The following is a 54,925-nucleotide window of genomic DNA, read 5'->3' on the forward strand; positions in this document are numbered from 1 at the left end:
TGGTGCGTATGGCCTGTTCGGCATTTTCGACGGGGGTGAGCTGGTGGAAGCCGAAGCTTCTAAGCAAGCATTGGGTGGCGAGGAGTTGAAAAGGGTGATCCTCCACCAAAAGAATACGAAGGGGATAGTTGGGCATAGAGAGTACACAGTGAGTCAAGCGTCGATGGGAGCGTAGGAACTGCTCGTCTTGTCTGCGATGGCGTGCGTGATTATTCCTCGGGAATATGTACGAATTCGATCAGGCCGCTCTGTTCCCATCGTAGGGCGATTCGTTTCAGGCAACAGAGCGAGTCGATCGAGTCGTTATTGAGGGCTGGAGCGCCCGGTCATCTCTCGCGCCATCTCGGTGGCATAGCTGTCGGTCATGCCGGCGATGAAGTCGATCATGCGCAGGAACGAGGCGTGCAACGGCCAGGCAGGGTCCGGCGCGCTGTTGCCCAGCAAGTCAAGAATGCGCCGGTGCTTGAACGACGGCGTACGCCCGCCGTGTTGCTCCAACGCCGCACCGCAAAAAGCGTTCAGCAGAATTTCCAGGGTGGTGTAGGCGCCGATTTCATGCAGGGTCTTGCGTTTGTCCTGGAAGATTTTCTTGCGCGCCATGTCTTTGGCATCCAGTACGCAACGCTTCGCCGGACCGTGCATATGCTCAACCAGGTCGCCAGGCAGGGTGCCGGCAAGCAGGGCGTCCTGTTGTTCGACGAATGCGCGCGCCGCTGCGTTGGTCAGGTGCTCGATGGCCTTGCCGCGCAGGATCGCCAGCTTACGCCGACGGGAATCCTGCGGGCCCAATTGTCGATACGTCTGCGGCAGGTCATCACCCACCAGGTCGAGCAGCAGTGACTCGACTTCGGCGTACTCCAGCAAGTCCATCTCCAGGCCATCTTCCAGGTCAATCAGCGCATAGCAGATGTCGTCGGCGGCTTCCATCAAGTACACCAACGGGTGGCGGGCCCAGCGTTGCTCCTCCAGTTGAGGCAGGCCGAGTTTATGCGCGATCTGTTCCAGAATCGGCAGCTCGCTCTGGTAGCAGCCGAACTTGTGTTTCTTATAGCCCAGCGAGTCCGCGTGGCGGGCAGTCCAGGGGTACTTGAGGTAAGTGCCCAAGGTGGCATAGGTCAGCCGCGTGCCGCCGTCGAATTGATGATATTCAAGCTGGGTCAATACGCGGAAACCCTGGGCGTTGCCTTCAAAGTTGAGGAAGTCATTGCGCTCGGCGTTGCTCATGTCATCCAGCCAGCCGCGCCCGGCGGCCTGCTGGAACCAGTGGCGAATGGCGTCTTCGCCGGAGTGCCCGAATGGCGGATTGCCGATGTCATGGGCGAGGCAGGCCGATTGCACCACCATGCCCAAATCGCTTGGATCGCACCAGTCGGGCAGGGCGCCGCGCAACGTTTCACCGACGCGCATGCCAAGGGAGCGGCCCACACAGCTGACTTCCAGCGAGTGAGTCAGGCGCGTGTGGATATGGTCGTTGCTCGAAACCGGATGCACTTGGGTCTTGCGGCCCAGGCGACGGAAAGCGCCGGAAAAAATAATGCGATCATGGTCTTTGTGAAAAGGGCTGCGGCCCAGCTCTTCAGGGCTATGCAGGGGCTTGCCAAGACGTTCGCGGGTCAGCAGGGTAGGCCAATCCAAGGCAGGTACTCTCCGTACGGTGAATGACACCTGCAGCTTCCCGTTTCCACGCGGGCGGGGCAAGCGGAAATCTTCAGGTGGACAGCGGCAAACAACAGGCGCTGACCGCCGTTGCGCAGTTGCCCGGCGGTCAGGTTGTAGCGTGGGGCCAGCGAGCGGGGCTTATTTTCTGCGCGAAGCGCCTTGCATGGCCAGTTTGATCAGCGGGATCAACCCGGCACCCAGCCGTACCAGGCGCGTCACGCTGCTGATGCTGCCGCCCTTGGCGCCCTTGCCGGTGAAGAACCCCATCAATGTCACCGCCGCCACGCCCCACAGCGGCGCGTGCTTGATGCCCAGGCTGTCTTGCCAGTTGTGACGCAGGTCGCGCACTTTGTGCAGCGGCGCCATCAGTTGCTGGGACTCGTGACGGATTTCCTGACGGTGCATTTCCATGCGCAGGCGGATCAACGCCTTGCGCATCTCCCGACGGGACGAGTTTTGCGGGATTTCAGGCAGGCTCATGGCAACAGGCGCTCCCGGTCATTGGCCAATTCTTCGAGGGTGGCGTGGAAGGGCGTGGACTCATCGAACACTGCCGCTTTCAAACGTACCCCGCAGAATGCTGCGGCCAGGCTGTAAAACACGCACAGACAGATGATCCCGGTCAGGCGGTAGCCGGTGTCCCATACCAGGATCATCACCAACGTCGATAGGCCTACCAGTAACAGCAGGGCAAACACCAAGGCCAAGCCGGCAAACAGCAGCAGGCTGACCGTGCGTGCCTTCTGTTCCTGTAACTCGATGCCAAACAGTTCGACATGGCTGTGCAGTAAGCCGAGCACGGCAGCGCCCAGGCGGCGGGAGGTGGTACCTGCGCCCTTAGACGAGCTGGATTCGTCGATAGCCATGATATTAACGCCTGGTAGCCAACAGACCGATCAAAAAGCCCACGCCCGCCGCAATGCCGACAGACTGCCATGGGTTGGCCTGCACGTAATCTTCGGTTGCGGTAATGGCCGCCTGCCCGCGCTCGCGCAGGGAGTCTTCGGTCAATTGCAGGGTTTCGCGGGCCTTGAGCAGGCTTTCGTGAATCTTGGTGCGCAGCTCATCGGCCTGGTCACCGGCCAGGATGGCAGTGTCGTCCAGCAACCTTTCAGTATCGCTGACCAGGGTCTGGAAATCCGCCATCAGTATTTCTTGAGCAGTCTTTGCTGTTTTGCCGGCCATGGTTATCTCCGTGTGTGGCTGTTCTGTACGTGTGGTTTCGAGTCGCCGGGTTCGCCGAAGGTTCACTGCGATTGTGTGGTACAGCTTTTGCTTTGCCTTGGTGCGCATGCCCTGGGGCCTGCGCTGAATCCGGGCGGTCGAGGTGAAAACCTTGAAAAACCTTACCCTAATTAACTGAAACTCGCGCAAATACCCCGTCGGGGAGCGCCGGTTGTGTTGATCGCTGCGCTAAAGCAGTTCACGTCCTCTGAAGAAGGACGGCGGCTTTGGTGCCAATTTGGTGCGATCAACCCCGGCTTGAACCGCTTTGGTGCTGTTTGCCTTACCGCAGGCCTGCCAACCTCCATGGAAAATCTGCAAAGTGCGGTGGACACCCTTGTCCATAGCTCCAACACCCTGTTCATCCTGATCGGCGCGGTCATGGTCCTGGCCATGCACGCCGGTTTCGCCTTTCTGGAAGTCGGTACGGTGCGCCAGAAGAATCAGGTCAACGCGTTGTCGAAAATCCTCAGCGACTTCGCGATCTCCACCCTGGCTTATTTCTTTATAGGCTATTGGATCTCCTATGGGGTCAGCTTCATGCAGCCGGCGGCGGTGATCAGCGCGGATCATGGCTACGGCCTGGTGAAGTTTTTCTTCCTGCTGACCTTTGCCGCCGCGATCCCGGCGATCATTTCCGGGGGGATTGCCGAGCGCGCGAAGTTCGCGCCGCAGTTGTGCGCGACGGCATTGATCGTGGCGTTCATCTACCCGTTCTTCGAAGGCATGGTGTGGAACGGCAACTTCGGCCTGCAAGCCTGGCTGCTCGCGACCTTTGGCGCCAGCTTCCATGACTTCGCCGGGTCCGTGGTGGTCCATGCCATGGGCGGCTGGCTGGCGTTGGCGGCGGTGCTGTTGCTCGGCCCGCGCAACGGACGTTACCGCGAAGGGCGCCTGGTGGCGTTTGCTCCCTCGAGCATTCCGTTCCTGGCGTTGGGCTCGTGGATCCTGATCGTGGGCTGGTTCGGTTTTAACGTGATGAGCGCGCAAACCCTCGATGGCGTCAGCGGCCTGGTGGCGGTCAACTCGTTGATGGCCATGGTCGGCGGCACCGTCGCCGCGCTGGTAATCGGCCGCAATGACCCCGGCTTCCTGCACAACGGCCCGCTGGCCGGGCTGGTGGCGATCTGTGCCGGTTCCGACCTGATGCATCCGGTGGGCGCGTTGGTCACCGGTGTGGTCGCGGGGGGCTTGTTCGTGTGGTGCTTCATGGCGGCCCAGGACCGTTGGAAAATCGATGACGTGCTGGGCGTATGGCCACTGCATGGCCTGTGTGGGGTATGGGGCGGCATTGCCTGCGGGATCTTCGGGCAGACGGCGCTGGGTGGGTTGGGCGGTGTGAGCCTGGTCAGTCAGTTGATCGGCACTGCCCTCGGTGTCGCCGTGGCGCTGGGCGGCGGCCTGCTGGTGTACGGTGTGATCAAGCGCGTGTGCGGGCTGCGCCTGAGCCAGGAAGAGGAGTATTACGGGGCGGACTTGTCGATCCACAAGATCGGCGCTGTCAGCCAGGACTGATCGGCGCGCCGGTTGCCCAATGTTGGGTTTAGAATGGTGGCGTGTTTTCCATTCGAGTTGATTTGCCATGCTTCCTGAATGCCAGCTGTTCGGCACCCTGGGTTGCCATCTGTGTGAAATTGCCGAAGCCGAAATCATGCCGCTCGTCGAACACGGGTTACTCGTGGAGCTGGTGGATATCACTGATCCCGACGACTTGACCGAGGTCTACGGCCTGCGGATTCCGGTGCTTAGACGGGTGGACACCGGGGCTGAACTGGATTGGCCGTTCGACGCCGAGCAGGTGGTCGCTTTCCTGCGCTGATGTTTAGGCCATGGCGGGGTCTCCAATATTACGTTACTGTATGTTTGTACAGCGATGAATAGAGGGAACGCCCGTGGTGAATGTCGAACAACTGAAAAGCAGCGTCAATCGGATGTCCGCCGACGTCGTGCGCGATGCGGTGAGCGAGCTGCGCCTCGATGGCCTGGTCACGGAAGGCAAGACGCCCTTCAACAAAGTGCATTTCAATACCTGCTTTGCGGAAATCGAGGCGCTGTTCCAGCGTGCCGGTTATCACAAGCAGTTGGATGTGGTGGGTTACCAGGGCTTGCTCTACGCCCTGTACGATCCGGGCCGTTGGGAGGCCGTAGACGTGCTGCGCTGGCTCAAGGAGTTTACCGACGCGGCGAGCGCTTCGAAGGTTTTGCGCACGCAATTGGTCAAGGCCTGAGATCTCTCCTAGGCTCAATCCCGCGCCATGCGGGATAATACCTGCCTGTTTATTCCAGGCTTTGAGCATCTGCATGTCCACTTCCGGTTTTTCCCCGTCACAGCACCAAGCCAGCACCTTATACCTGCCGCCTGGCCCGTGGGCGACGGTGCTCGATTGCCTGTGCGATCATTTCCCGGCAATCGCCCGTGAACACTGGCTGGACCGCATTGCTCGTGGCCGGGTGCTGGATATCAACGGTCGCCCCATCCGCCTGGACCTGGCGTACAAGGAAGGCCTGTGCATTTATTACTTTCGCGAAGTGCCCAACGAGAAAGTAATCCCGGTACAGGAAACCATCCTGTACGCCGATGAACACTTGGTGGTGGCCGACAAACCGCATTTTCTGCCGGTGACCCCCGCCGGCGAGTACGTCGAACAAACCCTGTTGCGCCGTTTGATCCGGCGTCTGGACAATCCCGCCCTGGTGCCCCTGCACCGCATCGACCGGCATACCGCAGGGCTGGTGCTGTTCTCGGCCAATCCCGACAGCCGCGCGGCCTATCAGCAGCTGTTTCCCACGCGGCGCATCGATAAATTCTACGAAGCCATTGCCCCGGCCTTACCTGATCTGGCCTTCCCGCTGGTGCACAAGAGCCGGCTGGTGGACGGCGAACCGTTCTTCCGCATGCAGGAAGGCCCCGGTGCCAGCAATACCGAAACGGCAGTGGAAGTGCGCGAGAAACACGGCGATTTATGGCGCTATGGCCTGTTCCCGGTCACCGGCAAGAAGCACCAGTTGCGCGTCCACATGACTGCGCTCGGGGCGAGCATCTGCAATGACCCGTTCTATCCCAACGTGATCAAGGACGCGGTGGACGACTACGCCAACCCGCTCAAGTTGCTGGCCCAGGGCGTACGTTTCATCGACCCGGTCAGCGGCCAGCAACGCACCTTTCGCAGCGAAATCACCCTGGACTGGTAAACGCCAGAAACGACAAGGCCCGCGCGAGGCGGGCCTTGTGTGCAAGCGCTGGCTTACAGGTCTTTAACGGTACGAACCTGATCTTTGTTGATACGGGTGTGTTTGCCGTCCAACTGCTCGAATTCGTAGAAGCCCGAATCTTCATCGTATTTCGGGGTGTCGACGGCCTGGATTTCGCGACCGTCATTCAGGGTGATCACTGTTGGCGAAGCGCAACCGGCGAGGGTGGCGAGGCCCAGTGCAAGCATGAGAGCGGCGATGGTCCGTTGAGTCATGAGTGTGTCTCCGAGAGAATACTTTTGAAATGCTGACCTTGTGACGTGTGCAACGCCGGCAAAGTTCCTGATGCAAGACTCATTCTGACACGCCAGCCTGTGGGTGCAACAGCTCGGGGGTATTAAGATTGGCCAGGCGCGGGTCATCGGTGGCGCATTCGAGCGCCACGCCACCCAGTTGCAGGAAAATTTTCCGCGGGCTGCGTTCGCCCGCTTGCCAGGCTCGTTCCACTTGTTCTTTAAGGGCGGTGGGGAGGATGCAGAGCAAGGGTTCCCAGAACTCGCCGTGGCGAATCATCACCGGAACCTGCGGGTTGCAGCGCGCTGTGGCACGCAAGTCGGCCAGCAGTCGTGCATCGATGCGCGGCACATCGCAGGGCAGGATCAGCAGATGCCCATGGCGTGCAGCGAACAGTCCCGCGCGGATGCCGGCAAGTGGCCCGGGAAAGTCCGAGCTGTCGTCGCTCACCAGTTGGTCGGCATAGGGCGCATACCGCGCGTGGTTGCGATTGCACGAGATGATCAGGTCGTCCGTCAGCGGCCGCGCCAGGCGTTGCAGGTGCGCAATCAAGGGCTCGCCGCGCCATTCCAGCAGCCCCTTGTCCTGGCCGCCCATGCGTTGGCCACGCCCACCGGCCAACAATAAAATCGAGCAAGGCAGGGGTGAAGATTCAACAGACATGGCGGTTCCGCTGCGGCATGGAAATAGGGGCCTGTGATATAACATCGGGCTGTTCCTTCGACAACCGGACCGTGCCATGAACGCCAAGGCCGATGCGCCCTTCGTACCCCTGAATATCGCTGTATTGACCGTCAGCGACACCCGTACCCTGGACACCGACACGTCGGGCCAGGTCTTCGTCGACCGCCTGACCGCCGCCGGCCACACCCTGGCCGAACGGGTGCTGCTCAAGGACGACCTCTACAAAATTCGCGCCCAGGTTGCCCATTGGATCGCCGAGGACGTGGTGCAGGTCGTGCTGATCACCGGCGGCACCGGCTTCACTGGCCGCGACAGCACGCCCGAAGCGGTGAGCTGCCTGTTGGACAAGCAAGTCGATGGTTTCGGCGAGCTGTTTCGCCAGATATCCGTAGCCGACATCGGCACGTCCACGGTGCAGTCCCGCGCCTTGGCCGGCCTGGCCAATGGCACCCTGGTGTGCTGCCTGCCGGGTTCCACCAATGCGGTGCGCACCGGTTGGGACGGCATCCTGGCGGAACAGCTGGACAACCGTCATCGGCCGTGCAACTTCGTCCCCCACCTGAAACAGGCCGAGCCTTGTGAATCGCGTGGATAAGCCCGGCAAGTCCGGTGCCTTGATGCCGGTGGAAGTGGCCTTGCAGCGTTTGTTGGACATGGCCGACGCGTCGCCGATCCGCGAGCACGAAAGCCTGCGCCTGGCCGAGTGCGATGGCCGCGTATTAGCGCAAGACCTGGTCTCCACCCTCGACCTGCCGCCCTGGCCCAACAGCGCCATGGACGGCTACGCGTTGCGCGTGACGGACTGGACCGGCGAACCCTTGCCGGTCAGCCAACGCATTTTCGCCGGCAATGCGCCAGAGCCTCTGGCGGCCGGCACCTGCGCGCGCATCTTTACCGGCGCGCCGGTGCCCCAGGGTGCGGACTGCGTGGAAATGCAGGAAAACGCGACCCTTCACGGCGATGAGCGCGTGAGTTTCAGCGAGCCGCTGCACGCGGGCCAGAACATCCGCCCACAAGGCCAGGAAACCACGGTCGGCGAGTTGGTGTTGCCCGCGGGCACGCGCCTGGGCCCGATCGAGTTGGGCCTGGCCGCTTCGCTTGGGCGCGATCACCTGGACGTGGTGCGCCGGGTGCGGGTGGCCGTGCTGTCGACCGGCGATGAGCTGATCGAGCCCGGTTTGCCGCTGGGGCCAGGCCAGATCTATAACAGCAACCGCCGCGTGCTGTGCAGTTGGCTGACGCGAATGGGCTGTGAAGTGATCGATGCCGGCATCTTGCCGGACGATCTGCAACAGACGCGTACGCGATTGGCCGGCGTGGGCAGCGTCGACTTGATCCTGTCCACCGGCGGTGTATCCGTGGGCGAGGCGGATTTCCTCGGTATTGCCTTGCGTGAAGAGGGCGAGCTGGCGCTGTGGAAATTGGCGATCAAACCGGGCAAGCCGCTGACCTTCGGGCATTTTCGTGGCGTGCCGGTGATCGGCCTGCCGGGTAACCCCGCGTCGACCCTGGTGACGTTCGCCCTGTTGGCGCGGCCTTACCTGCTGCGCCGCCAAGGTGTGCAAGACGTTGCGCCGCTACGTTTCAAAGTGCCGGTGGGGTTCGTATGGCCCAAACCAGGCAACCGCCGCGAGTATCTGCGCGGGCGTATCGAGCAGGGCCAGGCGCTCATCTACGGCAACCAGAGCTCCGGCGTGTTGCGCAGTGCAGCGTGGGCGCAAGGGTTGGTGGAAGTGCTGGAAGGGACGACCTTGGCGGTGGGCGATCAGGTCAATTTCATTCCGCTGAGTGAAGTCCTGGATTGATTCCGCCTACTCAATGTGGGCCATCGTAAAGGCCTGGGTTCCATCTACTGCAGATGGAACCCAGGCAACGGCTCACATTATCTTCGCAGTTCACGTTTTTCGCGTTTCTGTCGAGCGAGTGCAAACGCAATAACGCCGAATGCCAAAGCGGTGACACCTGCGATGAGCAGTGGACGATCTCTCCAGCCGCCTTCGATCTTCCTCGTCGATTTCGGGTCGGGCTGTTCCAGCGGTGCGTGAAAGCGAACCTCCTTCAAATTGAGGCGCGCGCCGTCATTGAGCGTCAACGTCAGGTCTTCGATAACACCCGCGACCCGCTCAGGGAACACTGGGTCTCCCAGCGCGTCGAGTTCGTCGTACAGGAATTTCTGACCTTCAAGCCATCCTACGGCAGTCATAAGCTCGGGGCTCAAGTAGTATTTTCCATCGAGGAAAAAGCCTGGAAAATGATGAGTTCGCTCCTGGCTCTCGATTAAATACCGCTCCCCTGGCTTCATGCCGGTTGCTGAGTCGATCATGGTCACATCCTCCATTCACTGGTTAAGCGATAGAGGGAGCGTCCAATTGATCGTTCAATCGAAGTGACCGGGAGCCGACGACCCCCTCAGCCAGCCTATTTCGACGCAGCAAAAATTTGAACCGCCCGTGAACGCGCTTACCTAATGATTAGCTTGTGACGAATCGCACAGGCAATTTGCCAATATCGGCATATTCCGAGAGGTGGGGAACGTGGCTAAAGACGAGAAGAAAAGCAAAGGTGAAGGTTCGAAAGCCAGCAAGGAATTGAAAGACAAAAAGTCTTCACCCGCAAAAAAATCCGCAGCGGCATCGGCTCTTTCAAAATCTTCGGAAAAGAAAGACAAGAAAAAAGATGCCGAACCCAAGAAGTCCGTGAAAAAAGCTGACAGCAAGCCAGAAAAGGCGAAGAAGTCAGAGAAGACAGAGAAGAAGTCAGAGAAAGCAGAAAAGCCGGCGAAAAAGAAAAAATGATACCTGCTAGGGCCTCGTGCCCTAGCTTCTCCAAGCTCGGGGTCTTCGATTCCTGGGGTTCATCAACTTTGAACTAATCATGACGCCCATCCCCCTAACGCTGTGCAGATAACCCCTGGCTTGGGTCGACCCTGAGCTGATCAATGACACGCAAAGGTGTGGTGAATCATGAAGAGTGAACAAGCAGAAGGTGTTGCACAAAAACTCGCCGGCAAGGCACAAAGTGCGGTCGGGAAGTTGTTGGGTGATTCGAAGATCGAAGCAGAAGGTGTTGGTCGACAAGCTGCCGGTCAGCTGTCCCAGACCTATGGCGACGCGCTGGACAGCGTATCTACGTTCGTTAAAGAAAAACCAGTCGCCGCGCTCGCGATTGGCGCGGTGGCCCTGCTGGTGCTGGACCGTCTCCTGCGCCGCTGAGGTTTATCGGCTTGGTCCGATAGCGCAGGTTCAGGTGACTGATACACCGCTATCGGGGCAAGCCTCAACGCCGATCAGTTGAGCGAAAGGGGCTCATTGTAGGAGCGAGCTTGCTCGCGAAAAACGTCCAGGCAACGTGTTCATTCTGGATAAACGCGGGGGCTCTGAGTCTTTCGCGAGCAAGCTCGCTCCTACATAGCAAGCCCCCTCCCATATTTGAATCGGTGTTGGCCTGGCTTTATTCAGTAGTCGTCGCCACGTTCCGTCACATCCCGCTCCACCGGCCCCGCGTCGGGGTCATAGCCCACTGGGAACTTGCCCTTCAAGGTCCAGGCAAACGCGATGATTTCGGCGATCGTGCGGTACAACTCTTCCGGAATACTGTCCCCCAGTTCCATGCGCGCCAGCAGCTTCACCAATTCGGCGTTTTCATAGATAGGCACTTCATTTTCCCGCGCCAGCTTGAGGATCGCTTCAGCCAGGGCCTCATCGCCCTTGGCGGTCAGGGTGGGGGCTTGCTGGCCGTCGTACTTGAGGGCGATCGCCTGGCGGGGAGGTGAGGGGTTCTTCATGCGGTCTCATCCACCCAGCGTTGTTCCAGTCCGGTTTTGGGCCCGCGCGGCGGGGTGCCGAGGTGGCAATCCAGGTCGCCAACGTTAAGCCCGGACGCCACCAGGCGTTCGCGCAGGCTGCCCAGGTGGTTTTCGATCAGGCTGGCGGTAAAGGGCCGTGTCGCCCATAACTGGCTTGAGAGTTTGCCCTGAGTCAGTTGCGCCTGCACCTGCAACGGCCCCAACGGCTCCATATCGAACGCCAGTTCCACGCGCCAGAGCATCTGCTTGGGGTCTTTGCGCTCTTTGCGGTCGGGCTGCTCTTTATCCGCGGGCGGCTCCTCGCGCTGGAATTTCACCTGCAGCGGTACGATGTCCTGCAGGTTGCGCATGGGGATTTCCAGTTGCCAGGTGGTTTGCAGGCGGCCATCGGCGGTGGTGCCGGTCTGTTCCAGGCTCGACAATTGATGGCTCTGTAAGCGCGCGATCGCCCCGGCGGCCAGGCGCAGCAGGTTTTCCAGGTCGCCTTCGCCTTCCAGTTTTGCCATCAGCCGCTCGGGCAGCGGGAAACTCGCGGGCGTCTGACGCGCACTGACCTGACCGAGGGTGCCCAACGGGCTGCGCACAAAATTGGGCAATACCTGGGCCAGGGTATTGGCGGCGAGGATGGCATTCAGATTGGTGCTGGCGGGCAGGGCAGGCAGCAGGTCCGCGACCAAGCGCAGCAGCGCGCCCTTCATGTCCAGCGGTGGTATTTGCGGATTCTGCCCGGCAAGCAGCTTGGCCTCCAGAAAGGCCCCGCTGTTCTGCACCAGTTGCGCCAATACCTTGGGGTTACTGACTTGCGCCAGGTCGGGCAATGCCGCAAGTAAACGCTCGGCCGCCCCACGCAGGTCGGCGGAGGTGCTGTCGCCACGGGGCAGGTTTTGCAGGGCGGTAAACACCGCATCCAGCGAGCCTTGGCGACTTTGCTGGGTCGAGAGCTGCTGCGCGACAGCCAGTTGATCCTTCATGCCGCTCAAGGGCACGAAGCTCAGGGTCTGCGCGTCCTGCACGACCGCGCTGAGCAGGCTGCCAACCCTTAACGGCTGCGGGCTTTCCACGGTGAGGGTGGCAGTGGTCATTGCGTTATTGAGCACGCTCACCAGCGAGCGATAGACCGCCGGCTGCGCGCTGCCCTGGGGCAGCAGCTGGGTGGTCAGCACCTTGGCTTGCAGCAGCGTGCCTACCGGCATTTGGGCGGTGTCGATGCGGGTGAGGGCGGCGACATTGGCGCTCAACGCCTGCTGCAGCGAGAGGGTCAGGTTGCCCGCTTGCGTCTGGCCCACGGCCACGTTACTGCCCAACGGTAACGGCTGGGCGCTGCTGGCTTGCACCAGGGTCTGGCGACCGCCATCAAGCGTCAACTTCAACAGTAACTGAAAGGCTTCGCCGCCTTGTTTAAGCGCGATCACCTCGGCGTTGACGGTTTTTCCAGGCGCGATCAAGCCGGTCTGCGGCTCCAGCAGCTTGAGCAGTTCGCCGGCCGCAGGCAGCGGGGCGGGGCCTGAAGTCGCGGTTGGCGGCAGGGTAGGAAGGTTGATCTCACCGGTCATCGTGCGCATCGTCTCTGGGGAAATTGCCCTCTTTAGAGTAGGGCATCGCATGTATAATGCCGCCCGTCTGCAACGAGAGCGGTAAAAACCTCACAACTATTTGATCCAGCTCTCTAAAATCGGTCGCCAAAGCCGTTATTGTGCATTTCTCTATAACGGCCGCTGCACCGCCGACTTGAACCGTAAAGGCCCGCGATCTCTTGACCAGCCCTCTTCTTGAAGCCGTAGCGCTTGCCTGTGAACGCGACCTGCGCCTGCTGTTCGAACACCTCGAATTGCGCCTGGCGGGTGGCGACATGGTGCAAATCAGCGGCCCCAACGGCAGTGGCAAGACCAGCCTGCTGCGCTTGCTGGCCGGGTTGATGCAGCCGACGGCAGGCGAGGTTCGGCTTAACGGCAAGCCCCTGCATGAACAGCGCACCGAGTTGGCCCGCAACCTGATCTGGATCGGCCACGCCGCCGGGATCAAGGACGTACTCACCGCAGAAGAAAACCTCAGTTGGCTCAGCGCGCTGCATCATCCCGCTGGTCGCGATGCCATCTGGCAGGCCCTGGCAGCTGTCGGTCTCAAGGGCTTCGAAGACGTGCCCTGTCACGCCCTCTCCGCCGGCCAGCAGCGTCGTGTCGCGCTGGCGCGCCTGTACTTGCCGGGCCCGCCGCTGTGGATTCTCGACGAACCATTCACCGCCCTCGACAGACAAGGCGTGGCCCAATTGGAAGAACACCTGGCCCGGCATTGCGAGCAGGGCGGGTTGGTGGTGCTCACCACCCACCACACCCTGGCGCGCAGGCCCGCCGGTTACCGTGAACTGGATCTGGGGCGGTGGTCGGCATGAGTGTGTTTGCGCTGCTGGTCGCCCGCGAAGCACGCCTGTTGTGCCGTCGCCCGGCAGAACTGGCCAACCCGCTGGTGTTCTTCGCCATCGTGGTTGCCTTGTTCCCCTTGGCGGTCGGTCCGGAGACTAAACTGTTGCAAACCTTGTCCCCGGGACTGGTGTGGGTAGCGGCGCTTTTATCCGTGCTGCTCTCGCTGGACGGGCTGTTTCGCAGTGATTTCGAAGACGGTTCCCTGGAGCAATGGGTCCTTTCGTCGCACCCTTTGCCCCTTCTGGTATTGGCCAAGGTACTGGCACACTGGGCCTTTTCCGGCCTCGCGCTGGTCTTGCTTTCGCCGCTGCTGGCGCTGATGCTGGGTTTGCCGGTTGAATGCTTGCCGGTGTTGCTCCTGTCCTTGTTACTCGGTACGCCAGTGCTCAGCCTGTTGGGGGCGGTGGGCGCAGCGTTGACCGTCGGGTTGAAGCGCGGTGGCCTGTTACTGGCCCTGCTGATTCTGCCGTTGTACATCCCGGTTCTGATCCTCGGCAGCGGTGCTTTGCAGGCTGCGCTGATGGGCATGCCGGCGACCGGTTACCTTCTGTGGCTTGGCAGCCTGGCCGCCCTGGCGGTAACCCTGACACCCTTTGCCATAGCGGCCGGCCTGAAGATCAGCGTCGGCGAATAATGAGGTCTGGTCAGGCGTTACACGCTTGGCCAGTAAAGACCCTAAGCTGCTTGCCACGACAAGCAGCAACCGTGAGAAACAGCAATGAACTGGACCTGGTTTCACAAGCTCGGCTCGCCCAAATGGTTTTATGGCATCAGCGGCAAGCTGCTGCCGTGGTTGAGCGCCGCCGCCGTGCTGCTGATCGGCGCCGGCCTGGTCTGGGGTCTGGCCTTCGCGCCGCCGGACTACCAGCAAGGCAACAGCTTTCGCATCATCTATATCCACGTGCCCGCCGCCATGCTGGCGCAGTCCTGCTACGTGATGCTGGCGGTGTGCGGCATCGTCGGCCTGGTCTGGAAGATGAAGCTTGCCGATGTCGCCCTGCAATGTGCCGCGCCGATCGGTGCGTGGATGACCGCCGTGGCGCTGGTCACCGGCGCGATCTGGGGCAAACCCACCTGGGGTTCGTGGTGGGTGTGGGATGCGCGGCTCACGTCCATGTTGATCCTGCTGTTCCTGTACTTCGGCCTGATTGCCCTGGGCAACGCGATCAGCAACCGTGACAGCGCCGCCAAGGCCTGCGCGGTGCTGGCGATTGTCGGCGTGATCAACATCCCGATCATCAAATACTCGGTAGAGTGGTGGAACACCCTGCACCAGGGCGCCACCTTCACCCTCACCGAAAAACCGGCGATGCCGGTGGAAATGTGGGCGCCGTTGCTGCTGATGGTGCTGGGTTTCTACTGCTTTTTCGGCGCGGTGCTGCTGCTGCGCATGCGCCTGGAAGTGCTCAAGCGTGAGGCCCGCACTAGCTGGGTCAAGGCCGAAGTTCAAGCCAGCCTGGGAGCGCCTGCATGAGTTTTGCTTCATTCAGCGATTTTCTCGCCATGGGCCATCACGGCCTGTATGTCTGGACGGCCTATGGCATCTGCCTGGCGGTGCTGGCCCTCAACGTCGCCGCGCCGCTGCTGGCGCGCAAGCGTTACCTGCAACAAGAGGCGCGTCGTCTGCGCCGGGAGACCGATAAGTGAATCCGTTGCGCCGAAAGCGTCTGTTGATCATCCTTGCCATCCTCGCCGGCGTCGCCATTGCCGTGGGCCTGGCCCTGAGTGCCCTGCAGCAGAACATCAACCTGTTCTACACCCCAACCCAGATCGCCAATGGCGAAGCGCCGGTGGACACGCGCATCCGCGCCGGCGGCATGGTGGAGAAGGGTTCGCTGAAACGCTCCGGCGATTCCCTGGACGTGACCTTCGTCGTCACCGACTTCAACAAAGCCGTGACCATCACCTATCGCGGCATCCTCCCGGACCTGTTCCGCGAAGGCCAGGGCATCGTCGCCCTGGGCAAACTCAACGCCAATGGCGTGGTGGTGGCCGATGAAGTGCTGGCCAAGCACGATGAAAAATACATGCCGCCGGAAGTCACCAAAGCGTTGAAAGACAGCGGCCAATCCGCGCCTGGCTCAATGCCGGCACCTGCCAAGGAGGGCTAAGCGATGACGTCCGCACTGTTTATTCCTGAGCTGGGCCAGTTGGCGATGATCCTCGCCCTGTGCTTCGCCGTCGTCCAGGCCGTGGTGCCGCTGCTCGGTGCCTGGCGCGGCGACCGCCTGTGGATGAGCCTGGCGCAGCCGGCCGCCTGGGGCCAGTTCGCGTTCCTGCTGTTCGCCTTCGGCTGCCTGACCTACGCCTTCATGACCGACGATTTTTCCGTCGCCTATGTGGCCAATAACTCCAACAGCGCGCTGCCCTGGTACTACAAGTTCAGCGCCGTGTGGGGCGCCCACGAAGGGTCATTGCTGCTGTGGGCGTTGATCCTCGGCGGCTGGACCTTCGCCGTGTCGGTGTTCTCGCGCCAATTGCCGCAAGTCATGCTAGCACGGGTGCTGGCGGTGATGGGCATGATCAGCATCGGGTTTCTGCTGTTCCTGATCATGACGTCCAACCCGTTCAGCCGCATCCTGCCGCAGGTTCCGATGGACGGGCATGACCTCAACCCACTGCTGCAAGACATCGGCCTGATCGTGCACCCACCGATGCTTTACATGGGGTATGTCGGCTTCTCCGTGGCCTTTGCCTTCGCCATCGCCGCGTTGCTCGGCGGGCGCCTGGATGCGGCCTGGGCGCGCTGGTCGCGGCCCTGGACCATCGTCGCCTGGGCGTTCCTGGGTATCGGTATCACCCTGGGGTCGTGGTGGGCCTACTACGAACTCGGCTGGGGCGGCTGGTGGTTCTGGGACCCGGTGGAAAATGCGTCGTTCATGCCTTGGCTGGTCGGCACCGCGCTGATTCACTCCCTGGCCGTCACCGAAAAACGTGGCGTGTTCAAGAGCTGGACCGTGCTGCTGGCCATCGCGGCATTTTCCCTCAGCCTGCTCGGCACCTTCCTCGTGCGTTCGGGCGTGCTGACGTCAGTGCACGCGTTTGCGTCGGACCCTGCGCGCGGCGTGTTCATTCTGATCTTCCTGCTGTTTGTCGTCGGTGGTTCGCTGACGCTGTTCGCCCTGCGCGCACCGGTGGTCAAGAGCCAGGTCGGCTTTAACCTGTGGTCGCGGGAAACCTTGCTGCTCGGTAACAACCTGGTACTGGTGGTGGCCGCGTCGATGATCCTGCTCGGCACCCTGTACCCGTTGGTGCTGGATGCCTTGAGCGGGGCCAAGCTGTCTGTCGGGCCGCCGTACTTCAACGCCTTGTTCATTCCGTTGATGGGCCTGTTGATGGTGGTGATGGCGGTCGGCATGCTGGTGCGCTGGAAAGACACCCCGGTGAAATGGCTGGCCGGCATGCTGATGCCGGTGCTGCTGGGCAGTGTGGCCCTGGCCGTGATCGCCGGGGTGGCCTACGGCGATTTCAACTGGGCGGTGCTTGCCACTTTCCTGCTCGCGGCCTGGGTATTGCTGGCCGGTGTGCGCGACATTGCCGACAAAACCCGTCACAAGGGCTTGATCAAAGGCCTGCCGACGTTGACCCGCAGCTACTGGGGCATGCAGATCGCCCACCTCGGCATCGCGGTGTGTGCCCTGGGGGTGGTGCTGTCGAGCCAGAACAGCGCCGAGCGCGACCTGCGCCTGGCGCCGGGTGAGTCCATGGACCTGGCCGGTTATCACTTCATCTTTGAAGGCGCCAAGCATTTCGAAGGGCCGAACTTCACGTCAGACAAAGGCACTGTGCGCGTCGTGCGCAACGGCAAGGAAATCGCCGTGCTGCATCCGGAGAAACGCCTGTACACGGTGCAGAGCTCAATGATGACCGAAGCGGGCATCGACGCGGGTTTCACTCGTGACCTTTATGTGGCGCTCGGTGAACCGCTGGGCGACGGCGCCTGGGCGGTGCGCGTGCATGTGAAACCGTTCGTGCGCTGGATCTGGTTTGGCGGTTTGTTGACCGGTTTCGGTGGTTTGCTTGCCGCGCTGGACCGGCGCTATCGGGTCAAGGTCAAGAGTCGGGTGCGTGAAGCCCTCGGTATGGGAGCAGCGGTATGAAGCGTTGGTTGATGGTGTTGCCGCTGGCAGCGTTCCTGGTGGTGGCGGTGTTCCTTTATCGCGGCCTGTACCTGGACCCGGCCGAGTTGCCGTCGGCAATGATCGGCAAGCCGTTCCCGGAATTCTCGCTGCCCAATGTGCAGGGCGACAAGCAGCTGTCCCGCGCCGACCTGTTGGGCAAACCGGCGCTGGTCAACGTGTGGGGCACTTGGTGCATCTCCTGCCGCGTCGAACACCCGGTGCTGAATAAACTGGCCGAGCAAGGCGTGGTCATCTACGGCATCAACTACAAGGACGACAATGCCGCGGCCTTGAAGTGGTTGGCCGAATTCCACAACCCGTACCAGCTGGACATTCGCGATGAGGACGGCAACCTCGGCCTGAACCTGGGCGTGTACGGCGCGCCGGAAACCTTCTTTATCGATGCCAAGGGCGTGATCCGCGACAAGTACGTCGGCGTGATCGACGAGGTGGTCTGGCGCGAGCAACTGGCGGCCAAGTACCAGGCGCTGGTCGATGAGGCCAAGCCATGAAGCGCCTGTTAGCGGCTGCTGTGCTGGCGCTGGGACTGGCCGGTGTGGCCCATGCCGCCATTGACACCTATGAATTCGCCAACGACGCCGAGCGTGAGCGTTTCCGCGAGCTGACCAAGGAACTGCGCTGCCCCAAGTGCCAGAACCAGGACATCGCTGACTCCAACGCGCCCATCGCTGCTGACCTGCGCAAAGAGATCTTCCGCATGCTGGGGGAGGGCAAGGACAACCAGCAGATCATCGACTTCATGGTCGACCGCTACGGTGATTTCGTGCGCTATAAACCGGCCCTGACTGGCAAGACCGCGCTGCTCTGGTTCGGCCCTGCCGGGCTGTTGCTGGCTGGCGTGGTGGTGATGGCCGTGATCGTGCGCCGCCGCCGTGCCGCGCCTGCCGATGGCGCCGATGCGCTGTCCCCTGAAGAGCGTAAACGTCTCGACCACTTGCTGGACACCAAGACTGATGATTGATTTCTGGCTCGCAGCCGGCCTGCTGCTGTTGATTGCCCTGAGTTTCCTGTTGATCCCTGTTTTGCGCGGCCGCCGCGCCCAGCGTGAAGAGGATCGCACCGCGCTGAACGTGGCGCTGTATCAAGAACGCGTCGCCGAGCTGCAAGTGCAGCAAGACGAAGGCGTGTTGAATGTCGCGCAACTCGATACCGGCCGCGCCGAAGCGGCGCGTGAGTTGCTGGCCGACACCGAGGGCCTGGAAAGGCCTCGCGAATCCCGCCTGGGCAAACCGCTGCCATTACTGGCGGCGGTGTTGGTACCGGTGCTGGGCCTGGGCATGTATCTGCATTTTGGCGCGAGTGACAAAGTCGAACTGGCCCGTGAGTTCTCCCAACCGCCAGTGTCCATGGCCGACATGACCCGACGCCTGGAACGCGCCGCCGCTGCGCAACCGGATTCAGCAGAAGGGTTGTACTTCCTGGGGCGCGCCTACATGGCCCAGGACCGTGCGGCCGATGCCGCCAACGTCTTCGAACGCACCGTGGCCCTGGCCGGGCGCCAGCCCGAACTGCTCGGGCAGTGGGCTCAGGCGCAATATTTTGCTGACAACAAGCAGTGGTCACCCAAGGTCCAGGCGCTGACCGACGAAGCCTTGAAGCTCGATCCAAAGGAAGTCACCAGCCTTGGCCTGCTTGGTATCGCCGCCTTCGAAGGCCAGCGCTATCAGGAGGCTATCGATTACTGGAATCGTCTGCTGGCGCAACTGCCCCCCGAAGACAATTCCCGTGTTGCGCTGCAAGGCGGTATCGATCGCGCGGCGCAAAAGCTCAGGGAGAGTGGCGGCACTGTCGCGCAAAAAGCCGTGCTGAAGGTACGCGTGGACCTGTCCGCCGAAGTGAAAGCCAAGGCCCTGCCCGGCGACAGCGTGTTCATCTTTGCCCGCGCCGTCAGCGGCCCGCCGGCGCCCCTGGCGGCCAAGCGTGTCAGCGTTGCCGAACTGCCCGTCACCGTGGAACTGGGCGATGCCGACGCGATGATGCCGCAGTTGAAACTGTCCAACTTCCCTGAAGTCCAACTGGTTGCGCGCATATCCCGGGCAGGTGTTCCAACCGCTGGCGAGTGGATCGGCCGCAGCCAACCCCTGGCCAGCAACACCACTGCACTGCAGCAGCTGACCATCGACAGTCCGGATAAGTAATTCGAGGAAACGCCCATGACCGCATTTGCACGTATCACCCTGCTCAGCCTTGTGTTGGGCCTGAGCGCCTGTGCGGTCCACCGCCCACCTCCTGCGCCTTCCGGCCCGACCATCCCGCCGTCCGGCCCGTCGACGCAACCGACCACCAAACCCTCCGGCCCGGTCACCCCGCCGCCGAAACCACTGCCAACCAAATCACCGACCTTCGCCCCACCTCCTGGCGCCGCCAGCCACTGGGACGGCAAGATGCAGGTCTACGTACTCGACGATCAGCCCGACACCTTCTACCGCCAGCGCACCTACTACCGCTGGAGCAACGGCTGGAGCCGCTCCATCAGCCCGAACGGGCCGTGGGAAGAAACCAACGTGCAAGGCGTGCCGCCGGGGTTGAGCAAGCAGTACGCGCAATGACGACAGGCGACCTGAGGGTCGCCTTTTTCATGACTGTAAAATGATCGTTCCCTCGCTCCGCGTGGGAATGCATCCCGTGACGCTCCGCGTCACCAGTGCGCAAAAAGCAGGACGCGGAGCGTCCAGGGTGGCATTCCCACGCAGAGCGTGGGAACGATCCTGTTATCAAGCGACAGGACACTCCCGGTTCAACGCTTCATCCACCAATAACTGCGCAATTTCCATCATCTGCACGACCGCCAGCACTTGCTTGCGGCCTGAGCCATCCAAATGCTCGGCGCAGTCGTACGCACATACAGTCGCCGACCCCAGCATCTCGCTGGCATTGCTTAACGCCGCTTCGGTGCTAAGGCCGGGTCGTACGGTGAAGATGAGGTTGGGCGGGGTTTGAGGGATGTCATCCGGACGGGATGGTGGGGGATTTGGCGTAACCTTTTTCATGCAGTCAGTCTCCATTCAGTTGGAGCTCACCACATCCGCGACCAAGCAGAAGGGTGGCGAGCTGTACGCAGGTTGGTCGACCAGGGAATGGAAACCCGGCAGGGCCCTAAGCCCTCCCGCGCACAGCTCGCCATAACGCGAGCACAAGAATGCCGCTTGCGCGGCACGGTGCGCCATTCTAACCCAGGCGACCAAGCCTGATCGCTGATGAGCAGCGACTGCGAGAGGCTAACGGTGCGTTATAGCAACTGCAAGCCACGCAGATCGTAGGAAAATTCCTGTCTGGATCAAGCGTTGCGCCGTCTGATTGAGACGAGGAAGCAGCGCGACCATCCACGCCTGTCACGGCCCACGCTTGATCGTTCCCACGCAGAGCGTGGGAATGCATCCCGTGACGCTTGGCGTCACCAGTGCGCAAAAAGCAGGACGCGGAGCGTCCAGGGCAGCATTCCCACGCAGAGCGTGGGAACGATCCTGTCTGGCTCAAGCGTGAGACCAGCAAGCAGCTCAGCCACCCACGTCTGTCATGGCTCACGCTTTCCCGGTAAGGTGACCACCGCCGACCTGGTTGCCGAGCAATCGCTGGATATACTCTGCGGTACCGGGCAAACCGGTACAGTGGGCCAACCAGTGCGCAAGCAAGCAAAGAGGATGTGGTAATGGCAGGCAGGTTGATCTATCTCATCGGGCCATCGGGTTCGGGCAAGGACAGCCTGCTGGATGCCGCACGCCCGCGTTTGGCCGAGCGCGGTTGCCGCATTGTGCGCCGCGTCATCACCCGGTCTGCGGAAGCGGTGGGTGAAGCGGCGTTGGGCGTGAGCCCGGCGCAGTTTGGGGCGATGCAGGCGCAAGGCGAATTTGCCCTCAGTTGGCAGGCCAATGGGTTGTCCTACGGCATTCCCAAGCAGATCGATGAATGGCTGGCGGCCGGGGAGGACGTGCTGGTCAATGGTTCGCGCGCACACCTGGCGCAAACCCGTGAGCGTTATCCGACGTTGCTGGTGTTGTTGCTGACGGTCGATCAGGTGGTGTTGCGCCAGCGTTTGATCGCACGCGCACGTGAGTCATTGGCCGATATTGAGGAACGCCTGGCACGCAACGTGCGGTTCACCGAGGAACTGATCACCGCCAATGGCGAAGGGTTATTCGTGTTGGATAATTCCGGCCCGCTGGAGCATACCGTCGAGCGCTTGCTCTGCTGCCTGGCCCACGGGCACTCGGCCTGAGCCCGATACTGCGTCGAAACGCCTACCCTAGATCTCTTTGATATCACCCACCGCGCCACCAGGCGCGCCTTCCGTTGTGCATATTCAGTAAAACAACCGCCAGTCAGACCAGTCAATTCTGTGCTTGAGTAAAGATAACTCTAGAGTTATTTTTATCCAGTCCGAGCCAAGGAGGCGGCGGTGCAAAGCAGGCTATTGATCAAGGAATTGCTGGAAGCGGGTTGGGTGCTGGATCGCGTCACCGGCAGCCATCACATTTTTACCCACCGCTATAACCCGTACACGATCCCGGTGCCTCATCCGAAGAAGGATCTGCCTTTGGGCACCGTCAGAAGCATCAGGAAACGCGCCGGGCTGTTTCAGTTTTAAGGAGAGCATGCATGCAATACCCAATCTGTATCGAATGGGGCGATGACTTCACCGCCACCGGTATCCAGATCCCCGATATTCCGGGTGCTGTCACCGCCGGGGACAGTTTTGAAGAGGCGTATAACGCGGCCGTGGAGGTTGCACACATCATGCTGCAGGAGATCGCCGCCGAGGGCGGAGTGATTCCGATGCCAACCTCAGTCGCCAATCATCACGCCCATGAAGACTACGCCGGCATGGGCTGGGGCATGTTGGAACTGGATATCTCGCCCTATCTGGGCAAGACCGAGAAGGTCAATGTGACCTTGCCCGGCTATGTCATCCAGCGTATCGACCGTTACGTGCGCGAGCATAAAGTCAAAAGCCGCTCGTCATTTCTGGCGGACGCGGCGTTGGAGAAGTTGGTGCGGTCTTAAGCGGTTGCGACCGTCACCTGCCGCGACGCACTGAGGAACCGCAACAGCGCCACCAGCGGGAACGCACTGCCCACCAGCATAACCCCCAGCCAACCGCCGTGTTCATACACGCTGCTGGCAATCGCCGAGCCGAAGGCGCCGCCAATGAAGATGCTGGTCATGTACAGCGCGTTCAGGCGGCTGCGGCTTTGAGCGTCGAGGGCGTAGACGGCGCGCTGGCCGAGGACCATGTTCATCTGCACGCAGAAGTCCAGCACCACGCCGGTCACCGCCAGGCCGATCACACTGTACAGGGGGTGCACGAAGGCCGGCAGGAAGCTCAGCGCGGCAAACAGCATCGCCAGCAGCGACGCACGGTGGGTGTGGCCGGCGTCGGCCAGGCGCCCGGCGATCGGCGCGGCGATGGCACCCAGGGCACCGACCAGGGCGAACAGCGCGATTTCGCTCTGGGTCAGGCCATGATTGCGTGCCAGTTCCAGTGGGGCAGCGGTCCAGAACAGGCTGAAGGTGGCGAACATGCAACCCTGGTAAAACGCGCGCTGGCGCAGCACCGGCTGGTGCCGCAACAGGCTGCCCAGCGAGCCCAGCAATTGGCCGTAGCTGGCGCTGTGGTCCGGCTGGCGCTTGGGAATGGTCAGCATCAACACCACGCTGATGAACACCATCAATGCTGCCGCCGCCATGAACATCGCACGCCAGCCGAAGTGGTCCGCCACCACGCTGGACACCGGTCGCGCCAGCAGAATGCCAAGCAGCAGGCCACCCATGATGCTGCCGACCACCCGGCCACGGGACTCGGCAGGCGCCAGGTGCGCGGCCAACGGGATCAGGATCTGCACCGACACCGAGCTGAAGCCGATCAGCAGCGACACCAGCAAAAACAGGTTGGGCTGCTCGGTGAACGCGGCGCCCAGCAGGCTGGCGATGGCCACCACGGTGGTGATGATCATCAGCCTGCGATTTTCCAGCAGGTCGCCCAGCGGCACCAGGAAGAACAGGCCCAGGGCATAGCCGATCTGCGTCAGCGACACAATCAGGCTGGCCATGGCCGGCGTGAGCCCGATGTCCGGCGCGATCAGTTCGATGATCGGCTGCGCGTAATAGATGTTGGCGACGATGGCGCCGCAGCAAAACGCAAACAGCATGACCATGCCTCGGGTCATGGTGCCTGTCGCCTGGGAGGTAGCGTTCATGGTGTTCTCATAAAAGCGAAGGAAGATGGCGGGAGAGGGTAAAGACAATGGCCGGCAGTGAGTAGGCCGCTTGTAGTGATAACGGTCATGCCGCGAAATAATGACACTACACAAAACCAATGTGGGAGGGGCTTGCTCCCGATAGCGGTGGATCAGTCAATGCCTGTGCTGGCTGACCCACCGCTATCGGGAGCAAGCCCCCTCCCACAGTATTGAGGAACGCTTACTGGCCGGAGTAAATCTGGTCGAACACGCCGCCATCATTGAAGTGGGTTTTTTGCACCGTGCGCCAGTCACCAAAGGTTTTCTCTACCGACAGGAAGTCGACTTTCGGGAAACGGTCGGTGTACTTGGCCAGCACTGTCGGGTCACGCGGGCGCAGGTAGTTGTTGGCGGCGATTTCCTGGCCTTCGGCCGACCACAGGTACTTCAGGTAGTCTTCAGCGGCCTGGCGGGTGCCTTTCTTCTCGACCACTTTGTCCACCACCGACACCGGCGGCTCAGCTTCGGCGGAGACGCTTGGGTAGATCACTTCGAACTGATCGCGGCCGAATTCACGGGCGATCATTTCCGCTTCGTTTTCAAAGGTGACCAGCACGTCGCCGATCTGGTTGGTCATGAAGGTGGTGGTGGCGGCACGGCCACCGGTGTCGAGTACCGGTGCCTGTTTGAACAGCTTGCCGACGAAGGTCTTGGCCTTTTCTTCATCGCCGCCGTTCTTCAGCACATAGCCCCAGGCCGACAGGTAAGTGTAGCGGCCGTTACCCGAAGTTTTCGGGTTGGGCACGATCACCTGTACGCCGTCCTTGAGCAGGTCCGGCCAGTCTTTCAGGGTTTTGGGGTTGCCCTTGCGCACGATGAACACCGTGGCCGAAGTGAACGGCGCGCTGTTGTTCGGCAGGCGGGTGACCCAGTTGTCCGGTACCAGTTTGCCGTTGTCAGCCAGGGCGTTGATGTCGGTGGCCATGTTCATGGTGATCACGTCCGCCGGCAGGCCGTCGATCACCGAGCGCGCTTGTTTGCTGGAGCCGCCGAAGGACATCTGCAGGGTCAGCTTGTCATTCGGATGCTCGGCGTCCCAGTGCTTCTGGAAGGCGGCGTTGTAGTCCTTGTAGAAATCGCGCATCACGTCGTAGGAGACGTTGAGCAGGGTAACCGGTGCCGCCTGGACGGCGCCGGCCAGGGCCAGGCTGGCGGCCAGGAGAGAGGCGCTGAGGATGTTTTTCACTGCTCATTCCTTGTTGTTCGAGAGAAGAGGGGAGGCACAATGCCAGCGACTATAGCCGGGGCCGCATAGTCGCTTAAAGATTAAAAAGAACTTTGCTTATTCCACTTTCTTAAACAGATTGCTGCCACAACGCGAGCAGAACGCTGCATTGGGCTCGTGGCTGTTCTTCTTGCAGGCCGGGCAGTCGGTTTGCAGCTGCTCACCGCGCATGGCGCTCGCCAGCTCTGCGGTGAATATCCCGGTGGGCACGGCAATGATCGAGTAACCGGTGATCATCACCAGCGAGGAAATCACCTGGCCCAGGGGAGTCTTGGGCACGATGTCGCCAAAGCCCACGGTGGTGAGCGTCACGATCGCCCAATAGATGCCCTTGGGAATGCTGGTAAACCCGTGTTCCGGGCCCTCGATCACGTACATCAAGGTGCCGAACACCGTCACCAGAGTGCACACGCTCACCAGGAACACCACGATCTTCTGCTTGCTGCCGCGCAGCGCCGCCATCAGGTAGTTGGCCTGCTTGAGGTAGGGGCTGAGCTTGAGTACGCGGAAGATCCGCAGCATACGGATGATGCGGATAATCAGCAGGTACTGCGCGTCGCTGTAGTACAACGCGAGGATGCCGGGAACGATCGCGAGCAGATCCACCAGCCCATAAAAGCTGAACGCATAGCGCAATGGCTTGGGCGAGCAGTAAAGCCGCAGGCCGTACTCGATCAGGAAGATGAGGGTGAAGCCCCACTCGATATACGCCAGCACGTCGGCGTAGTTCTGGTGGATCTGGTCGATGCTGTCGAGCATCACGATCACCAGGCTGGCGAGGATGATCAACAACAGGATGCCGTCAAAGCGCCGCCCGGCGACGGTGTCGCTTTGAAAAACCATGACGTAGAGCCGCTGGCGCCAGTCGTTGTTGCTGTCCATAAATCCCGCCTGAAGTGAATATCGGCAAAGCCTAGGGGGATTCGAACGGCCTGTCCATGCGCGGGTTGCGCAGCATTCGCTGGCTGGCGCGCACCAGCCAGCAGCTGAGAATGAACGGCGCGGTCAGCGCCGGCAGGTGCAGCGCGGCAAAACCTGGGGTGAGCAGAATGGCCAGCCCGATGCCGAGCAGCGGCAACCAGGGTTGGCGCCGTGCCTGGCTCAGCGCCAGGGCGGCGAGCGCCGGGTTGTAGCTGTGCAGGCCGAGCAGGGCACCGCTGGTTTCGCCCAGCAGCAAGGCGACCAGTACGCCGGCGATAGCGCCGAGCAGTGCCCACACGGCGGCGCGGCGGTCAGCCAGTAGCACGCCGACGGCGATCAAGGCCCCGGCCAGGGGCTGGTCCAATAGCATCACTTGCGCCAGGCCGGTGAACGGCGCAGCGAGTACCGTCAGGGTATCGGGCTCGATCAGGGCCAAGGTAGCGGGCGCCATGGTGCCCAGCAACAACCAGCCCAGGCCGACAAAAGGTGCGGTGTAGGCGGGCAGATCCTGGGGTTGGGCGGCGTATTTCAACCACTGCCGCACCAGCATCGCGCTCACACCGCCGCACGCCAGGATCAGTGGCGGCACCAGGGCCGACCAGGCGAAGTGCTGGCTGATCAACAAGCCCAGCAATACGCCGTTGTAGCTATACAGCCCGGCCTGGCGTTCGGCCTTGGGGTAACCCCGGCGCTGGGCCGTGAGCAAACCCGCGACGCCGCCCAGCAAGGCACCGCCGAGCAACGCCGGGGCGCCGATCAGGATCGCCAGCAGGCACAGCAGGCCGCACAGCGGATGGCGCTGGAGAAAAATCTGGCTGAAGCCGTTGAGCAGGGCTTCGGCCCAGTCGGGGCAGGTGGGGTTGTGCATGGCAGCTCCCTGTAGGAGCGAGCTTGCTCGCGAAAAACCCAAGGGCACCGCGTGCATTCAGGATGCCTGCGTCATCGTTGACGTTCTTCGCGAGCAAGCTCGCTCCTACAGTAGGGTTTCGATACGCAGCGAGTTGGTCGACCCCAACTGCCCAAACGGCACCCCGGCGGTAATCACCAGCGTATCCCCGCGTTGCGCCATCCCTTGGGCCTGGGCGATCTCCAATGCGGTGGAACACACCTCATCCACCTGGCGCAGCCGATCGTTGACCACCGAGTGCACCCCCCATGCCACGCTCAAACGCCGCGCCGTGGACAGGTTCGGCGTGAGGTTGAGGATCGGCGCCACCGGCCGCTCCCTGGCCGCGCGCAGGCTGGAGGCGCCCGACTCGCTGTAGTTCACCAGCACCGCCACCGGCAGGATGCTGCTGATACGCCGGATCGCACAGCTGATGGCGTCCGACACCGTGGCGTCCGCCCTGGGCCGGCTGACATCCAGCTGGGCCTGGTAGTCCGGGCCGTTTTCAACTTGGCGGATAATCTTGCTCATCATCTGCACGGCTTCCAGCGGGTACTCGCCCGACGCGGTTTCCGCCGACAGCATCACCGCGTCCGCGCCTTCTGCCACCGCATTGGCCACGTCGGTGACTTCGGCGCGGGTCGGTGCCGGGGAAAAGCGCATGGACTCGAGCATCTGTGTTGCCACCACCACCGGCTTACCCAGTTGGCGGCAGGTTTTAATGATGTCCTTCTGGATCTGCGGCACGCTTTCGGCCGGCACTTCCACGCCCAGGTCGCCGCGGGCCACCATGATCGCATCGCTCAGTTCGGCGATTTCCCGCAGCCGTTGCACCGCCGAAGGCTTCTCGATCTTGGCCATCAAAAACGCCCTGTCGCCGATCAGCTCGCGGGCTTCGCGGATATCTTCCGGGCGCTGCACGAACGACAGCGCCACCCAGTCCACGCCCAATTCCAGGCCGAACGCCAAGTCGCGGCGGTCCTTGGCGGTGAGCGGGCTGAGTTCCAGCAGCGCCTGCGGCACGTTCACGCCTTTGCGATCGGACAGCTCGCCGCCATTGAGCACCGTGGTGTCGATGGCATCGGCATGCTGGGTGAGCACGCGCAGGCGCAGCTTGCCGTCGTCCAGCAACAGCTCCATGCCCGGCTCCAGTGCCGCGATGATTTCCGGGTGGGGCAGGTTGACCCGACGCTGATCGCCCGGTGTTTCATCCAAGTCCAGGCGCAGTGCCTGGCCGCGCACCAGTTGCACCTTGCCCTCGGCAAAGCGCCCGACGCGCAGCTTGGGCCCTTGCAGGTCCATGAGGATGCCCAGCGGGTAGTTCAACTGGCGCTCCACCTGGCGAATCCACTGGTAGCGCTGCGCGTGATCGGCGTGGTCGCCATGGCTGAAGTTGAGGCGAAAGATATTCACCCCGGCTTCCACCAACTCGCGGATGTCATCGATCCCATCAGTGGCCGGGCCCAGGGTGGCGAGGATTTTGACCTTCTTGTCAGGCGTCATGTTTGGCGGTCTCGAGGATCAGGATGGCGCGGAAGTCGTTGACGTTGGTGCGGGTCGGCTCGGTGACGATCAGCCCGTCGAGCGCGGCGAAATAACCGTAGCCGTTGTTGTTGTGCAGCTCGTCGCTGGCGCTCAGGCCCAGGGCTTCGGCGCGGCGGTAGCTGCACGGGGTCATGATCGCGCCGGCGTTGTCTTCCGAGCCGTCGATGCCATCGGTATCGCCGGCCAGGGCGTAGACGCCGGGCAGGCCCTTGAGGCTGTCGGTGAGGCTGAGCAGAAACTCCGCGTTGCGCCCGCCACGGCCATTGCCGCGCACGGTGACGGTGGTTTCGCCGCCGGAGAGAATCACACACGGCGCGGCCAATGGCTGGCCGTGCTGCACGATTTGCCGGGCGATGCCGGCGTGCACCTTGGCCACCTCGCGCGCTTCACCTTCGAGGTCGCCGAGGATCAGCGGGCTGAACCCGGCCTGGCGTACTTTTACCGCCACCGCTTCCAGGGATTGCTGCGGCCGGGCGATCAACTGGAAGTGGCTGCGGGCGAGTAGCGGGTCGCCAGGCTTGACGGTCTCCGACGCGGGGTTCTGCAACCAATTGCGCACCGAGGCGGGCACGTCGATGCCGTAGCGCTTGAGAATCGCCAAGGCCTGTTGCGAGGTGCTCGGGTCGCCGACCGTGGGGCCGGAGGCGATCACCGTAGCCTGGTCGCCCGGCACATCGGAAATCGCGTAGGTATAGACCGTGGCCGGCCACGCGGCCTTGGCCAACCGCCCGCCCTTGATCGCCGAGAGGTGCTTGCGCACGCAATTCATCTCGCCAATGGTGGCGCCGGACTTGAGCAGGGCTTTGTTGATGCTTTGCTTGTCGGCCAGGGTGATGCCTTCGGCGGGCAGGGCGAGCAACGCGGAACCGCCGCCGGAGAGCAGGAAAATCACGCGGTCGTCTTCGGTCAGATGGCTGATCAGGTCCAGCACGCGCTTGGCCACGGCGAGGCCGGCAGCGTCGGGCACGGGATGGGCGGCCTCGACCACTTCGATTTTCTGGCACGGCGCACCATGGCCGTAGCGAGTGACGACCAGGCCGCGAACCTCGCCCTGCCAGCAGTCCTCCACAACCAGCGCCATGGCGGCTGCAGCCTTGCCGGCGCCGATCACGATCACCCGGCCGCTGCGGTCGGCGGGCAGGTAAGGTTCAAGGACTTGCCGGGGGTGGGCGGCGTCGATGGCTGTGGCAAACAGCTCGCGAAGCAGGTGTTGCGGATCGACCGACATAAGCGGGCTCCCGAGGGAATTTTTGTTATTAGAGGTGCAACAACCCAGCTATGAAATGAGGGCCAAATGTGGGAGGGGGCTTGCCCCCGATAGCAGTGTTTCAGTCACCTCATCCATAACCTGACACACCGCAATCGGGAGCAAGCCCCCTCCCACCTTTGAATGCATTTCAACAGGGGAGAGTGGTGTTGCTTATTTATCGCGAATCGAGAAATTCGCCATATGCTCCAACCCCTTGATCAGCGCCGAGTGGTCCCAGTTACCGCCACCAAGCGCCGCGCAGGTGCTGAACACTTGTTGGGTGCCGGCGGTGTTCGGCAAGTTGATCCCCAACTCTTTCGCCCCGGCCAGGGCCAGGTTCAAGTCCTTCTGGTGCAGATTGATACGAAAGCCTGGGTCAAAGGTGCCCTTGATCATGCGTTCGCCATGCACTTCCAGGATCTTCGACGAGGCAAAGCCGCCCATCAGCGCTTCACGCACCTTGGCCGGGTCGGCGCCGTTTTTCGAGGCGAACAGCAGCGCTTCGGCCACCGCCTGGATATTCAGGGCCACGATGATCTGGTTGGCGACCTTGGCGGTCTGGCCATCCCCGTTACCGCCCACCAGGGTGATGTTCTTGCCCATCGCCTGGAACAGCGGCAGTGCGCGTTCGAAGGTCTGCGGTTCGCCACCAACCATGATGCTCAGGGTGCCGGCCTTGGCGCCGACTTCACCACCGGACACTGGGGCATCCAGGTACTGCGCGCCGGTCGCATTGATCTTCGCAGCGAACGCCTTGGTGGCGGTGGGGGAGATCGAGCTCATGTCGATCACCACCTTGTTCGGCGACAGGCCGGCGGCCACGCCGTCGGCGCGCAAGAGCACGTCCTCGACCTGTGGAGTGTCGGGCACCATGACGATGATGAACTCGGCTTCCTGGGCGACTTGCTGCGGGTTGGCCAAGGCCACCGCGCCGGCGCTGATCAGTTCAGCCGGGGCCTTGCCATGATGTTCGGAGAGAAACAGTTGGTGACCTGCTTTCTGCAGGTTCGCGGCCATGGGTTGGCCCATGATGCCGGTGCCGATGAATCCGATTTTAGCCATGATGAAGTCCTCTTTTTTATTCGATAGGCAGACTGGGTGAGGTCTGCCAAACACAGCGGGTCCAAATGTGGGAGGGGGCTTGCTCCCGATAGCGGTGCATCAGTCGACACACCTTTCGAATGAAACATTGCTATCGGGAGCAAGCCCCCTCCCACATTGTTTGGTGTTGTGTCTGCTAGATGGCATTGTGGCTTTTGAGCCAGCCAAGCCCCGCTTCGGTGGTGGTCAGCGGCTTGTACTCACAGCCGACCCATCCCGTGTAACCGATGCGGTCCAAGTGCTCGAACAGGAAGCGGTAGTTGATCTCACCGGTGCCCGGCTCGTTGCGCCCTGGGTTGTCGGCCAACTGAATGTGGTTGATCACACCCAGGTGCGTGGCCATGGTGCGGGCTAGGTCGCCCTCCATGATTTGCATGTGATAGATGTCGTATTGCAGGAACAGATTGTCACTGCCCACCTGCTCGCGGATCGACAGAGCCTGCGCGGTGGTGTCGAGGTAGAAACCCGGAATGTCGCGGGTGTTGATCATCTCCATCACCAGCTTGATGCCCGCTGCCTGCAATTTGTCGGCGGCGTACTTGAGGTTGGCGACGAAGGTTTTCTCCACGGTTTCGTCATCCACGCCGTGCGGCCGAATGCCCGCCAGGCAGTTGACCTGGGTATTGCCCAGCACCTGGGCGTAGGCGATGGCCAGCTTGACCCCGGCGCGGAATTCCTCGACCCGGTCGGGGTGGCAGGCCAGGCCGCGTTCGCCTTTGGCCCAGTCGCCGGCCGGCAGGTTGAACAGCACCTGGGTCAGGCCGTTGGCGTCGAGCTGCGCCTTGATCTCAGCGGAGCTGAATTCGTACGGGAACAGGTACTCCACCCCTTCGAAGCCGGCATCGGCGGCCGCTTTGAAGCGGGCAAGGAAATCCTGTTCGGTAAACAACATGGACAGGTTGGCGGCAAAGCGCGGCATAGGGTTCTCCTTAATCGAGCAGGGAAATGGCGGTCGGTGCGTCATTGCCGACCAGGGCCAGGTCTTCGAATTCGTTGACGGCGTTGATCTCGGTGCCCATGGAAATATTGGTCACGCGCTCCAGAATAATCTCAACGATCACCGGCACCTTGAATTCTTCAATCATTTCCTGAGCGCGGCGCAGCGCCGGCTGGATCTGGCTCGGCTCGAATACACGCAACGCCTTGCAACCCAGGCCTTCGGCAACCGCGACGTGGTCCACGCCATAGCCGTTGAGTTCGGGTGCGTTGAGGTTGTCGAAAGACAGCTGCACGCAGTAGTCCATTTCAAAGCCGCGTTGCGCCTGGCGGATCAGGCCCAGATAGGAATTGTTCACCACCACGTGGATATACGGCAGCTTGAATTGCGCGCCCACGGCCAGCTCTTCGATCATGAACTGGAAGTCGTAGTCGCCCGACAGGGCCACCACTTTGCGGCTCGGGTCGGCCTTGACCACCCCGAGCGCCGCCGGAATCGTCCAGCCCAAGGGCCCGGCCTGGCCGCAGTTGATCCAGTGGCGTGGCTTGTATACATGCAGGAACTGCGCGCCGGCGATCTGCGACAGGCCAATGGTGCTTACGTAGCAGGTGTCTTTGCCGAACACCTGGTTCATCTCTTCGTACACCCGTTGCGGCTTGACCGGCACGTTATCGAAGTGGGTCTTGCGGTGCAGGGTGGCCTTGCGCTGCTGGCAATCATGGAGCCAGGCGCTGCGGTCCTTGAGCTTGCCGGCGGCTTTCCACTCGCGGGCGACTTCAATGAACATCGTCAGCGCGGCGCCGGCGTCGGACACGATGCCCAGGTCTGGGGTGAATACGCGGCCAATCTGGGTGGGCTCGATGTCGACGTGGATGAATTTGCGGCCTTCGGTATACACCTCCACCGAACCGGTGTGGCGGTTGGCCCAGCGGTTGCCGACGCCCAGCACTACGTCCGACTTGAGCATCGTCGCGTTGCCATAGCGGTGGGAGGTTTGCAGGCCGACCATGCCGACCATCTGCGGGTGATCGTCAGGGATAGTGCCCCAGCCCATCAGGGTCGGGATCACCGGGATGCCGGTGAGTTCAGCGAATTCCACCAGCAACTCGCTGGCGTCAGCGTTGATCACGCCGCCACCGCTCACCAGCAGTGGGCGTTCGGCCTGGTCGAGCAGGGCCAGGGCCTTTTCCACCTGGATGCGTGTCGCCAATGGCTTGGCCAGGGGCAGCGGCTGGTAGGCGTCGATGTCGAATTCGATTTCGGCCATCTGCACGTCGAACGGCAGGTCGATCAACACCGGGCCAGGACGGCCGGAGCGCATTTCATAGAAGGCTTTCTGAAACGCGTAGGGCACCTGGCCGGGTTCGAGCACGGTGGTCGCCCACTTGGTCACCGGTTTGACGATGCTGGTGATGTCCACGGCCTGGAAGTCTTCCTTGTGCATCCGCGCGCGGGGCGCTTGCCCGGTGATGCACAGGATTGGGATCGAGTCGGCCGAGGCGCTGTACAGGCCGGTGACCATATCAGTGCCCGCCGGGCCCGAGGTGCCGATGCACACGCCGATATTGCCGGCCTTGGTGCGGGTGTAGCCCTCGGCCATGTGTGAGGCGCCTTCAACGTGGCGAGCAAGGACGTGATCGATGCCACCCACCTTCTGCAAGGCCGAATACAGCGGGTTGATCGCGGCGCCTGGGATACCGAAGGCGGTGTCTACCCCTTCACGGCGCATCACCAGGACGGCGGCTTCGATTGCTCTCATTTTGCTCATGGTTTTGGTGCCTCTTGCGTTTTGTAATTGTATACAAGTGGTGTCTGGACAAAGTGTATTCACGGCGAGCTGCGCAGGTCAATGCATTTTGTAAACTGGCCTTTGCGTTCGTCGGAACGGCTTTTTTCGACGTATGGACGGTTTGTTTGGAAATATTGTATACAAAAACAAATGTCATTGTGTTCTATTTGTTCGATCAAGCAGCTGATCAAACAGACCTCCACCGCATTCCCAATAAAAAGAAGGACGGCACCATGAGCGCTTTAACCTTGAAACTTGCCACCCAACTGGCCAGCCAGGCCCTGGCCGCAGGCCGCACCATTGCCGCCGCGCCACTGACCATCGCGGTGCTCGACAGTGGCGGCCACTTGGTCGCCCTGCAACGCGAAGACGGCGCCAGCCTGCTGCGCCCGCAGATCGCCATCGGTAAAGCCTGGGGCGCGATTGCCCTGGGCAAAGGCTCGCGGCTGCTGGCGCTGGATGCGCAGCAGCGGCCGGCGTTTATCGCGGCGCTGAACAGCCTGGGGCAGGGCAGCGTGGTGCCGGCGCCGGGTGGGGTATTGATCCGGAATCAGGACGGTGTGGTGCTGGGGGCGATCGGGATCAGCGGGGATACATCGGATATTGATGAGCAGTGCGCGATCACGGCGATCGAGGGGGTGGGGTTGATGGCGGATGCGGGGGTGTCAGCTTGATTTTTGGGTGATCTTGAAAAGCATCGGGGGCAAGCCCCCTCCCACATTTGACTGTATTCACAAACAGAAATCTGCGAACCCAATCAAAGTGTGGGAGGGGGCTTGCCCCCGATTAGCCCAGGCACGGCGGTGCATCAGTCCGGCTCACACCCCTTGAGCACCAACCGAATAATCGTCTGCGCCGCCGCTTCATAATCCGCCTCATCCAGCTTGGCCTTGCCGGTCACCGCCGAAATCTGCCAGTCGAAATCGGCATAGGTCTGGGTCGCCGCCCAGATGCTGAACATCAGGTGATTAGGCTCGATCTTCGCGATCAGGCCACGTTCCACCCAATGCTGGATGCAGTCGATATTGTGCTTGGCCTGGGCATTGAGCTGTTCGACCTGCTCGGCACTGAGGTGGGGAGCGCCGTGCATGATTTCGCTGGCGAACACCTTGGAAGCAAACGGCAGGTCGCGGGAGATGCGGATTTTCGAGCGAATATAGTTGCTCAATACTTCCTTGGGCTCGCCCTCGGGGTTGAATGGCGTGGAAGCGGCCAGGATCGGCTCGATAATACTCTCGAGCACCTCGCGGTAGAGGTTGTCCTTGGACTTGAAGTAGTAGTAGACGTTGGGCTTGGGCAGCCCTGCCTTGGCGGCGATGTCGCTGGTTTTGGTCGCGGCGAAGCCCTTGTCGGCAAACTCCTCGCTTGCCGCCCGCAGGATCTTTTCTTTGTTGCGCTCGCGAATGGTGCTCATAAACCAGGAACTTCCTTGCCAGGACAGGCGGTCGCGCATGGTAGCACCGGCCATCCGCGGGCCTCAACAATGTGCCCGCAAAGCGTTGCGCCGCGCTATGCTCGCGCCATCTCTCACTTTACGGATACCCGATTCATGGCAGGAAGCAGCTTGTTGGTTTTGCTCGACGATATCGCCGCGGTACTCGATGACGTTGCACTGATGACAAAAATGGCGGCGAAGAAGACCTCGGGTGTGCTCGGCGATGACCTGGCGCTCAACGCCCAGCAAGTTTCCGGAGTGCGCGCCGAGCGGGAAATTCCCGTGGTGTGGGCGGTGGCCAAGGGCTCTTTCGTCAACAAGTTGATCCTGGTGCCCACGGCGTTGCTGATCAGCGCCTTCGCCCCCTGGGCTGTGACCCCGTTATTGATGCTGGGCGGCGCTTACCTGTGCTTCGAAGGTTTTGAAAAACTCGCGCACAAGTTCCTGCACAGCAAGGCAGAAGACCAGGCCGATCACGCGCAGTTAAGCGAAGCGGTGGCCGACCCGGCGACGGACCTGGTGGCCTTCGAAAAGGACAAGATCAAAGGCGCGATCCGCACTGACTTCATCCTGTCGGCCGAAATCATCGCCATCACCCTGGGCATCGTCGCTGACGCCCAGCTTACCCAGCAGGTGATCGTGCTGTCGGGCATCGCCATTGTCATGACCGCAGGCGTCTACGGGTTGGTCGCGGGTATCGTCAAGCTCGACGACCTGGGGCTGTGGCTGACCCAGAAGCCGGGCCAAGTGGCGCGCAGTATTGGCGGCGCCATCTTGAGTGCGGCACCGTACATGATGAAAAGCCTGTCGGTGATCGGCACGGCGGCGATGTTCATGGTCGGCGGCGGGATCCTGACTCATGGCGTGCCGGTGGTGCATCATTGGATCGAAACCGTGAGCCAGAACACCGGGGCGCTGGCGTGGTTGATGCCGACATTGCTGAATGCGGTGGCGGGGATTATTGCAGGGGCCGTCGTGCTGGCGGTTGTATCAATACTTGGCAAAGCATGGCGAGCAGCGAAACGCTGATTAGTTCGCATCGAGTACAGCTTGAAACGCTGTTTAAGCTTAATCCTACAGTTCGATTTTTCAGGCATTTATAGGATGCGTTGCGCTTCTTCATGTGTAGAGGCGCGATAAAAAAATGGATCGACAGGGGGTTAAGGATGAACTGGTGTTTTCAAGCGATGAAAAACTATATCAAGTTCAGTGGGCGAGCCTGTAGAAGAGAGTACTGGGCGTTTGTGGTGATGGACATCATGGTGATTTGGGGCTCTATTTTGATAGCGTACCTGGCAGATGTTTCTTCGAGTCCTTGGTTTATCGTCCCATTTGGCTTTTATGTGCTGTTTATGATCCCCCCTGCGGTGTCAGTGACATTCCGGAGGCTTCATGATGTGAACATCACGGGGGCGTATGCACTTTGGTTTTTGATACCGGTCGTTGGTTTTATAATGGTGTCCATCCAGTTGCTCACTCAGGGCGATAAGGGGAATAACGATTACGGTGTACCTCCTAATAAAAATGTCAGCTAAGTAATTGAGTAAAGCCAGTGCAATAAAAAAGGCCATTCAGTCGAATGGCCTTTTTTGTGGTCAAGAGATGATCGTTCCCTCGCTCCGCGTGGGAATGCATCCCGTGACGCTCCGCGTCACTCTTGCGCAGGTGCTGGATTTTGCGCTGAAAGCGGGACGCGGAGCGTCCTGGGTGGCATTCCCACGCGGAGCGTGAGAACGATCTTGTAAGGGGCGTTGTTTACTCGGCAATCTGCAACTTGCGCGATTCCGTGTAGATATAGCGCACCTTCTCGTACTCGAACGGCGAGTTCATCTGGCCGTAGCGGAAGCTGGTCTGGTAGCGCTTGTCTACGGCGCGCAGGGCCCAGATTTCCGGGTGGTTGGAGCTGACTTCGGACACGTTGAGGAAGTTGATCTGCGATTCGGCGGTGTAGTCCACCAGCAAGCCTGCGGTATCGCGCAGGTTCGACGGGCCGAAGATCGGCAGAACGACGTAGGCGCCGCCCGGCACACCGTAGAAGCCCAGGGTCTGACCGAAGTCTTCGCTCTGGCGCGGCAGGCCCATGGCGGTAGCCGGGTCCCACAGGCCGGCGATGCCGATGGTGGTGTTGACCAGCAGGCGTCCGGTGGTCTCCAGGGAGCGATGGCCCTTGAGTTGCAGCAGGCTGTTCAACAGGTTGGGCACGTCGCCCAGGTTGTTGAAGAAATTGCTCACGCCGGTGCGCAGGAAGCTCGGCGTGACGTAGCGGTAACCGTCCACCACCGGCAGGAACACCCATTGGTCGAAGCGATAGTTGAAGTGGTACACGCGGCGGTTCCACGACTCCAGTGGATCGTAGACGTTGAGCGCGGTCAGCGACGAGCGCTCGAATTCACGCTGGTCCAGGCCGGCGTTGAACTTGAGTTTGGTCAACGGTTCCTTGAAACCGTCGGCACCGACCTTGACCGGTTCATGGGCCTTGCTGTTGTCGGCATTGGCCACGCCCGCGCACATCAGTGCGGCAAGCAGCAGAAGATATTTAGCCACGGAAGAACTCCAGCATGGCGTCGGCGTTGACGCGGTAATTGAGGTTGCCGCAGTGGCCGCCCAGCGGGTAGACGGTCAAGCGATCGCCGAAGGTTTTACGCAGGAAACCCAGGTCGCCCGGGCCGAGGATCACGTCGTCGGCGTTGTGCATCACGGCGATCTTCGGGCTGGCGTGCAGGTAGTCCTTGAGCGCATACAGGCTGACCTGGTCCACCAGTTGCAGCAGGCTGCCGCCGTCGGAGCGGGCGCGCCACATCGGGATCACCTGTTCGGTGAGGTAGCAGTCGAAGTCGCACTGCAGGGCACGCTTGAGGAACGGCGTGAGGCTGGTGCCTTCGGTGATCGGGTACTTCGGCGGGATGATCAGGCCCCGACGGTTGATCAAGTCCGAGGTGAAGGCGATGTCGGCAGCGGAGAAACGGAACGAGGTGCCGATCAGCATGGCCATCTGTTCGTTGGTCAGGTGCTGCTTGGATTGCTGGAAGTCGTAGAGCAGGGCGTCGTTGAGGTCGATGTAGCCCTTTTGCTGGAAGTAGCGGGTCAGCTTGCTCAGCACCAGCTCATAGAAGGTGGTGGTGTTGTTGATGCCCTTGACCTCGGTCTGTACCAACTTGTCGAGGTTGGTGATCGAGGTGTAGAGGTTGACCGGCGGGTTGAGCAGCAGGACTTTCTTGAAGTTGAAGCTGCGACGGGTTTCGTCGAGCTTGCTGACAAACGCCGCGTCCAGGGCGCCCAGGCTGTAGCCGGTCAGGTAGAAGTCAGTGACCGGCAGCGATGCGTTCTGCGCGCGCACGGCTTGCATCACGCGGTACATGTCTTCGGCGTCTTCCTGGGTGATGCCCGGGGTGGCGAAGCGCGACGCGGCGCTGATGAAGTCGAAGCTGGTCGGCGACGACAGCTGCACCACGTGATAGCCGGCCTGGTAATACAGTTTCTTCAGGTATTCATTGATGCTGCTGTCAAACCGCGCACCGGTGCCGGCGATCAGGAAGATCAGCGGCGCGGCGCGGTCCTGCTTGGCAATGCGGTAGGTGAGTTTCTTCACCGCCCAGAAGTTGTCCGGCAGGCTGAACTCGCGCTCGGGGCGCATGTTCAAGGTGTAGTCGGATTGATTGATCTCGTCGTCAGTCGGCAGGGTTGGCCGAAGATCGGGCGGCGTGGTGGCAATGGTCGCTTCGAACGGGTTCGTCAAAGGGTAGCCATAGCTGGCCTGGTCGATATCGACCGCCAGTGCTGACGCACTCAAAAAAAGGCTGCCCAGCAAGGCAGCACAGCGCAAGGAACGGAGCATGACTTAATCCCTAGGAGGAAAGGTGCTGAATGAAATTCGCAGGCTATGACCACCGCGTTGCCACCGAAGTGCCAGCCCTCGGCACGAAAAGTCGGAAAAAAACGTCGGAATCGGAGTAATAGCTGGCAGAAGATACACTTTGCCACGCATTGATGAACAGATATCTGCGCAGACACCTTGCTAACGGCCGCCGTGGGATTAAGCTGAGCGCCGTTTTTGCCTATCGGAGTGCCCCATGTCCCGTCGTTTGCCGTTGATCCTGCTGCTTATCGCCCTGCCGTTATGGTTGGCGGCCAGTTACGCCGCGCGTTATGGCTTTATGGAAGACGGGCAGTGGGTCGGCATTTGTGCGGATGAGGCCAGCCGTTGGGAATGCCAGGTGCGTTCGAACCTGGGCTTGATGATTCATTTCAAGGTACTGGGCTGGGCCGCGCTGGTGACCTCGGTACTGGCGTTTTTCGTGCCGGGCCGGGCGGGATGGGGCCTGGCGGTGCTGGGGCTGGTGTTTGGGTTGCCGGCACTGGCGTTGTACAACACCACGTTTGCAGTGTTTGCTGTGGTGATTGCAGGGTTGCGGTTGGTCAGGAAGCCTCGCGTCGCCTGATAAGGCCAATCGGGGGCAAGCCCCCTCCCACATTTGACCGCATTCACAAATGGAAATGTGTGAACTCAATCAAGTGTGGGAGGGGGCTTGCCCCCGATGGCGGTGTTAGGACTTGCGCACCCGCAAGCAACGCCACAAAGCTGCAACCATCATCACACTCACCACCGCCCACCCCCACGCCTGCTGATTCAATAAACCTTCCCGGAACAGCTGCGGCGCAATGCCGGCACCGATGATGAAGGCCAGCAACGCAATCTCCCGACGCGGCCCGCTCACCGGGCGCACCAGGTACACCAGGGCAGGCAACACCAGTGCCGCGCTGGGGAAGCTGCGATAACGCGGGTCAAACACCAGCGCCAGCATCATCACCGCACCGGCAAAGCCGGCAATCGCCACCAGCCAGCCCGCACGTTGCTGCAGCCAGTTGAATGCGCGTTCACGCCAGCCGTCCCTGGCGCTGAGTGCCAGGGCGGCGTGGGCCAGTACCAGCAAGTTCAACACCACCAGCAAGCCGGCCCACACCCATTCATCATTAAAGCGCGCGGTGACGCGGGTCAATTCGGCCCAGGTGCCGAGGGAGCATGCGGCAATCGCACCCAGCAGCGGCAGTGCGAGGGCCGCGCGGGTTGTGCGCACGCGCCCGCCTAAAACCAATGTGCCCAGCAGAATCATCCCACCAACGCCCAACCACAGCGGCCAGTACGGAACGTTGCTGACTGGCCCGGCGAGGGTGCCCTTGTCCTGGCGATCAGCATCGAACAGGCCCCAATAACCGCCCACTGCGCCTTCACTGGCGCGCTTCCAGGGCTGGTCAAAGGCTTCGATCAGGTTGTAACGCCAGCCATTGGCTTCGGCCATGGCGACAAAACCACGCATGAACTTGGCTTCGTTGACCCGGCTTGGCAAGGCAGTTTCGCGCTGGCGGCCTTCACTGGGCCAACCGGTTTCGCCGATCAGGATGTCCTTGGGCGCGAACTTGTGACCGAAGGTCTGGCGCACATCGCCTACGTGCTTGAGCGCCTGGTCGATGCCGGACGGCTCATCTTCCCAGTACGGCAGCAGGTGAATGGTCAGGAAATCCACCGCCGGGGCAATTTCCGGGTGTTGCAGCCAGAACTCCCACACATCGGCGTAGGTGACCGGTTGCTTGATCTGGCGCTTGACCGTTTGGATCAGCGTCACCAGTTGTTTGGCGGTGACTTCCTTGCGCAACAGCGCTTCGTTGCCGACGATCACCGAGGTCACTACGTCCGGGTTGGCATTGGCCGCCGTGATCAACTCGTCGATTTCCTTTTGAGTGGCTACCGGGTCACTGCTGACCCAAGCGCCGGCCATCACCTTCAAGCCATGCTTGCGCGCCATGCCCGGCAAGGCTTCCAGGCCGGTCATGGAATAGGTGCGGATGCATTCAAAGCGTGTGGCCAGCAGGGCCAGATCGGCGTCCATGCGCTCGGGGCGCAGCTGGAATGGCTGGTCGAACGGCGACTGGTCCTTGTCGAACGGCGTATAGGACGCACATTGCAGCTTGTGGCTGGCGCTCGCCACATCCGGCAGCACCACCGGCCGGCCGAGGCCATACCAGTAGCCGACGAGGGCAAGCAAGCCAATGAACAAGGCGAAAACATAGGGCAGGGCAGGGAGGCGGGCAGTCGCGGGCATGGTCGGCTTATCTGGGGGAGCAAAGGCGCGCATCTTACCCGTAATTGTCGCGTTCCAGTGGGGCTGCATACTTTTGACATGCAAAGTTCGGGCGGGAACAGGTGGGCAAGTCCTGCAAAGTGGTCTACTGGCGATGTGATGTCGTTTCTTGCTCAACCAAGGTCGCTGACAGAGCAGGGCAAAGGCCTACGCAGGTTGATGATAAAACTGTCAGTACTCCACTGATGCCTCAGCAACCGGATCGATGCGCGTGAAGGGGGCGCGGTGCACCGTATAACAACAGGTTGACGTCGCTCGGCATTCGTCGGGCGCAGCACTTTCGGGGAAGCACATATGAAGATGCGACGACTCTTGGGCGCAGCTGCCACTCTGGTAGTTGCGATGGGCTCCACACTGGCCAGCGCCGACAGCAAAACCCTGAGCATCGGTTACGTGGACGGCTGGTCCGACAGCGTTGCCACCACCCATGTGGCGGCAGAAGTGATCAAGCAGAAGCTCGGCTATGACGTGAAACTGCAAGCGGTCGCCACCGGGATCATGTGGCAGGGCGTTGCCACCGGCAAGCTCGACGCCATGCTGTCCGCCTGGCTGCCGGTGACTCACGGTGAATACTGGACCAAGAACAAGGATAAAGTGGTCGACTACGGCCCCAACTTCAAGGATGCAAAAATTGGCTTGATCGTGCCGGAGTACGTCAAGGCCAAGTCCATCGAAGACCTCAAGATCGACACCACGTTTAAAAACAAGATCGTCGGCATCGACGCCGGTTCAGGCGTGATGCTCAAGACCGACGAAGCCATCAAGCAATACGGCCTTGACTACAAACTGCAAGCCAGCTCGGGCGCCGCAATGATCGCCGAACTGACCCGCGCCGAAGACAAGCAGGAATCCATCGCCGTCACCGGTTGGGTGCCGCACTGGATGTTTGCCAAGTGGAAACTGCGTTTCCTGGATGACCCAAAAGGAATTTATGGTGCTGCTGAAACCGTCAACAGCATTGGCAGCAAGGGCCTGGAGAAGAAAGCGCCGGAAGTCGCGGCCTTCCTGAAGAAATTCCAGTGGGCCTCCAAGGATGAAATCGGTGAAGTCATGCTCGCTATCCAGGAGGGCGCCAAGCCTGATGCAGCGGCCAAGGATTGGGTGGCCAAGCACCCTGAGCGTGTGGCTGAGTGGACCGCTAAATAACCCTGCATCTTGATGCAATCCCTTGTGGGAGGGGGCTTGCTCCCGATAGCGGTGTGTCAGCCAGCCAGTTTTCAGCTGACACACCGCCATCGGGAGCAAGCCCCCTCCCACATTAGTTTTGCACCGCCTCAAATTTTTCTGTGCTCCAGCAATCCCTCGCTACACTCGATCTACTACTAAGGTCGTCTGGAACCCTTTCCACAGCCGCATACAGTGGATACGTTCCAATAATAAAAAAGCTGTGCTGCGAGGATAAAAACAATGAACGACAGCATTTACCTCTCGATTCAAAACAGCCCCCGTTTCAAGGAGCTGGTCAGAAAAAGAGAAAAGTTCGCCTGGATTCTCTCGGCGATCATGCTAGGGCTTTACTCCGGTTTCATCCTGTTGATTGCCTACGGGCCACACGTGCTGGGGGCCAAGATCAGCCCCGGTTCGTCGATTACCTGGGGCATTCCCCTGGGCGTCGGACTGATTGTGTCCGCCTTCATCCTGACCGGCATCTACGTACGCCGGGCCAATGGCGAATTTGACGACCTGAACAATGCGATTCTCAAGGAGGCTGCGCAATGATTCGGCGTCTATTAGCGGTACTCGGCGCTTCGCTGTTTGCTCCGGCCCTCTGGGCGGCCGACGCATTGACCGGCGAAGTGCAAAAGCAACCCCTGAATGTCTCGGCCATCGTGATGTTTGTCGCGTTCGTCGGCGCTACCCTGTGCATCACCTACTGGGCGTCCAAGCGCAACAAATCGGCGGCCGACTACTATGCGGCCGGCGGCAAGATCACCGGTTTCCAGAACGGCCTGGCGATTGCCGGCGACTATATGTCGGCGGCGTCCTTCCTGGGGATTTCCGCGCTGGTGTTCACCTCCGGCTACGACGGCCTGATCTATTCGATCGGCTTCCTGGTGGGCTGGCCGATCATTCTGTTCCTGATCGCCGAGCGCTTGCGCAACCTGGGCAAGTACACCTTTGCTGACGTGGCGTCCTATCGCCTCGGGCAAACCCAGATCCGCAGCCTGTCGGCCTGTGGTTCGCTGGTGGTGGTAGCGTTCTACCTGATCGCGCAGATGGTCGGCGCGGGCAAGCTGATCCAACTGCTGTTCGGCCTCGATTACCACGTTGCGGTGATCCTGGTCGGTATCCTGATGTGCATGTACGTGCTGTTCGGCGGCATGCTGGCGACCACCTGGGTGCAGATCATCAAGGCGGTGCTGTTGCTGTCCGGTGCCTCGTTCATGGCGCTGATGGTGATGAAGCACGTCAACTTCGACTTCAACATGCTGTTTTCCGAGGCGATCAAGGTTCACCCCAAAGGTGAAGCGATCATGAGCCCGGGCGGCCTGGTGAAAGATCCGATCTCGGCGTTCTCCCTGGGGCTTGCGCTGATGTTCGGTACTGCGGGCCTGCCGCACATCCTGATGCGCTTCTTCACCGTGAGTGATGCGAAAGAAGCGCGCAAGAGCGTGCTGTATGCCACCGGCTTTATCGGCTACTTCTATATCCTCACGTTCATCATCGGCTTTGGCGCGATCCTGCTGGTCAGCACCAACCCGGCGTTCAAGGATGCCGCAGGCGCCTTGCTGGGCGGCAACAACATGGCGGCGGTGCACCTGGCCAACGCGGTGGGCGGCAGTATCTTCCTGGGCTTCATCTCGGCCGTGGCCTTCGCCACCATCCTTGCGGTGGTTGCCGGCTTGACCCTGGCCGGTGCCTCGGCGGTGTCCCATGACCTGTATGCCAGCGTGATCAAGAAGGGCAAGGCCAACGACAAAGATGAGATTCGCGTGTCGAAGATCACCACGGTCGCCCTGGCAGTGCTGGCTATCGGTCTGGGTATCCTGTTCGAAAGCCAGAACATCGCGTTCATGGTCGGCCTGGCGTTCTCGATTGCGGCCAGCTGTAACTTCCCTGTGCTGCTGCTTTCCATGTACTGGAAAAACCTCACCACCCGTGGCGCCATGATCGGCGGCTGGCTCGGCTTGATCAGCGCCGTGGGCCTGATGATCCTGGGTCCGACCATCTGGGTGTCGATCCTGCACCACGAGAAGGCTATCTTCCCGTATGAATACCCGGCGTTGTTCTCGATGATCATCGCGTTCGTGGGTATCTGGTTCTTCTCCATCACCGACAAGTCGGCGGCGGCAGAGAAAGAGCGTGCGCTGTACTTCCCGCAGTTCGTGCGTTCGCAGACTGGCCTGGGGGCGAGTGGGGCGGTTAACCACTAAGCCTGTAACTAGATGAGAAATGCCCCGGTCGAAAGGCTGGGGTATTTTTTTGCCTTGGATTTAGTGGTGTCTGGGTGATGGTCATCGGGAGCAAGCCCCCTCCCACAGTTGACCGAGTTCCAACATGAGAATGCGGTCAACTGTGGGAGGGGGCTTGCTCCCGATAGCGGTATGTCAGGCGACCCAAACAAAAACGGCCTCCACTAAGGGAGGCCGTTTTCAATGCAGCTCAGCAATGCTTACTTGCGATCTTCCAGCTTGGTAATGTCACGCGACTCGTAGCCGGTGTACAGCTGGCGCGGGCGGCCAATCTTGTACGGGCTCGAGAGCATTTCCTTCCAGTGGGAGATCCAGCCCACGGTCCGCGCCAGGGCGAAGATCACGGTGAACATGCTGGTTGGAATGCCGATCGCCTTGAGGATGATCCCCGAGTAGAAGTCGACGTTCGGGTACAGCGAGCGTTCGATGAAGTATGGGTCGGTCAGGGCGATCTCTTCCAGGCGCATGGCCAGTTCGAGTTGCGGGTCGTTCTTGATGCCCAGTTCCTTCAACACTTCGTCGCAGGTCTGCTTCATTACGGTGGCGCGCGGGTCGCGGTTCTTGTAGACCCGGTGACCGAAGCCCATCAACTTGAACGGATCGTTCTTGTCCTTGGCCTTGGCGATGAAGGTGTCGATGTTGGACACATCGCCGATTTCATCGAGCATGGTCAAGACGGCTTCGTTCGCACCGCCGTGGGCAGGGCCCCAGAGTGCGGCGATACCGGCGGCGATACAGGCGAACGGGTTGGCACCCGACGAACCTGCCAGGCGCACGGTAGAGGTGGAGGCGTTCTGCTCGTGGTCGGCGTGGAGGATGAAGATCCGGTCCATTGCCTTGGCCAGCACCGGGCTGATCGGTTTGATCTCGCACGGGGTGTTGAACATCATGTGCAGGAAGTTTTCCGCGTACGTCAGGTCGTTGCGCGGGTACATCATGGGTTGGCCCATGGAGTACTTGTAAACCATCGCGGCCAGGGTTGGCATCTTGGCGACCAGGCGGATCGCGGAAATTTCGCGATGCTCGGCGTTATTGATGTCCAGGGAGTCGTGATAGAAGGCCGACAGGGCGCCGACCACGCCGCACATGACGGCCATCGGGTGGGCGTCGCGACGGAAGCCGTTGAAGAAGGTCTTCAACTGCTCGTGAACCATGGTGTGGTTCTTCACGGTGCTGACGAACTGGGCCTTTTGCTCGGCTGTTGGCAGTTCGCCATTTAGCAGCAGGTAGCAGGTTTCCAGGTAGTCCGACTGTTCAGCCAGTTGTTCGATCGGGTAGCCGCGGTGCAGCAGGATGCCATTGTCGCCGTCGATATAGGTGATCTTCGACTCGCAAGAAGCGGTCGACATGAAGCCTGGGTCGAAAGTGAAACGGCCCGTGGCCGTCAGGCCCCGTACGTCGATAACATCGGGACCAACGGTGCCGGTTAAAATGGGCAGCTCGACGGGGGCTGCGCCCTCGATGATCAACTGCGCTTTTTTGTCAGCCATGTGGCCTCCTATTTATGCTTCAAATCATCAGACAGACCCCCCACGCAGGGCCCGCACCACTATAGTGAGATAAATTCAGATGTCAATTTGCCTAAAGTCTTGCTCCAGAAGGCTTTAACCGTACTTTTTCGTCGAAATTGCCTGCCATTTACGCCTTTTATCGCGTCAGCGCAATCAGCTATTAGGGTGAGGTGTGCGCGTTGTCATTAGTAACCTAACTGTCTATACTCGGCCACCGACCGCCAAGGGCTTTTGGGCTTGCTTTCATTGGGGGTCGCACTCCCTGGGTGGTGCTTACCTGACCAGTCGCACTCCCCAACAACTTTGCCCTGATTGTTAGGGGCTCTTCAGTGTGAAAAAAAGCCGTGAATAGCCAACGACCTGTAAACCTAGACCTAAGGACCATCAAACTCCCCATCACCGGCGTTACGTCGTTCCTGCACCGTGTTTCCGGCATCATCCTGTTCCTGGGCCTGGGCATCATGCTTTACGCATTGAGCAAATCCCTGGGTTCCGCGGAAGGTTACGCCGAGGTGAAGGCAACCTTGACCAGCCCACTGGCCAAGTTCGTAGCGTGGGGCCTGCTGTCCGCTCTGCTGTATCACCTGGTAGCCGGTGTGCGCCACTTGATCATGGATGCGGGTATCGGTGAGACGCTGGAAGGCGGCCGCCTGGGCTCGAAAATCATCATCGCCATTTCCGTGGTGCTGATCGTTCTGGCAGGAGTTTGGATATGGTAACCAGCGTAACGAATCTGTCGCGTTCGGGCCTCTATGACTGGATGGCACAGCGTGTGTCTGCGGTCGTTCTCGCGGCTTATTTCATTTTCCTGATCGGATACCTCGTCGCAAACCCGGGCATCGGCTACGAGCAATGGCACGGCCTGTTCGCCCACAATGCGATGCGAATCTTCAGTCTGCTGGCCCTTGTGGCCCTGGGCGCTCACGCCTGGGTCGGCATGTGGACCATCGCGACCGACTACCTGACGCCAATGGCGCTGGGCAAGTCCGCGACCGCAGTCCGTTTCCTCTTCCAGGCAGTATGCGGCATCGCGATGTTCGCTTACTTCGTCTGGGGTGTGCAGATTCTTTGGGGTATCTGATTCATGGCTAACATTCCTACTATTTCATTCGACGCCATCATTATTGGTGGCGGCGGTGCCGGCATGCGCGCTGCGCTGCAGCTGGCCCAGGGTGGGCACAAGACCGCCGTGATCACCAAGGTGTTCCCGACGCGTTCGCACACCGTATCGGCCCAGGGTGGCATTACCTGCGCCATCGCTTCTGCCGATCCGAACGATGACTGGCGCTGGCACATGTACGATACCGTCAAGGGTTCCGACTACATCGGTGACCAGGACGCTATCGAGTACATGTGTCAGGAAGGCCCGGCTGCGGTGTTCGAGCTGGACCACATGGGTCTGCCGTTCTCCCGTACCGAGCAAGGCCGTATCTATCAGCGTCCGTTCGGCGGCCAGTCCAAGGACTACGGTAAAGGTGGCCAGGCTGCCCGTACCTGCGCCGCGTCCGACCGTACCGGTCACGCGCTGCTGCATACCCTTTATCAGGGCAACCTGAAAGCCGGTACCACGTTCCTGAACGAGTACTACGCTGTCGATCTGGTGAAGAACGGCAAGGGCGAGTTCGTCGGCGTGATCGCCATCTGCATCGAAACCGGTGAAACCACCTACATCCGCGCCAAGGCTACCGTGCTGGCGACCGGCGGTGCAGGGCGTATCTACGCGTCGACCACCAATGCCCTGATCAACACCGGTGACGGCGTCGGCATGGCTCTGCGTGCAGGCGTACCGGTACAAGACATCGAAATGTGGCAGTTCCACCCGACCGGCATCGCCGGCGCCGGTGTACTGGTGACCGAAGGTTGCCGTGGTGAAGGTGGCTACCTGATCAACAAGCACGGCGAGCGTTTCATGGAGCGTTATGCGCCGAACGCGAAAGACCTTGCTGGTCGTGACGTCGTGGCCCGTTCGATGGTTAAAGAGATCATCGCCGGCAACGGCTGTGGCCCGAACGGCGACCACGTACTGCTCAAGCTCGATCACCTGGGCGAAGAAGTGCTGCACAGCCGTCTGCCAGGTATCTGCGAGCTGTCCAAGACCTTTGCTCACGTTGACCCGGTGGTTGCGCCGGTGCCAGTGGTTCCGACTTGCCACTATATGATGGGCGGCGTGCCGACCAACATTCATGGCCAGGCGATCACCCAGAACGCCGACGGTGTGGACGAGATCATCCATGGTCTGTTCGCGGTAGGCGAAGTGGCCTGCGTATCGGTTCACGGTGCCAACCGTCTGGGCGGCAACTCGCTGCTCGACCTGGTGGTATTCGGCCGCGCTGCCGGCCTGCACCTGGAAAAAGCCCTGACCGACGGCATCGAATACGATGACGCCACCGACGCCAACATCGAAACCGCCCTGGCGCGCCTGAACGCTCTGAACGAGCGCACTGACGGCGAAGACGTGGCAACCCTGCGTCGCGAGCTGCAAAGCTGCATGCAGAACTACTTCGGTGTGTTCCGTACCGGCGAATACATGCAGAAGGGCATCGCCCAGCTGGCCGACCTGCGCACGCGCATCGCCAACGTCAAGATCAACGATAAGAGCCAGGCGTTCAACACCGCTCGTATCGAAGCCCTTGAGCTGCAGAACCTGCTGGAAGTGGCAGAAGCGACTGCGATCGCCGCCGAGGTTCGTAAGGAATCCCGTGGCGCCCACGCTCGTGAAGACTTTGAAGACCGCGACGACGAGAACTGGTTGTGCCACACCCTGTACTTCCCGGGTGACAAGCGCGTGACCAAGCGTGCCGTGAACTTCTCGCCGAAGACGGTGCCGACGTTTGAACCGAAGATTCGGACTTACTAAGGGTGGCTGCCATGTTGAAAGTCAGTGTTTATCGCTACAACCCTGATCAGGACGCCGCGCCGTTCATGCAGGAGTTCCAGGTCGATACCGGTGGTAAAGACCTGATGGTGCTGGATGTACTGGCACTGATCAAAGAGCAGGACGAAGGTTTCTCCTATCGTCGCTCTTGCCGTGAAGGTGTGTGCGGTTCCGACGGCATGAACATCAACGGCAAAAACGGCCTGGCGTGCATCACGCCGCTGTCCGCCGTGGTCAAGGGCAACAAGCTGATCGTTCGTCCACTGCCAGGTTTGCCGGTTATCCGTGACCTGGTTGTCGATATGAGCATCTTCTACAAGCAATACGAGAAAGTTAAGCCATTCCTGCAGAACGACACGCCGGCTCCGGCCATCGAGCGTCTGCAGTCCCCGGAAGAGCGTGAAAAACTCGACGGCCTGTACGAGTGCATCCTGTGCGCTTGCTGCTCGACGTCCTGCCCATCCTTCTGGTGGAACCCGGACAAGTTCCTGGGCCCGGCTGCGCTGCTGCAAGCCTACCGCTTCCTGGCAGACAGCCGTGACACCAAGACGTCCGAGCGTCTGGCTTCACTGGATGACCCGTTCAGCGTATTCCGCTGCCGCGGGATCATGAACTGCGTCAACGTATGTCCCAAAGGCCTGAACCCGACTAAGGCCATTGGTCACATCCGTAACATGCTGCTGCAAAGCGGCGTGTAACTGACGTAAAAGCAGGACCGTTGTGCCCGTAAATGCTGCGGCGCAGGCTTCAACCGGCGCCGTAGTTTTAACTTGAGCAGCGACTTACAAAGCCGCGGCTCTTATTTTGAAGAAATGAGACAAGCAGGGGCATTCGGGTTGGTACCCGAACTATCAGCGTGATCCTAAGTGGCTTGTTTTGGTCGCTGCACTTGGCCTTTTGCAAGCAAACTCGGTGTTTTCGCCGGTGGTGTCCCCAAATCGAGGGTGACCAAGCATGCAAGAAAGCGTGATGCAGCGCATGTGGAACAGCGGCTATCTTTCAGGTGGTAACGCTGCCTATGTGGAAGAGCTTTATGAGCTCTACCTGCACGACCCTAACGCTGTGCCAGAAGAATGGCGCACCAAATTTCAGACGTTGTCTTCAGACGGCAACGCTGCCACCGATGTATCGCATGCTGCGATTCGCGATCATTTCGTGCTGCTGGCAAAGAACCAGCGCCGCGCCCAACCGGTTTCCGCCGGCAGCGTGAGCAGTGAGCACGAGAAGAAGCAAGTTGAAGTACTGCGACTGATCCAGGCTTACCGTATGCGTGGCCACCAGGCGGCCCAGCTTGACCCGCTGGGGCTCTGGCAGCGTCCTGCACCTGCTGACCTGTCGATCAATCATTACGGCTTGACCAATGCCGATCTTGATACGACCTTCCGTGCCGGCGACCTGTTCATCGGCAAAGAGGAAGCGAGCCTACGCGAAATTCACGAAGCGTTGCAGCAGACATATTGCCGCACCATCGGCGCTGAGTTCACGCACATCACCGATTCCGAGCAACGCCAGTGGTTCCAGCACCGTCTGGAAGGCGTGCGTGGCCGTCCGGTATTGTCCGCCGATGTGCGCAGCCACTTGCTTGAGCGCGTGACTGCCGCTGAAGGTCTCGAAAAATACCTGGGTACCAAATACCCGGGCACCAAGCGTTTCGGCCTGGAAGGCGGCGAAAGCCTGATTCCGATGCTCGACGAGCTGATCCAGCGTTCCGGTTCCTACGGCACCAAGGAAGTCGTGATCGGCATGGCCCACCGTGGTCGCCTGAACGTGTTGGTCAACACCTTCGGCAAGAACCCGCGCGAGCTGTTCGACGAGTTCGAAGGCAAGAAGAAGGTCGAACTGGGTTCCGGTGACGTTAAATACCACCAGGGCTTCTCGTCCAACGTCATGACCACCGGCGGTGAAGTTCACCTGGCCATGGCCTTCAACCCCTCCCACCTGGAAATCGTTTCTCCAGTGGTCGAGGGTTCGGTGCGGGCTCGCCAGGATCGTCGTAACGACACCACCGGTGAAAAGGTGCTTCCGATTTCCATCCACGGTGACGCGGCGTTCGCCGGCCAAGGCGTGGTCCTGGAAACGTTCCAGATGTCGCAGACCCGCGGCTTCAAGACCGGCGGTACGGTTCACATCGTCATCAACAACCAGGTTGGCTTCACTATCAGCAACCCGCTGGATGCGCGCTCCACCGAGTACGCCACCGACGTTGCCAAGATGATCCAGGCGCCGATTCTCCATGTGAATGGCGATGATCCGGAAGCCGTACTGTTCGTGACCCAGTTGGCCGTTGACTACCGCATGCAATTCAAGCGTGACGTGGTGATCGACCTGGTTTGCTACCGCCGTCGCGGTCACAACGAAGCGGACGAACCAAGCGGCACCCAGCCGTTGATGTACCAGCAGATCACCAAGCAGCGCACCACCCGTGAGCTGTACGCCCAAAGCCTGACCAAGGCCGGCGTGCTGGATGATGCGCGTGTTCAGGCGAAAATCGATGAATACCGCAACGCGCTGGATAACGGCCTGCATGTAGTTAAGAGCCTGGTCAAGGAGCCGAACAAAGAGCTGTTCGTCGACTGGCGTCCGTACCTGGGTCACACCTGGACCGCGCGCCATGACACCAGCTTCGACTTGAAGACCTTGCAGGAGTTGTCTGCCAAGTTGCTGGAAATCCCTGAAGGGTTCGTGGTTCAGCGCCAGGTTGCGAAGATCTACGAAGACCGTCAGAAGATGCAAGCCGGCGGCCTGCCGATCAACTGGGGTTACGCCGAAACCATGGCGTACGCGACCCTGGCGTTCGAAGGTCACCCGATCCGCATGACCGGCCAGGACATTGGCCGCGGTACGTTCTCGCACCGTCATGCCGTGTTGCACAACCAGAAAGACGCGGGCACCTACATCCCGTTGCAGAACCTGTACGAAGGCCAGCCACGTTTCGACCTGTACGATTCGTTCCTGTCCGAAGAAGCCGTACTGGCGTTCGAATACGGCTACTCCACCACCACGCCGCAGGCGCTGGTGATCTGGGAAGCCCAGTTCGGCGACTTCGCCAACGGTGCCCAGGTGGTTATCGACCAGTTCATCACCAGCGGCGAGCACAAGTGGGGCCGTCTGTGCGGTCTGACCATGCTGTTGCCCCATGGTTATGAAGGCCAGGGTCCGGAGCACTCCTCGGCCCGTCTGGAGCGTTACCTGCAGCTGTGCGCCGAGCACAACATCCAGGTGTGCGTACCGACGACCCCGGCGCAGATCTACCACTTGCTGCGTCGCCAGGTAATCCGCCCGCTGCGCAAGCCGCTGGTCGTGTTGACTCCCAAATCGCTGTTGCGTCACAAATTGGCCGTTTCGACCCTGGAAGACCTGGCCGAAGGTTCGTTCCAGACCGTTATTCCAGAAATCGATACGCTGGACGCCGCCAAGGTCACTCGCCTGATCCTGTGCAGCGGCAAGGTCTACTACGATCTGCTGGAAAAACGCCGTGCCGAAGGCCGCGAAGACATCGCCATCGTGCGTATCGAGCAGCTTTACCCGTTCCCGGAAGATGACCTCATGGAGATCATCGCGCCTTACACCAACCTGACGAATGTCGTGTGGTGTCAGGAAGAACCGATGAACCAGGGCGCCTGGTACAGCAGCCAGCATCACCTGCGTCGCAGCATCGGCAACCACAACAAGGCTTTGGGCCTGGAGTACGCCGGTCGTGATGCATCTGCTGCACCTGCTTGTGGCTACGCGTCGATGCACGCCGAGCAGCAGGAAAAACTGCTGCAAGATGCTTTCACTGTTTAACGCCTTCGCGCTGACTGAAACCGAATTTTAAGGACCTACAGATAATGGCTATCGAAATCAAAGCCCCGTCATTCCCGGAATCGGTTGCCGATGGCACCGTTGCCACCTGGCACAAGAAACCAGGCGAGGCCGTCAAGCGTGACGACCTGATCGTCGACATCGAGACCGACAAGGTTGTGCTGGAAGTGCTGGCCGAAGCCGACGGCGTGCTGGGCGCGATCGTTGCAGAAGAAGGCGCTACCGTTCTGTCGAACCAGGTACTGGGCTCGATCGAAGAGGGCAGCGCTGCTGCCGCGCCTGCTGCTGCCGCACCGGCTGCCGCTGCCTCTGCTGCCCCGGCCGCCGCTCCGGCTGCAGGTGGCGAAGACCCAATCGCTGCACCGGCTGCGCGTCAACTGGCTGAAGAGAACGGTATCAACCTGGCTTCCATCAAAGGCACCGGCAAAGACGGCCGTGTTACCAAGGAAGACGTGGTTGCGGCTATTGAAGCCAAGAAAAACGCTCCGGCTGCCGCACCTGCCAAGGCCGCTGCTCCAGCTGCCGCCGCGCCTGTATTCGCCGCCGGCGACCGCACCGAGAAGCGCGTACCGATGACCCGTGTACGTGCCACCGTGGCCAAGCGCCTGGTTGAAGCTCAGTCGAACATGGCGATGCTGACCACGTTCAACGAAGTCGACATGACTGAAGTCATGGCCCTGCGTTCGAAGTACAAGGATCTGTTCGAGAAGTCCCACAACGGCGTGCGCCTGGGCTTCATGTCGTTCTTCGTGAAAGCGGCCACCGAAGCGCTGAAGCGCTTCCCGGCAGTCAACGCTTCCATCGACGGCGCCGACATCGTTTACCATGGCTATGCAGACATCGGCGTTGCCGTGTCCAGCGACCGTGGCCTGGTGGTTCCGGTTCTGCGTAACGCCGAGCTGATGAGCCTGGCCGAAATCGAAGGCGGCATCGCCGGCTTCGGCAAGAAAGCCCGTGACGGCAAGCTGACCATCGACGAGATGACCGGCGGTACCTTCACCATCACCAACGGTGGTACCTTCGGTTCGATGATGTCGACGCCGATCGTCAACCCGCCACAAGCTGCGATCCTGGGCATGCACAACATCATCCAGCGTCCGATGGCCATCAATGGCCAGGTCGTGATCCGCCCAATGATGTACCTGGCGCTGTCTTACGATCACCGCCTGATCGATGGTAAAGAAGCCGTGACGTTCCTGGTGACCATCAAGAACCTGCTGGAAGACCCGGCTCGCCTGCTTCTGGATATCTAAAAAGCAGCTGCAGGTCGCAAGCTGCAAGCGCCAAGCCCAAAGCGGCGAGCGGTGCTTTCAACTTGCGGCGTGCGGCTTGTAGCTTGCAGCTAAAAAGGGAACCTTTTTATGACACAGAAATTTGACGTTGTAGTGATTGGTGCAGGCCCTGGCGGCTATGTTGCCGCCATCAAGGCCGCACAACTGGGCCTCTCGACTGCTTGCATCGAAAAGTACACCGACAAGGAAGGCAAACTGGCGCTGGGTGGTACCTGCCTGAACGTGGGTTGCATTCCTTCCAAGGCGCTGCTGGACAGCTCCTGGAAATTCCACGAAGCCCAGGATGGCTTCGCGATCCACGGTATCAACCATGCTGGCGTGACCATGGACGTGCCAGCGATGGTCGGCCGTAAAGCCAACATCGTCAAAGGCCTGACTTCCGGCGTTGCCACCTTGTTCAAGGCCAACGGCGTTACTTCCCTGCAAGGTCACGGCAAACTGCTGGCCGGCAAGAAAGTTGAAATCACCAAGCCGGACGGCTCGGTAGAAATCATCGAAGCCGAAAACGTGATCCTGGCCCCTGGTTCGCGCCCAATCGACATCCCGCCTGCACCGGTTGACCAGAACGTGATCGTTGATTCGACCGGCGCCCTGGAATTCCAGGCCGTACCTAAGCGCCTGGGCGTCATCGGCGCCGGCGTCATCGGCCTGGAACTGGGTTCGGTATGGTCCCGCCTGGGTTCCGAAGTGACCGTGCTCGAAGCCCTGGACACGTTCCTGCTGGCTGCCGACACCGCCGTGTCCAAGGAAGCCTACAAGACCCTGACCAAGCAAGGTCTGGACATCAAGCTTGGCGCCCGTGTTACCGGTTCTAAAGTCAACGGCGAAGAAGTGGTCGTGACCTACACCGACAAGGAAGGCGAGCAGACCATCACCTTCGACAAGCTGATCGTAGCCGTTGGTCGCCGTCCAGTGACCACCGACCTGCTGGCTTCCGACAGCGGCGTGAGCATCGATGAGCGTGGTTTCATTCACGTTGACGATCACTGCGCAACCACCGTGCCGGGCGTTTACGCGATCGGCGACGTGGTTCGTGGCATGATGCTGGCCCACAAGGCTTCCGAAGAAGGCATCATGGTTGTCGAGCGCATCAAGGGTCACAAGACCCAGATGAACTACGACCTGATTCCATCGGTTATCTACACCCAC

At 60.8% G+C, this 54,925-nt stretch carries 59 protein-coding genes and 1 pseudogene (2 of these 60 only partly in view); 35 read left to right on the forward strand and 25 right to left on the reverse strand.

Annotated elements, in window-relative coordinates; all coding sequences use genetic code 11:
- From C4J84_RS08595 to C4J84_RS08615, 5 genes are all read right to left on the reverse strand, one after another.
- On the reverse strand, positions 1-136 hold the start of the coding sequence (locus C4J84_RS08595) for a response regulator (protein ID WP_124370140.1). It extends 260 nt beyond the left edge of the window; 136 of the gene's 396 nt are visible here — the first part of the coding sequence; its start codon is at positions 134-136; its stop codon lies off the left edge, out of view.
- Between the two features lie 167 nt (positions 137-303).
- Complete coding sequence (locus C4J84_RS08600) at positions 304-1,635, reverse strand: deoxyguanosinetriphosphate triphosphohydrolase (protein WP_124361928.1); 1,332 nt, start codon at positions 1,633-1,635, stop codon at positions 304-306.
- Positions 1,636-1,797: 162 nt separating this feature from the next.
- On the reverse strand, positions 1,798-2,139 hold the full coding sequence (locus C4J84_RS08605; protein WP_124361929.1) for a hypothetical protein: 342 nt from the start codon (positions 2,137-2,139) through the stop codon (positions 1,798-1,800).
- A complete protein-coding gene (locus tag C4J84_RS08610) occupies positions 2,136-2,525 on the reverse strand; it encodes a phage holin family protein (RefSeq protein WP_124366397.1) in 390 nt (129 codons plus the stop codon). Before C4J84_RS08610 ends, C4J84_RS08605 begins: the two co-directional genes overlap by 4 nt.
- Before the next feature lie 4 nt (positions 2,526-2,529).
- Complete coding sequence (locus C4J84_RS08615) at positions 2,530-2,844, reverse strand: YqjD family protein (protein ID WP_124361931.1); 315 nt, start codon at positions 2,842-2,844, stop codon at positions 2,530-2,532.
- A 345-nt stretch (positions 2,845-3,189) separates the two neighbouring features.
- Between C4J84_RS08615 and C4J84_RS08620 the strand changes: the two genes are divergently transcribed.
- From C4J84_RS08620 to C4J84_RS08635, 4 genes are all read left to right on the forward strand, one after another.
- Positions 3,190-4,398, forward strand: coding sequence for an ammonium transporter (locus C4J84_RS08620; RefSeq protein ID WP_124370141.1), 1,209 nt, complete (start codon positions 3,190-3,192; stop codon positions 4,396-4,398).
- A 67-nt stretch (positions 4,399-4,465) separates the two neighbouring features.
- Positions 4,466-4,702: a glutaredoxin family protein gene (locus C4J84_RS08625; RefSeq protein ID WP_124370142.1), complete on the forward strand. Its 237-nt coding sequence runs from the start codon at positions 4,466-4,468 to the stop codon at positions 4,700-4,702.
- Between the two features lie 73 nt (positions 4,703-4,775).
- Positions 4,776-5,111 carry a transcriptional regulator gene (locus tag C4J84_RS08630; RefSeq protein ID WP_124370143.1) on the forward strand — a complete coding sequence of 112 codons (336 nt, stop codon included), beginning with the start codon at positions 4,776-4,778 and terminating at the stop codon, positions 5,109-5,111.
- A 73-nt stretch (positions 5,112-5,184) separates the two neighbouring features.
- Positions 5,185-6,075 carry a pseudouridine synthase gene (locus C4J84_RS08635; protein ID WP_124370144.1) on the forward strand — a complete coding sequence of 297 codons (891 nt, stop codon included), beginning with the start codon at positions 5,185-5,187 and terminating at the stop codon, positions 6,073-6,075.
- 53 nt (positions 6,076-6,128) lie between these two features.
- On the opposite strand, the gene C4J84_RS08640 is transcribed toward C4J84_RS08635, so the two are convergent.
- Both C4J84_RS08640 and mobA read right to left on the reverse strand, forming a co-directional pair.
- Positions 6,129-6,350, reverse strand: a complete 222-nt coding sequence (locus tag C4J84_RS08640; protein ID WP_003189935.1) for a YgdI/YgdR family lipoprotein — start codon at positions 6,348-6,350, stop codon at positions 6,129-6,131.
- A gap of 79 nt (positions 6,351-6,429) precedes the next feature.
- Entirely contained in the window at positions 6,430-7,032 is a 603-nt protein-coding gene (gene mobA, locus C4J84_RS08645; RefSeq protein ID WP_124366401.1) for a molybdenum cofactor guanylyltransferase MobA, read from the reverse strand.
- A 76-nt stretch (positions 7,033-7,108) separates the two neighbouring features.
- Between mobA and moaB the strand changes: the two genes are divergently transcribed.
- Together moaB and glp are read left to right on the forward strand one after the other, a co-directional pair.
- On the forward strand, positions 7,109-7,648 hold the full coding sequence (gene moaB / locus C4J84_RS08650) for a molybdenum cofactor biosynthesis protein B (protein WP_048729884.1): 540 nt from the start codon (positions 7,109-7,111) through the stop codon (positions 7,646-7,648).
- Positions 7,632-8,858, forward strand: coding sequence for a gephyrin-like molybdotransferase Glp (gene glp, locus C4J84_RS08655; RefSeq protein ID WP_124370145.1), 1,227 nt, complete (start codon positions 7,632-7,634; stop codon positions 8,856-8,858). Before moaB ends, glp begins: the two co-directional genes overlap by 17 nt.
- Before the next feature lie 253 nt (positions 8,859-9,111).
- Here glp and C4J84_RS26605 read toward each other — a convergent pair.
- Positions 9,112-9,376 (reverse strand): annotated as a pseudogene (locus C4J84_RS26605) (short-chain dehydrogenase); the annotation flags it as partial.
- A gap of 202 nt (positions 9,377-9,578) precedes the next feature.
- Between C4J84_RS26605 and C4J84_RS08665 the strand changes: the two are divergent.
- A complete protein-coding gene (locus C4J84_RS08665) occupies positions 9,579-9,848 on the forward strand; it encodes a hypothetical protein (RefSeq protein WP_164487767.1) in 270 nt (89 codons plus the stop codon).
- Between the two features lie 168 nt (positions 9,849-10,016).
- Complete coding sequence (locus C4J84_RS08670; RefSeq protein ID WP_124370148.1) at positions 10,017-10,265, forward strand: CsbD family protein; 249 nt, start codon at positions 10,017-10,019, stop codon at positions 10,263-10,265.
- Positions 10,266-10,507: 242 nt separating this feature from the next.
- On the opposite strand, the gene C4J84_RS08675 is transcribed toward C4J84_RS08670, so the two are convergent.
- Positions 10,508-10,837 carry an EscU/YscU/HrcU family type III secretion system export apparatus switch protein gene (locus tag C4J84_RS08675; RefSeq protein ID WP_124366406.1) on the reverse strand — a complete coding sequence of 110 codons (330 nt, stop codon included), beginning with the start codon at positions 10,835-10,837 and terminating at the stop codon, positions 10,508-10,510.
- The gene (locus C4J84_RS08680) at positions 10,834-12,411 is read right to left on the reverse strand and encodes a flagellar hook-length control protein FliK (protein ID WP_124370149.1); all 1,578 of its coding nucleotides are present in this window, start codon (positions 12,409-12,411) and stop codon (positions 10,834-10,836) included. Before C4J84_RS08680 ends, C4J84_RS08675 begins: the two co-directional genes overlap by 4 nt.
- A gap of 200 nt (positions 12,412-12,611) precedes the next feature.
- Here C4J84_RS08680 and ccmA point away from each other — a divergent pair, with 200 nt between their 5' ends.
- From ccmA to C4J84_RS08730, 10 genes are all read left to right on the forward strand, one after another.
- A complete protein-coding gene (ccmA, locus tag C4J84_RS08685; RefSeq protein WP_124435173.1) occupies positions 12,612-13,247 on the forward strand; it encodes a cytochrome c biogenesis heme-transporting ATPase CcmA in 636 nt (211 codons plus the stop codon).
- Positions 13,244-13,912, forward strand: a complete 669-nt coding sequence (gene ccmB, locus C4J84_RS08690; RefSeq protein WP_124361944.1) for a heme exporter protein CcmB — start codon at positions 13,244-13,246, stop codon at positions 13,910-13,912. The genes ccmA and ccmB overlap by 4 nt, the downstream gene beginning before the upstream one ends.
- A gap of 84 nt (positions 13,913-13,996) precedes the next feature.
- Positions 13,997-14,752 carry a heme ABC transporter permease gene (gene ccmC, locus C4J84_RS08695; protein WP_124429120.1) on the forward strand — a complete coding sequence of 252 codons (756 nt, stop codon included), beginning with the start codon at positions 13,997-13,999 and terminating at the stop codon, positions 14,750-14,752.
- The gene (gene ccmD / locus C4J84_RS08700) at positions 14,749-14,925 is read left to right on the forward strand and encodes a heme exporter protein CcmD (protein ID WP_057722744.1); all 177 of its coding nucleotides are present in this window, start codon (positions 14,749-14,751) and stop codon (positions 14,923-14,925) included. Before ccmC ends, ccmD begins: the two co-directional genes overlap by 4 nt.
- Positions 14,922-15,389: a cytochrome c maturation protein CcmE gene (gene ccmE, locus C4J84_RS08705; RefSeq protein ID WP_124361947.1), complete on the forward strand. Its 468-nt coding sequence runs from the start codon at positions 14,922-14,924 to the stop codon at positions 15,387-15,389. Before ccmD ends, ccmE begins: the two co-directional genes overlap by 4 nt.
- A 3-nt stretch (positions 15,390-15,392) precedes the next feature.
- Entirely contained in the window at positions 15,393-17,378 is a 1,986-nt protein-coding gene (locus C4J84_RS08710) for a heme lyase CcmF/NrfE family subunit (protein WP_124366411.1), read from the forward strand.
- Positions 17,375-17,911 carry a DsbE family thiol:disulfide interchange protein gene (locus tag C4J84_RS08715; protein WP_124435174.1) on the forward strand — a complete coding sequence of 179 codons (537 nt, stop codon included), beginning with the start codon at positions 17,375-17,377 and terminating at the stop codon, positions 17,909-17,911. The genes C4J84_RS08710 and C4J84_RS08715 overlap by 4 nt, the downstream gene beginning before the upstream one ends.
- A complete protein-coding gene (locus tag C4J84_RS08720) occupies positions 17,908-18,381 on the forward strand; it encodes a cytochrome c-type biogenesis protein (protein WP_124435175.1) in 474 nt (157 codons plus the stop codon). Before C4J84_RS08715 ends, C4J84_RS08720 begins: the two co-directional genes overlap by 4 nt.
- Positions 18,374-19,558 (forward strand): c-type cytochrome biogenesis protein CcmI, encoded by a 1,185-nt coding sequence (gene ccmI, locus C4J84_RS08725; protein ID WP_124435176.1) that lies wholly within the window; start codon positions 18,374-18,376, stop codon positions 19,556-19,558. The genes C4J84_RS08720 and ccmI overlap by 8 nt, the downstream gene beginning before the upstream one ends.
- Before the next feature lie 15 nt (positions 19,559-19,573).
- Complete coding sequence (locus C4J84_RS08730) at positions 19,574-19,969, forward strand: hypothetical protein (protein ID WP_124370154.1); 396 nt, start codon at positions 19,574-19,576, stop codon at positions 19,967-19,969.
- Between the two features lie 165 nt (positions 19,970-20,134).
- Here C4J84_RS08730 and C4J84_RS08735 read toward each other — a convergent pair whose 3' ends face one another.
- Positions 20,135-20,410, reverse strand: coding sequence for a DUF6124 family protein (locus C4J84_RS08735; protein ID WP_124361953.1), 276 nt, complete (start codon positions 20,408-20,410; stop codon positions 20,135-20,137).
- Between the two features lie 659 nt (positions 20,411-21,069).
- Between C4J84_RS08735 and phnN the strand changes: the two genes are divergently transcribed.
- The 3 genes from phnN to C4J84_RS08750 all read left to right on the forward strand — a co-directional run bounded on the left by phnN (position 21,070) and on the right by C4J84_RS08750 (position 22,421).
- Positions 21,070-21,636, forward strand: a complete 567-nt coding sequence (phnN, locus tag C4J84_RS08740; RefSeq protein ID WP_124409408.1) for a phosphonate metabolism protein/1,5-bisphosphokinase (PRPP-forming) PhnN — start codon at positions 21,070-21,072, stop codon at positions 21,634-21,636.
- A gap of 180 nt (positions 21,637-21,816) precedes the next feature.
- Positions 21,817-22,005, forward strand: a complete 189-nt coding sequence (locus tag C4J84_RS08745) for a type II toxin-antitoxin system HicA family toxin (RefSeq protein ID WP_057722727.1) — start codon at positions 21,817-21,819, stop codon at positions 22,003-22,005.
- 11 nt (positions 22,006-22,016) lie between these two features.
- Positions 22,017-22,421 (forward strand): type II toxin-antitoxin system HicB family antitoxin, encoded by a 405-nt coding sequence (locus C4J84_RS08750; RefSeq protein WP_048729935.1) that lies wholly within the window; start codon positions 22,017-22,019, stop codon positions 22,419-22,421.
- On the opposite strand, the gene C4J84_RS08755 is transcribed toward C4J84_RS08750, so the two are convergent.
- From C4J84_RS08755 to gcl, 9 genes are all read right to left on the reverse strand, one after another.
- Positions 22,418-23,614: an MFS transporter gene (locus C4J84_RS08755; protein WP_124403547.1), complete on the reverse strand. Its 1,197-nt coding sequence runs from the start codon at positions 23,612-23,614 to the stop codon at positions 22,418-22,420. The genes C4J84_RS08750 and C4J84_RS08755 overlap by 4 nt on opposite strands.
- A gap of 223 nt (positions 23,615-23,837) precedes the next feature.
- Positions 23,838-24,842 (reverse strand): sulfate ABC transporter substrate-binding protein, encoded by a 1,005-nt coding sequence (locus C4J84_RS08760; RefSeq protein WP_124435177.1) that lies wholly within the window; start codon positions 24,840-24,842, stop codon positions 23,838-23,840.
- A gap of 96 nt (positions 24,843-24,938) precedes the next feature.
- Positions 24,939-25,763 carry an ion transporter gene (locus tag C4J84_RS08765; protein WP_124429129.1) on the reverse strand — a complete coding sequence of 275 codons (825 nt, stop codon included), beginning with the start codon at positions 25,761-25,763 and terminating at the stop codon, positions 24,939-24,941.
- A 31-nt stretch (positions 25,764-25,794) separates the two neighbouring features.
- On the reverse strand, positions 25,795-26,670 hold the full coding sequence (locus tag C4J84_RS08770; protein WP_124435178.1) for an urea transporter: 876 nt from the start codon (positions 26,668-26,670) through the stop codon (positions 25,795-25,797).
- Positions 26,671-26,775: 105 nt separating this feature from the next.
- Positions 26,776-28,191, reverse strand: coding sequence for a pyruvate kinase (gene pyk / locus C4J84_RS08775; RefSeq protein WP_124435179.1), 1,416 nt, complete (start codon positions 28,189-28,191; stop codon positions 26,776-26,778).
- A complete protein-coding gene (locus C4J84_RS08780) occupies positions 28,181-29,461 on the reverse strand; it encodes a glycerate kinase (protein ID WP_124435180.1) in 1,281 nt (426 codons plus the stop codon). Before C4J84_RS08780 ends, pyk begins: the two co-directional genes overlap by 11 nt.
- Positions 29,462-29,653: 192 nt before the next feature.
- Positions 29,654-30,544 carry a 2-hydroxy-3-oxopropionate reductase gene (locus C4J84_RS08785; protein ID WP_124361963.1) on the reverse strand — a complete coding sequence of 297 codons (891 nt, stop codon included), beginning with the start codon at positions 30,542-30,544 and terminating at the stop codon, positions 29,654-29,656.
- 175 nt (positions 30,545-30,719) lie between these two features.
- Positions 30,720-31,502, reverse strand: a complete 783-nt coding sequence (gene hyi / locus C4J84_RS08790; protein WP_124370161.1) for a hydroxypyruvate isomerase — start codon at positions 31,500-31,502, stop codon at positions 30,720-30,722.
- 10 nt (positions 31,503-31,512) lie between these two features.
- Entirely contained in the window at positions 31,513-33,288 is a 1,776-nt protein-coding gene (gene gcl, locus C4J84_RS08795) for a glyoxylate carboligase (protein WP_124429134.1), read from the reverse strand.
- A gap of 254 nt (positions 33,289-33,542) precedes the next feature.
- On the opposite strand from gcl, the gene C4J84_RS08800 reads away from it, so the two are divergent.
- A complete protein-coding gene (locus C4J84_RS08800) occupies positions 33,543-33,983 on the forward strand; it encodes a heme-binding protein (RefSeq protein ID WP_124435181.1) in 441 nt (146 codons plus the stop codon).
- Positions 33,984-34,117: 134 nt separating this feature from the next.
- Here the strand turns inward: C4J84_RS08800 and C4J84_RS08805 are convergent, their stop codons facing one another.
- A complete protein-coding gene (locus tag C4J84_RS08805; protein WP_124370164.1) occupies positions 34,118-34,723 on the reverse strand; it encodes a TetR/AcrR family transcriptional regulator in 606 nt (201 codons plus the stop codon).
- Between the two features lie 135 nt (positions 34,724-34,858).
- On the opposite strand from C4J84_RS08805, the gene C4J84_RS08810 reads away from it, so the two are divergent.
- Positions 34,859-35,773, forward strand: a complete 915-nt coding sequence (locus C4J84_RS08810; protein ID WP_124406718.1) for a DUF808 domain-containing protein — start codon at positions 34,859-34,861, stop codon at positions 35,771-35,773.
- A 158-nt stretch (positions 35,774-35,931) separates the two neighbouring features.
- The gene (locus C4J84_RS08815; RefSeq protein ID WP_124370166.1) at positions 35,932-36,279 is read left to right on the forward strand and encodes a DUF805 domain-containing protein; all 348 of its coding nucleotides are present in this window, start codon (positions 35,932-35,934) and stop codon (positions 36,277-36,279) included.
- Between the two features lie 220 nt (positions 36,280-36,499).
- On the opposite strand, the gene C4J84_RS08820 is transcribed toward C4J84_RS08815, so the two are convergent.
- On the reverse strand, positions 36,500-37,288 hold the full coding sequence (locus tag C4J84_RS08820; protein ID WP_124361970.1) for a VacJ family lipoprotein: 789 nt from the start codon (positions 37,286-37,288) through the stop codon (positions 36,500-36,502).
- Positions 37,281-38,579 (reverse strand): serine/threonine protein kinase, encoded by a 1,299-nt coding sequence (locus C4J84_RS08825; RefSeq protein WP_057722697.1) that lies wholly within the window; start codon positions 38,577-38,579, stop codon positions 37,281-37,283. Before C4J84_RS08825 ends, C4J84_RS08820 begins: the two co-directional genes overlap by 8 nt.
- Positions 38,580-38,814: 235 nt before the next feature.
- Here C4J84_RS08825 and C4J84_RS08830 point away from each other — a divergent pair, with 235 nt between their 5' ends.
- Positions 38,815-39,183 (forward strand): hypothetical protein, encoded by a 369-nt coding sequence (locus tag C4J84_RS08830; protein WP_124403555.1) that lies wholly within the window; start codon positions 38,815-38,817, stop codon positions 39,181-39,183.
- 105 nt (positions 39,184-39,288) lie between these two features.
- Here C4J84_RS08830 and C4J84_RS08835 read toward each other — a convergent pair whose 3' ends face one another.
- The gene (locus tag C4J84_RS08835) at positions 39,289-40,842 is read right to left on the reverse strand and encodes a glycosyl hydrolase family 17 protein (RefSeq protein ID WP_124406720.1); all 1,554 of its coding nucleotides are present in this window, start codon (positions 40,840-40,842) and stop codon (positions 39,289-39,291) included.
- Positions 40,843-41,175: 333 nt separating this feature from the next.
- Here C4J84_RS08835 and C4J84_RS08845 point away from each other — a divergent pair, with 333 nt between their 5' ends.
- From C4J84_RS08845 to C4J84_RS08855, 3 genes are all read left to right on the forward strand, one after another.
- Positions 41,176-42,027: a glycine betaine ABC transporter substrate-binding protein gene (locus tag C4J84_RS08845; RefSeq protein ID WP_124435182.1), complete on the forward strand. Its 852-nt coding sequence runs from the start codon at positions 41,176-41,178 to the stop codon at positions 42,025-42,027.
- A gap of 261 nt (positions 42,028-42,288) precedes the next feature.
- Entirely contained in the window at positions 42,289-42,600 is a 312-nt protein-coding gene (locus C4J84_RS08850; RefSeq protein WP_124361973.1) for a DUF485 domain-containing protein, read from the forward strand.
- A complete protein-coding gene (locus tag C4J84_RS08855) occupies positions 42,597-44,255 on the forward strand; it encodes a cation acetate symporter (RefSeq protein ID WP_124435183.1) in 1,659 nt (552 codons plus the stop codon). Before C4J84_RS08850 ends, C4J84_RS08855 begins: the two co-directional genes overlap by 4 nt.
- Positions 44,256-44,494: 239 nt before the next feature.
- Here the strand turns inward: C4J84_RS08855 and gltA are convergent, their stop codons facing one another.
- A complete protein-coding gene (gltA, locus tag C4J84_RS08860) occupies positions 44,495-45,784 on the reverse strand; it encodes a citrate synthase (RefSeq protein ID WP_124361975.1) in 1,290 nt (429 codons plus the stop codon).
- Positions 45,785-46,149: 365 nt separating this feature from the next.
- Here gltA and sdhC point away from each other — a divergent pair, with 365 nt between their 5' ends.
- The 7 genes from sdhC to lpdA form a co-directional block, all read left to right on the forward strand.
- The gene (sdhC, locus tag C4J84_RS08865; protein ID WP_124361976.1) at positions 46,150-46,524 is read left to right on the forward strand and encodes a succinate dehydrogenase, cytochrome b556 subunit; all 375 of its coding nucleotides are present in this window, start codon (positions 46,150-46,152) and stop codon (positions 46,522-46,524) included.
- On the forward strand, positions 46,518-46,886 hold the full coding sequence (gene sdhD / locus C4J84_RS08870) for a succinate dehydrogenase, hydrophobic membrane anchor protein (RefSeq protein ID WP_003233245.1): 369 nt from the start codon (positions 46,518-46,520) through the stop codon (positions 46,884-46,886). The genes sdhC and sdhD overlap by 7 nt, the downstream gene beginning before the upstream one ends.
- A 3-nt stretch (positions 46,887-46,889) precedes the next feature.
- A complete protein-coding gene (gene sdhA, locus C4J84_RS08875; RefSeq protein ID WP_124370170.1) occupies positions 46,890-48,662 on the forward strand; it encodes a succinate dehydrogenase flavoprotein subunit in 1,773 nt (590 codons plus the stop codon).
- Positions 48,663-48,673: 11 nt separating this feature from the next.
- Complete coding sequence (locus C4J84_RS08880; RefSeq protein ID WP_003172807.1) at positions 48,674-49,378, forward strand: succinate dehydrogenase iron-sulfur subunit; 705 nt, start codon at positions 48,674-48,676, stop codon at positions 49,376-49,378.
- A gap of 256 nt (positions 49,379-49,634) precedes the next feature.
- Positions 49,635-52,466 (forward strand): 2-oxoglutarate dehydrogenase E1 component, encoded by a 2,832-nt coding sequence (locus tag C4J84_RS08885; protein ID WP_124435184.1) that lies wholly within the window; start codon positions 49,635-49,637, stop codon positions 52,464-52,466.
- A gap of 44 nt (positions 52,467-52,510) precedes the next feature.
- Positions 52,511-53,737 (forward strand): 2-oxoglutarate dehydrogenase complex dihydrolipoyllysine-residue succinyltransferase, encoded by a 1,227-nt coding sequence (odhB, locus tag C4J84_RS08890; RefSeq protein ID WP_124366429.1) that lies wholly within the window; start codon positions 52,511-52,513, stop codon positions 53,735-53,737.
- A 108-nt stretch (positions 53,738-53,845) separates the two neighbouring features.
- A protein-coding gene (gene lpdA, locus C4J84_RS08895; protein WP_124370171.1) for a dihydrolipoyl dehydrogenase crosses the window boundary here: on the forward strand, positions 53,846-54,925 show its 5' portion. It continues 357 nt past the right edge of the window; the window shows 1,080 of its 1,437 coding nt (coding positions 1-1,080); the start codon lies at positions 53,846-53,848; its stop codon lies off the right edge, out of view.

The organism is Pseudomonas sp. R11-23-07, from assembly GCF_003852295.1.
Lineage (GTDB): Bacteria > Pseudomonadota > Gammaproteobacteria > Pseudomonadales > Pseudomonadaceae > Aquipseudomonas.

What these genes read in the sequence shown, in the direction of transcription:
- C4J84_RS08605 (WP_124361929.1), bottom strand. Translation starts at nt 2,139, where the DNA reads ATGAGCCTGCCTGAAATCCCGCAAAACTCGTCCCGTCGGGAGATGCGC.
- C4J84_RS08610 (WP_124366397.1), bottom strand. Translation starts at nt 2,525, where the DNA reads ATGGCTATCGACGAATCCAGCTCGTCTAAGGGCGCAGGTACCACCTCC.
- C4J84_RS08615 (WP_124361931.1), bottom strand. Translation starts at nt 2,844, where the DNA reads ATGGCCGGCAAAACAGCAAAGACTGCTCAAGAAATACTGATGGCGGAT.
- C4J84_RS08620 (WP_124370141.1), top strand. Translation starts at nt 3,190, where the DNA reads ATGGAAAATCTGCAAAGTGCGGTGGACACCCTTGTCCATAGCTCCAAC.
- C4J84_RS08625 (WP_124370142.1), top strand. Translation starts at nt 4,466, where the DNA reads ATGCTTCCTGAATGCCAGCTGTTCGGCACCCTGGGTTGCCATCTGTGT.
- C4J84_RS08635 (WP_124370144.1), top strand. Translation starts at nt 5,185, where the DNA reads ATGTCCACTTCCGGTTTTTCCCCGTCACAGCACCAAGCCAGCACCTTA.
- C4J84_RS08640 (WP_003189935.1), bottom strand. Translation starts at nt 6,350, where the DNA reads ATGACTCAACGGACCATCGCCGCTCTCATGCTTGCACTGGGCCTCGCC.
- mobA (WP_124366401.1), bottom strand. Translation starts at nt 7,032, where the DNA reads ATGTCTGTTGAATCTTCACCCCTGCCTTGCTCGATTTTATTGTTGGCC.
- moaB (WP_048729884.1), top strand. Translation starts at nt 7,109, where the DNA reads ATGAACGCCAAGGCCGATGCGCCCTTCGTACCCCTGAATATCGCTGTA.
- C4J84_RS08670 (WP_124370148.1), top strand. Translation starts at nt 10,017, where the DNA reads ATGAAGAGTGAACAAGCAGAAGGTGTTGCACAAAAACTCGCCGGCAAG.
- C4J84_RS08675 (WP_124366406.1), bottom strand. Translation starts at nt 10,837, where the DNA reads ATGAAGAACCCCTCACCTCCCCGCCAGGCGATCGCCCTCAAGTACGAC.
- C4J84_RS08680 (WP_124370149.1), bottom strand. Translation starts at nt 12,411, where the DNA reads ATGACCGGTGAGATCAACCTTCCTACCCTGCCGCCAACCGCGACTTCA.
- ccmB (WP_124361944.1), top strand. Translation starts at nt 13,244, where the DNA reads ATGAGTGTGTTTGCGCTGCTGGTCGCCCGCGAAGCACGCCTGTTGTGC.
- ccmC (WP_124429120.1), top strand. Translation starts at nt 13,997, where the DNA reads ATGAACTGGACCTGGTTTCACAAGCTCGGCTCGCCCAAATGGTTTTAT.
- ccmD (WP_057722744.1), top strand. Translation starts at nt 14,749, where the DNA reads ATGAGTTTTGCTTCATTCAGCGATTTTCTCGCCATGGGCCATCACGGC.
- C4J84_RS08710 (WP_124366411.1), top strand. Translation starts at nt 15,393, where the DNA reads ATGACGTCCGCACTGTTTATTCCTGAGCTGGGCCAGTTGGCGATGATC.
- C4J84_RS08715 (WP_124435174.1), top strand. Translation starts at nt 17,375, where the DNA reads ATGAAGCGTTGGTTGATGGTGTTGCCGCTGGCAGCGTTCCTGGTGGTG.
- C4J84_RS08720 (WP_124435175.1), top strand. Translation starts at nt 17,908, where the DNA reads ATGAAGCGCCTGTTAGCGGCTGCTGTGCTGGCGCTGGGACTGGCCGGT.
- ccmI (WP_124435176.1), top strand. Translation starts at nt 18,374, where the DNA reads ATGATTGATTTCTGGCTCGCAGCCGGCCTGCTGCTGTTGATTGCCCTG.
- C4J84_RS08730 (WP_124370154.1), top strand. Translation starts at nt 19,574, where the DNA reads ATGACCGCATTTGCACGTATCACCCTGCTCAGCCTTGTGTTGGGCCTG.
- C4J84_RS08735 (WP_124361953.1), bottom strand. Translation starts at nt 20,410, where the DNA reads ATGAAAAAGGTTACGCCAAATCCCCCACCATCCCGTCCGGATGACATC.
- phnN (WP_124409408.1), top strand. Translation starts at nt 21,070, where the DNA reads ATGGCAGGCAGGTTGATCTATCTCATCGGGCCATCGGGTTCGGGCAAG.
- C4J84_RS08750 (WP_048729935.1), top strand. Translation starts at nt 22,017, where the DNA reads ATGCAATACCCAATCTGTATCGAATGGGGCGATGACTTCACCGCCACC.
- C4J84_RS08755 (WP_124403547.1), bottom strand. Translation starts at nt 23,614, where the DNA reads ATGAACGCTACCTCCCAGGCGACAGGCACCATGACCCGAGGCATGGTC.
- C4J84_RS08765 (WP_124429129.1), bottom strand. Translation starts at nt 25,763, where the DNA reads ATGGACAGCAACAACGACTGGCGCCAGCGGCTCTACGTCATGGTTTTT.
- C4J84_RS08770 (WP_124435178.1), bottom strand. Translation starts at nt 26,670, where the DNA reads ATGCACAACCCCACCTGCCCCGACTGGGCCGAAGCCCTGCTCAACGGC.
- pyk (WP_124435179.1), bottom strand. Translation starts at nt 28,191, where the DNA reads ATGACGCCTGACAAGAAGGTCAAAATCCTCGCCACCCTGGGCCCGGCC.
- C4J84_RS08780 (WP_124435180.1), bottom strand. Translation starts at nt 29,461, where the DNA reads ATGTCGGTCGATCCGCAACACCTGCTTCGCGAGCTGTTTGCCACAGCC.
- C4J84_RS08785 (WP_124361963.1), bottom strand. Translation starts at nt 30,544, where the DNA reads ATGGCTAAAATCGGATTCATCGGCACCGGCATCATGGGCCAACCCATG.
- hyi (WP_124370161.1), bottom strand. Translation starts at nt 31,502, where the DNA reads ATGCCGCGCTTTGCCGCCAACCTGTCCATGTTGTTTACCGAACAGGAT.
- gcl (WP_124429134.1), bottom strand. Translation starts at nt 33,288, where the DNA reads ATGAGCAAAATGAGAGCAATCGAAGCCGCCGTCCTGGTGATGCGCCGT.
- C4J84_RS08800 (WP_124435181.1), top strand. Translation starts at nt 33,543, where the DNA reads ATGAGCGCTTTAACCTTGAAACTTGCCACCCAACTGGCCAGCCAGGCC.
- C4J84_RS08805 (WP_124370164.1), bottom strand. Translation starts at nt 34,723, where the DNA reads ATGAGCACCATTCGCGAGCGCAACAAAGAAAAGATCCTGCGGGCGGCA.
- C4J84_RS08810 (WP_124406718.1), top strand. Translation starts at nt 34,859, where the DNA reads ATGGCAGGAAGCAGCTTGTTGGTTTTGCTCGACGATATCGCCGCGGTA.
- C4J84_RS08815 (WP_124370166.1), top strand. Translation starts at nt 35,932, where the DNA reads ATGAAAAACTATATCAAGTTCAGTGGGCGAGCCTGTAGAAGAGAGTAC.
- C4J84_RS08825 (WP_057722697.1), bottom strand. Translation starts at nt 38,579, where the DNA reads ATGCTCCGTTCCTTGCGCTGTGCTGCCTTGCTGGGCAGCCTTTTTTTG.
- C4J84_RS08830 (WP_124403555.1), top strand. Translation starts at nt 38,815, where the DNA reads ATGTCCCGTCGTTTGCCGTTGATCCTGCTGCTTATCGCCCTGCCGTTA.
- C4J84_RS08835 (WP_124406720.1), bottom strand. Translation starts at nt 40,842, where the DNA reads ATGCCCGCGACTGCCCGCCTCCCTGCCCTGCCCTATGTTTTCGCCTTG.
- C4J84_RS08845 (WP_124435182.1), top strand. Translation starts at nt 41,176, where the DNA reads ATGAAGATGCGACGACTCTTGGGCGCAGCTGCCACTCTGGTAGTTGCG.
- C4J84_RS08850 (WP_124361973.1), top strand. Translation starts at nt 42,289, where the DNA reads ATGAACGACAGCATTTACCTCTCGATTCAAAACAGCCCCCGTTTCAAG.
- C4J84_RS08855 (WP_124435183.1), top strand. Translation starts at nt 42,597, where the DNA reads ATGATTCGGCGTCTATTAGCGGTACTCGGCGCTTCGCTGTTTGCTCCG.
- gltA (WP_124361975.1), bottom strand. Translation starts at nt 45,784, where the DNA reads ATGGCTGACAAAAAAGCGCAGTTGATCATCGAGGGCGCAGCCCCCGTC.
- sdhD (WP_003233245.1), top strand. Translation starts at nt 46,518, where the DNA reads ATGGTAACCAGCGTAACGAATCTGTCGCGTTCGGGCCTCTATGACTGG.
- sdhA (WP_124370170.1), top strand. Translation starts at nt 46,890, where the DNA reads ATGGCTAACATTCCTACTATTTCATTCGACGCCATCATTATTGGTGGC.
- C4J84_RS08880 (WP_003172807.1), top strand. Translation starts at nt 48,674, where the DNA reads ATGTTGAAAGTCAGTGTTTATCGCTACAACCCTGATCAGGACGCCGCG.
- C4J84_RS08885 (WP_124435184.1), top strand. Translation starts at nt 49,635, where the DNA reads ATGCAAGAAAGCGTGATGCAGCGCATGTGGAACAGCGGCTATCTTTCA.
- odhB (WP_124366429.1), top strand. Translation starts at nt 52,511, where the DNA reads ATGGCTATCGAAATCAAAGCCCCGTCATTCCCGGAATCGGTTGCCGAT.